The organism is Streptomyces sp. XY431 (assembly GCF_001279805.1).
GTDB lineage: Bacteria > Actinomycetota > Actinomycetes > Streptomycetales > Streptomycetaceae > Kitasatospora > Kitasatospora purpeofusca.
Genome location: NZ_LGDO01000162.1, coordinates 1 through 56,436, shown reverse-complemented (window position 1 = coordinate 56,436; position 56,436 = coordinate 1). Strand labels below are relative to the sequence as shown.

Below are 56,436 nucleotides of genomic sequence, written 5' to 3'. Positions count from 1 at the left end.
CCGGCTGGACGAGCTCGATAATCGAACGCGTGAGCTAGTAGGCTGGCTGCCGCATCCTGGACGTAGTACACCCCTCGTCACCCAGCCCTCTCGCCCCGGAGAAAGGCGCCAGAAGCAGTGGCCGACCGCCTCATTGTGCGCGGTGCTCGCGAGCACAACCTCAAGAACGTCTCGCTCGACCTGCCCCGCGACTCCCTCATCGTCTTCACGGGCCTCTCCGGCTCCGGCAAGTCCTCGCTGGCCTTCGACACCATCTTCGCGGAGGGCCAGCGCCGCTACGTCGAGTCGCTGTCCTCCTACGCCCGGCAGTTCCTGGGCCAGATGGACAAGCCGGACGTCGACTTCATCGAGGGCCTCTCCCCGGCCGTCTCGATCGACCAGAAGTCCACCAACCGCAACCCCCGCTCGACCGTCGGCACCATCACCGAGGTCTACGACTACCTGCGGCTGCTGTTCGCCCGCATCGGCAAGCCGCACTGCCCGCACTGCAGCCGCCCGATCGCCAAGCAGTCCCCGCAGGCCATCGTCGACAAGGTGCTGGAGCTCGCCGAGGGCACCCGCTTCCAGGTCCTCAGCCCGGTGGTGCGCGAGCGCAAGGGCGAGTTCGCCGACCTCTTCGCCGACCTCCAGTCCAAGGGCTACGCCCGGGCCCGGGTGGACGGCGAGACGGTCCAGCTCGCCGAGCCGCCCAAGCTCAAGAAGCAGGAGAAGCACACCGTCGAGGTGGTGATCGACCGCCTCACCGTCAAGGACAGCGCCAAGCGCCGGCTGACCGACTCGGTGGAGACGGCCCTGCGGCTGAGCGGCGGCATGGTCGTGCTCGACTTCGTCGACCTCCCGGAGGGCGACCCCGAGCGCGAGCGGATGTACTCCGAGCACCTCTACTGCCCGTACGACGACGTGTCGTTCGAGGAGCTGGAGCCGCGCTCGTTCTCCTTCAACTCGCCGTTCGGCGCCTGCCCGGACTGCTCCGGCCTCGGCAACCGGATGGAGGTGGACCCTGAACTGGTGGTGCCCGACGACGAGCGCTCGCTGGACGAGGGCGCCATCCACCCCTGGTCCGGCGGCCACACCAAGGAGTACTTCCAGCGGCTGATCGATGCCCTCTCCGGCGAGCTGGGCTTCCGCACCGACATCCCCTGGGCCGGGCTCCCGGCCCGCGCCAAGAAGGCGCTGCTGTACGGCCACAAGCACCAGGTCGAGGTCCGCTACCGCAACCGCTACGGGCGCGACCGCTCCTACACCACCGGCTTCGAGGGCGCGGTGCCCTTCATCCAGCGCCGCCACCAGGAGGCCGAGAGCGACTCCAGCCGCGAGCGCTTCGAGGGCTACATGCGCGAGGTGCCCTGCCCGACCTGCCAGGGCAGCCGGCTCAAGCCGGTGGTGCTGGCGGTCACCGTCGAGGGCCGCTCGATCGCGGACGTCTCCTCGATGTCGATCAGCGACTGCTCCGACTTCCTCGGCGCGATGAAGCTGAACGCCCGGGACAAGCAGATCGCCGAGCGGGTCCTCAAGGAGGTCAACGAGCGGCTGCGCTTCCTGGTCGACGTCGGCCTGGACTACCTCTCGCTGGACCGCGCGGCCGGCACCCTCTCCGGCGGCGAGGCCCAGCGGATCCGGCTCGCCACCCAGATCGGCTCCGGCCTGGTCGGCGTGCTCTACGTGCTGGACGAGCCGTCCATCGGCCTGCACCAGCGCGACAACCACCGGCTGATCGAGACCCTGGTCCGGCTGCGCGACATCGGGAACACCCTGATCGTCGTCGAGCACGACGAGGACACCATCAAGATGGCCGACTGGGTGGTCGACATCGGCCCCGGCGCCGGCGAGCACGGCGGCAGGGTGGTGCACTCCGGCTCGCTGAAGCAGCTGCTCGCCAACAAGGAGTCCCTCACCGGCCAGTACCTGTCCGGCAAGCGGAGCATCCCGATCCCGGCCGCCCGCCGCGCCCGGGACAAGAAGCGCCAGCTCACCGTGCACGGCGCCCGCGAGCACAACCTCAAGGACGTCACGGTCGGCTTCCCGCTCGGCACCTTCACCGCGATCACCGGTGTCTCCGGCTCGGGCAAGTCCACCCTGGTCAACGACATCCTCTACACCCACCTCGCCCGGGAGCTGAACGGCGCCCGCACGGTGCCCGGCCGGCACACCCGGATCACCGGCACCGACCAGGTGGACAAGGTGGTGCACGTCGACCAGTCGCCGATCGGCCGCACCCCGCGCTCCAACCCGGCCACCTACACCGGCGTCTTCGACCACGTCCGGCGGCTGTTCGCGGAGACCCAGGAGGCCAAGGTCCGCGGCTACCTGCCCGGCCGCTTCTCGTTCAACGTCAAGGGCGGCCGCTGCGAGAACTGCTCCGGCGACGGCACCATCAAGATCGAGATGAACTTCCTGCCGGACGTCTACGTGCCGTGCGAGGTCTGCCACGGTGCCCGCTACAACCGGGAGACGCTGGAGGTCCACTACAAGGGCCGGTCCATCGCCGAGGTGCTGGACATGCCGATCGAGGAGGCGCTCGGCTTCTTCGAGGCCGTCCCGGCGATCGCCCGGCACCTGCGCACGCTCAACGACGTCGGCCTCGGTTACGTCCGGCTCGGCCAGTCCGCGCCGACGCTCTCCGGCGGCGAGGCCCAGCGGGTCAAGCTCGCCTCCGAGCTGCAGAAGCGCTCCACCGGCCGGACGGTCTACGTGCTGGACGAGCCCACCACCGGACTCCACTTCGAGGACATCAGCAAGCTGATCAAGGTGCTCTCCGGCCTGGTGGACAAGGGCAACACGGTCATCGTCATCGAGCACAACCTCGACGTCATCAAGACCGCGGACTGGATCGTCGACATGGGCCCCGAGGGCGGCTCCGGCGGCGGCACCGTGGTCGCCGAGGGCACCCCCGAGGAGATCGCGGCCGTCTCCGAGAGCCACACCGGCAAGTTCCTCCGGGACATCCTGCCGGGCGGCTTCGAGGAGGCCCCGGCCGCGCCCGCCAAGGCCAAGGCCCCCCGCAAGCGCGCCACGGCGGCGCGCAAGTAGCGGACGGGCAACAACACCGAGTCCCCGCCCGCCCCCCCCGCCCGCCCCCGGCACCCCGGGGGCGGGCGGAGGCGCGCCGCATAGAATTCCGGGCGGCCCGCAGCCGCGAAGCCGCCGCCGAACGCCGCCGCCGAACCAGGAGCACCCTCATGTCCGAGGCCCCCGAGAGCCCCGCCCCCTCCCGCCGCACCCTGCTCTGCGGGGCCGCGGCCGTCCTCGCCGCCGGCGGCACCGTCGCCGTCACCGGCTGCTCCTCGACCTCCGCCGGCTCCGACTCCGCCGCCAAGACCCCGGTCGACCTCGGCCCGGCCTCCGGCGTCCCGGTCGGCGGCGGCACCGTCTTCCGCGAGAAGAAGATCGTCGTCACCCAGCCCGCCGAGGGCCAGTACAAGGCGTTCAGCGCCAAGTGCACCCACGCCGGCTGCATCGTCGACCAGGTCAGGAACCAGAAGATCCAATGCCCCTGCCACGGCAGCCTGTTCGGCATCGCCGACGGCGCCGTGCTGGACGGCCCGGCCCCGACCCCGCTGCCCGCGTACGACGTGGTGGTCGAGGGCGGCAACCTCAAGGTGACCCCGCGCTGAAGCAGTTGATCTCCCGCACGCGCCCCCGGCCCGAGTCGGTACGGTGGACCCATGGCTGACCCGTCCACCTACCGTCCGGCGCCGGGTGCGATCCCGACCTCGCCCGGTGTCTACAAGTTCCGCGACGCCCACGGGCGGGTCATCTACGTGGGCAAGGCCAAGAGCCTCCGGCCCCGGCTGTCCTCCTACTTCCAGGACCTCGCCGGACTGCACCCGCGCACCGCGACCATGGTCACCACCGCCGCCTCGGTGGAGTGGACCGTCGTCGCCACCGAGGTCGAGGCGCTCCAGCTGGAGTACTCCTGGATCAAGGAGTTCGACCCCCGGTTCAACGTCAAGTACCGGGACGACAAGAGCTATCCGGAACTCGCGGTCACCCTCAACGAGGAGTTCCCGCGGGTCCAGGTGATGCGCGGCGCGCACCGCAAGGGCGTGCGCTACTTCGGCCCCTACGGCCACGCCTGGGCGATCCGCGAGACCGTCGACCTGCTGCTGCGCGTCTTCCCCGTCCGCACCTGCTCCAACGGCGTCTTCAAGCGCGCCGCCCAGGTCGGCCGCCCCTGCCTGCTCGGCTACATCGGCAAGTGCGCCGCGCCCTGCGTGGGCCGGATCACGCCGGAGGACCACCGCGCGCTGGCCGAGGACTTCTGCGACTTCATGGCCGGGCGCACCGGCAACTACCTGCGCCGGCTGGAGGCCGAGATGCAGGAGGCCGCCGCCGACCTGGAGTACGAGAAGGCCGCCCGGCTGCGCGACGACATCGGCGCCCTCAAGCGGGCCATGGAGAAGAACGCCATCGTGCTCGCCGACGCCACCGACGCCGACCTGCTGGCCGTCGCCGAGGACGAACTCGAGGCCGCCGTCCAGATCTTCCACGTCCGCGGCGGCCGGGTCCGGGGCCAGCGCGGCTGGGTCACCGACAAGGTCGAGGACGTCGACACCGCCGGCCTGGTCGAGCACGCCCTCCAGCAGCTCTACGGCGGCGCCGGTGCCGACGACCGCGGCGAGGGCGTCCCGCGCGAGGTGCTCGTCCCCGCGCTGCCCGACCCGGCCGAGCCGGTGCGGGAGTGGCTGGGCGGACTGCGCGGGGCCCAGGTGGACCTGCGCATCCCGCAGCGCGGCGACAAGAAGGACCTCATGGCCACCGTGCAGCGCAACGCCCAGCAGGCGCTGGCGCTGCACAAGACCAAGCGCGCCTCCGACCTCACCACCCGCAGCCGCGCCCTTCAGGAGATCACCGACGCGCTGGAGCTGGACAGCGTCCCGCTGCGGATCGAGTGCTTCGACATCTCCCACCTCCAGGGCGAGGACGTGGTCGCCTCGATGGTGGTCTTCGAGGACGGCCTGGCCCGCAAGAGCGAGTACCGCCGGTTCGAGATCAAGGGCTTCGAGGGCCAGGACGACGTCCGCTCGATGCACGAGGTGATCAGCCGCAGGTTCCGCCGCTACCTCCAGGAGCGCGAGCGCACCGGCGAGTGGGCCGTCCCCGAGGAGGGCCCGGAGGACGCCGCCGAGGCCGCCGCGGACGGCACCGGCACCGCCGTGGACGGCACCGGCACCCGCGCCGAGGACGGCCGCCCCCGGCGCTTCGCCTACCCGCCGCAGCTGCTGGTCGTCGACGGCGGGCAGCCCCAGGTCGCCGCCGCCCAGCGGGCCCTGGACGAACTCGGCATCGACGACGTCGCGCTGTGCGGCCTGGCCAAGCGGCTCGAGGAGGTCTGGCTGCCCGGCGAGGACGACCCGGTCGTGCTCCCGCGCAGCAGCGAGGGCCTCTACCTGCTCCAGCGGGTCCGCGACGAGGCCCACCGCTTCGCCATCGCCTACCAGCGCGGCAAGCGTTCCAAGCGACTCACCGCCGGAGAACTGGACTCCGTCCCCGGCCTCGGCGAGACTCGCCGTCAGGCGCTGCTCAAGCACTTCGGCTCGCTCAAGAAGCTCCGGGCGGCCACCGTCGACGAACTCTGCGCGGTCCCCGGCATCGGCCGGCGGACGGCGGAGACCGTTGCGGCGGCGTTGTCGTCCCGTACACCTGCCGCACCAGCCGTGAACACCGCCACGGGCGAGATCATCGAGGACGGCGCCGACGAGCCGGCGCCCGCGGCGCCCGAGACCGCACCCATCCAGGAGACGCCATGACGGCCGACGCCGCCCGTCAGCCGGCGTGCCCCGCGCCCACTCGTCCGAGTGGCGCCGGGAAGCATGCCCGCGCGACGCGCGTTCTCCACAGCAGAACCACCGAGAGCGGGGAACCGAAGTGACCGTGTCCGATTACGGGGGCACCGCCCGGCCGGAGGCCGGCGGCGAGAACACCCCGGAGCTGGTGATCATCTCCGGCATGTCCGGGGCGGGCCGCTCCACCGCCGCCAAGTGCCTGGAGGACCTGGGCTGGTTCGTGGTGGACAACCTGCCGCCGGCCCTCATCCCGACCATGGTCGACCTCGGGGCCCGCTCCCAGGGCAACGTCGCCCGGATCGGCGCCGTGGTGGACGTCCGCGGCCGGCAGTTCTTCGACGACCTGCTGACCTCGCTGGACGAGCTGGAGAAGCGCGGCGTGCGGCTGCGCGTCGTCTTCCTCGACTCCTCCGACGACGCCCTGGTCCGCCGCTTCGAGAGCGTGCGCCGCCCGCACCCGCTCCAGGGCGACGGCCGGATCGTCGACGGCATCGCCCAGGAGCGCGAGCTGCTGCGCGAGCTCCGCGGCGAGGCGGATCTGGTGATCGACACCTCCAACCTCAACGTCCACCAGCTGCGGGCCAAGCTCGACGCCCAGTTCGCCGACCACGACGAGCCCGAGCTGCGCGCCACCGTGATGTCCTTCGGCTTCAAGTACGGCCTGCCGGTCGACGCCGACCTCGTGGTGGACTGCCGCTTCCTGCCGAACCCGCACTGGGTGCCCGAGCTGCGGGCCAGGACCGGCACCGACGCGGACGTCGCCGACTACGTGTTCCAGCAGCCCGGGGCCAACGAGTTCCTCAACGGCTACGCCGAGCTGCTGCGCATTGTCACCGAGGGCTATCGCCGCGAGGGGAAGCGTTACATGACCCTTGCCGTAGGCTGCACCGGTGGCAAGCACCGCAGCGTCGCGATGTCCGAGCGGCTGACGAAGCGTCTGATCTCGGACGGCGTGGAAACGGTGCTCGTCCACCGTGACATGGGACGGGAGTAGCCGCCGCACCCCCTGCCGGGCCGCCGGCGGAGGTCGGCGGCCCGGCAAGAGGAACGCGAGGTAGGTGTGACGGGATACGTGCCCGGGCGGCAGCTGCAGAACAAGACCGCCGACCGGAGCGGGAGCACGGCCAGGTCCATCGTGACCGGCCGGTCCCGCACCGGGGCGGCCCGCACCGGTACGGCCCGTCCCCACCAGGCGCCCAGGAGCAGTCAGGCCCCGAGGATCACCGCGCTCGGCGGCGGCCAGGGCCTGTCGGCCTCGCTCTCCGCGCTGCGCCGGCTCACCACCGACCTCACCGCGGTGGTGACCGTCGCCGACGACGGCGGCTCCAGCGGCCGGCTCCGCGAGGAGCTCGGGGTGCTGCCCCCCGGCGACCTCCGCAAGGCGCTCGCCGCGCTCTGCGGCGACGACGACTGGGGCCGCACCTGGTCCGAGGTGATCCAGCAGCGCTTCACCGGCACCGGCGAGCTGGGCGGCCACGCGGTCGGCAATCTGCTGATCGTCGCGCTCTGGGAGAAGCTCGGGGACCCGGTGGCGGCCCTGGACTGGGTCGGCCGGCTGCTCAACGTCCAGGGCCGGGTGCTGCCGATGTCGGCGGTGCCGCTGGACATCGAGGCGATAGTCCGGGGGCACGACCCGGCCTTCCCCACCGAGCTGGGCGCCGTCCGCGGCCAGGCCAGCGTGGCGGTCACTCCCGGCACCGTGCAGTCCGTCCGGCTCGTTCCGGACGAGCCGCCCGCCGTGCCGGAGGCGGTCACCGCGGTCCGGGAGGCGGACTGGGTCGTGCTGGGCCCCGGCTCCTGGTTCACCAGCGTGCTGCCGCACCTCCTGGTGCCCGAGCTGGTGAAGGCACTGGTGGAGACCCGCGCCCGCCGCCTGCTCACACTGAACCTCGCCCCGCAGCCCGGCGAGACCGAGGGCTTCACCCCGCAGCGCCATCTGGACGTCATCGCCGACCACGCCCCCGCGCTCGCGGTGGATGCGATCCTGGTGGACGAGCGCGCCGTCACCGGCGGCGCCTTCGGCCAGGCGGACCTGGCCGGCCTGGAGAAGGCCGCCGAGCGGATGGGCGCCGCACTGGTGCTCGGACGGGTCGCCCGTACCGACGGCACGCCGCGACACGACCCGGAGCTCTTGGCCGCCGCGTACGACCGGATTTTCCGGACACATGGAAGGATCGGGCCATGGCGATGACTCCAGCGGTGAAGGACGAAATCAGCCGGCTCCCGGTCACCCGGGCCTGCTGCCGCAAGGCGGAGGTGTCGGCGATCCTGCGTTTCGCGGGCGGGCTGCACATCGTGAGCGGCCGCATCGTGATCGAGGCGGAGCTCGACACCGGAGCCGCCGCCCGGCGCCTGCGCAAGGACCTGCTGGAGATCTTCGGACACTCCTCGGACCTGGTCGTGATGGCCCCCGGCGGCCTGCGGCGCGGCAGCCGCTACGTGGTCCGGGTGGTCAAGGACGGCGAGCTGCTCGCGCGCCAGACCGGGCTGGTGGACGGCCGCGGTCGCCCGATCCGGGGTCTGCCCCCGGCCGTGGTCTCCGGCGCCACCTGCGACGCCGAGGCGGCCTGGCGCGGCGCCTTCCTGGCCCACGGCTCGCTCACCGAGCCCGGCCGCTCGTCCTCGCTGGAGATCACCTGCCCCGGTTCGGAGGCCGCCCTCGCCCTGGTCGGCGCCGCCCGCCGGCTCGGCATCCCCGCCAAGGCCCGCGAGGTGCGCGGCGTGGACCGGGTGGTGATCCGCGACGGCGACGCGATCGGCGCGCTGCTCACCCGGCTCGGCGCGCACGAGTCGGTGCTGGCCTGGGAGGAGCGCCGGATGCGGCGCGAGGTGCGGGCCACCGCCAACCGGCTGGCCAACTTCGACGACGCCAACCTGCGCCGCTCGGCCCGGGCCGCGGTCGCGGCCGGCGCCCGGGTGGCCCGCGCGCTGGAGATCCTCGGCGAGGAGGTCCCCGAGCACCTGGCCGCCGCCGGCCAGCTGCGGATGCAGCACAAGCAGGCCTCGCTGGAGGAGCTGGGCGCGCTCGCCGACCCGCCGCTGACCAAGGACGCGGTGGCCGGCCGGATCCGCCGACTGCTGGCGATGGCCGACAAGCGCGCCTCCGAGCTGGGCCTGCCGAGCACGGAGGCCAACCTCACCGACGAGATGGCGCTCAACTGACTCTTGACGATCGCGTTCGGTGATGATCTCTCCGCCGGTGCCCGCAGTTCGGGCACCGGCGGTGCTGTGTCCGGGGACCGGGACGGAGGGCCCCTGCCGGAGGTCTCGCGGGGTCGGGACCAACTGCCCCGGAGGGCAAGGACGGAAGACCTGAAGGCGCCTGAATCACGCGCCACGCCAGGGGTTGCCAAGCGGGCTGATGTGCTCTAGCCGCATCTGGAGGGGTAGGGTCATAGGCGGTCGGGGACATCCCAAATTCCACCCCGTCGGCATAGCGTCCGGCGTACCTAACGAGGAGATCGGTTCGTGACGATCCGGGTAGGCATCAACGGATTCGGCCGCATCGGCCGCAACTTCTTCCGTGCGGTTAAGTCCCAGGGCGCGGACATCGAGATCGTCGGCGTCAATGACCTGACCGACACCAAGACCCTGGCGCACCTGCTCAAGTACGACTCGATCCTGGGCACCTTCCCGGGCGAGGTGTCCCACACCGCGGACAGCATCACCGTCGACGGCAAGACCTTCAAGGTCATCGCGGAGCGCGACCCGGCGAACCTCCCCTGGGGCGAGCTGGCCGTCGACATCGTCATCGAGTCGACCGGCATCTTCACCAAGGCCGAGGCGGCGAAGAAGCACGTCGCGGCCGGCGCGAAGAAGGTCATCATCTCGGCGCCCGCCACTGACGAGGACATCACCATCGTCATGGGCGTCAACGACGAGAAGTACGACGCCGCCAACCACACCGTCATCTCCAACGCCTCCTGCACCACCAACTGTGTGGCGCCGCTGGCCAAGGTGCTGAACGAGAACTTCGGCATCGTCAAGGGTCTGATGACCACGGTGCACGCGTACACCAACGACCAGGTCACCCTGGACTTCCCGCACAAGGACCTGCGTCGCGCCCGCGCCGCGGCCCTCAACATCATCCCGACCTCGACGGGTGCCGCCAAGGCGACCGCGCTGGTCCTGCCCGAGCTCAAGGGCAAGCTGGACGGCACCTCGCTGCGCGTCCCGGTCCCGACCGGCTCGATCACCGACCTGGTCGTCACCCTGGAGCGCGACGTCACCGTCGCCGAGGTCAACGAGGCCTTCAAGAAGGCCTCGGAGACCACCCTCAAGGGCATCCTGCAGTACACCGAGGACCCGATCGTCTCCTCCGACATCGTGAACTCGCCGTTCTCCACGATCTTCGACTCGCTGATGACCATGGCCCAGGGCAACCAGGTCAAGATCTTCGGCTGGTACGACAACGAGTGGGGCTACTCGAACCGCCTCGTCAACCTGACCACCCTCGTGGGTGACCGGCTCTGACGCTGCGGGAGCTGACGTGAAGTAGGGGGGAGGGCCCGGAAGGCACGTGCGAAGCCGACCGGGCCCTCCGTCTGCGCACCCTCAACTCCCCTTTGACGGCCCGCTGTTGTGCCGTCGCCTGCTCCACCATCTCGCCAGGAGACCGAAGACCGTGAAGACCATCGAAGATCTGGACGTCGCAGGGCGGCGCGTGTTCGTGCGCGCGGACCTGAACGTCCCGCTGTCCGGCGGCACGATCACCGACGACGGCCGGATCCGCGCCGTCGCCCCGACCATCGCCAAGCTCGTCGAGCGCGGTGCGAAGGTCGTCGTCGCCTCCCACCTCGGCCGCCCCAAGGGCGAGCCGGACCCGCAGTTCTCCCTCGCGCCGGTGGCCGTCCGCCTCGGCGAGATCCTCGGCACGCCGGTCGCGTTCGCGACCGACACCGTGGGCGAGAGTGCGAAGGCCACCGTCGCCGCCCTGGCCGACGGCGCGGTCACGCTGCTCGAGAACCTGCGCTTCAACGCCGGCGAGACCAGCAAGGACGACGCCGAGCGCGGCGCCTTCGCCGACCAGCTGGCCGGCCTCGCCGACCTCTACGTCGGCGACGGCTTCGGTGCGGTGCACCGCAAGCACGCCTCGGTGTTCGACCTGCCGGCCCGCCTGCCGCACGCGGTCGGCGACCTGATCGCCACCGAGGTGGGTGTGCTCAAGCGCCTCACCGAGGAGGTCGAGCGCCCGTACGTGGTGGTGCTCGGCGGCTCCAAGGTCTCCGACAAGGTCGGCGTGATCGACAACCTGCTGGGCAAGGCCGACCGCATCCTGATCGGCGGCGGCATGGCGTACACCTTCCTCAAGGCCAAGGGCTACGAGGTCGGCAGCTCGCTGCTGCAGGAGGACCAGATCCCGACGGTGCTGGACTACCTCAAGCGCGGCGAGGAGAACGGCGTCGAGTTCGTGCTGCCGGTGGACGTCGCGATCTCCGGGTCGTTCCCGGACATCAAGACGCAGGCAGAGGTCGAGGACTTCGCGGTGGTCGGCGCCGACGGCATCCCGGCGGGCACGCTGGGTCTGGACATCGGCCCCAGCTCCTGCGCGCTGTTCGCGGAGAAGCTGGCCGACGCGAAGACGGTGTTCTGGAACGGCCCGATGGGCGTGTTCGAGCACCCGGCCTTCGCCGACGGCACCCGGGCCGTCACCCAGGCCCTGATCGACAGCGACGGGTTCACCGTGGTCGGCGGCGGCGACTCCGCCGCGGCCGTCCGCACCCTGGGCTTCGACGAGACGAAGTTCGGGCACATCTCGACCGGCGGTGGCGCGAGCCTCGAGTACCTGGAGGGCAAGACCCTCCCCGGTCTCGCCGCACTGGAAGGCTGAATCACGCATGACTGAGCGTCTCCCGCTGATGGCGGGCAACTGGAAGATGAACCTCAACCACCTCGAGGCCATCCAGCACACCCAGAAGCTGGCCTTCGCGCTGGCCGACAAGGACTTCGCGGCGGTCGAGGTGGCCGTCCTGGTGCCGTTCACCGACCTGCGTTCGGTGCAGACCCTGGTCGACGGCGACAAGTTGAAGATCAAGTTCGGCTCGCAGGACATCTCGCAGTACGACGGCGGTGCCTACACCGGCGAGATCTCCGGCCCGATGCTGTCCAAGCTGAAGTGCACCTACGCGGTGATCGGCCACTCCGAGCGCCGCGAGTACCACAACGAGACCGACGAGCTGGTCAACGCCAAGGTCAAGGCGGCCTACCGGAACGGGATCACCCCGATCCTGTGCATCGGCGAGCCGCTGGAGATCCGCAAGGCCGGCACCCACGTCGAGTACACCCTGGCCCAGCTCGACGGCGGTCTGAAGGACGTCCCGGCCGACCAGGCCGAGTCCGTCGTCGTCGCCTACGAGCCGGTCTGGGCGATCGGCACCGGCGAGGTGGCGACCCCCGAGGACGCCCAGGAGGTCTGCGCCGCCATCCGCGCGCGGATCGCCGAGCTGTACTCGGCCGAGCTCGCGGACAAGGTCCGGGTGCTGTACGGCGGTTCGGTCAAGTCGTCGAGCGCGGCCGGCCTGATGGCCAAGCCGGACATCGACGGCGGCCTGGTCGGCGGTGCCTCGCTGGACGCCGAGGAGTTCGTCAAGATCGTGCGGTACCGTGAGCAGGCAGTAGGCTAACGCCGCCGCAGCAACGTAGGCTTTGGGGCCGGACCACCTGGCGTGGTCCGGCCCCTTCGCCGAAGATACGAGAGAGTTGGTCCCGCCGTGGTTCTCGGGTTCTCGATTGCCCTGATCGTCTTCAGCCTGCTGATGATCCTCCTGGTGCTGCTGCACAAGGGAAAGGGCGGCGGCCTGTCGGACATGTTCGGCGGCGGCGCGATGTCCACCGGCGGTGGCTCCGCGGTCGCCGAGCGCAACCTGGACCGCATCACGATCGTGGTCGGTCTGGGCTGGTTCGCCTCGCTGTTCGTACTCAACATGGTCCTGAAGTACAAGAGCTGACATACCTCTGACGCCCCGTCGCCCCGCGGCCTATCCTGGAAGGGTCCGGGGCGGAGCCGGTGGTGGCGCATCCTTAACTCCTGCTTACACTAGGACGACTTTCGCCACCGACGCGCATCGCGGCGTGTCGGCGCACCAGCACGCAGGGAGTCAGACCGTGGCAAGTGGCAACGCCATCCGTGGCAGCAGGGTCGGAGCCGGCCCGATGGGTGAGGCGGAGCGCGGCGAATCCGCCCCCCGCAACCGGATCTCCTTCTGGTGTGCCAACAAGCACGAGACCCGGCCGAGCTTCGCGGCCGAGGCGGTCATCCCGGACACCTGGGACTGCCCGCGCTGCGGCTTCCCGGCCGGGCAGGACGAGCACAACCCGCCTGCGCCGTCCCGCAACGAGCCGTACAAGACCCACCTGGCCTATGTCCGTGAGCGGCGCACCGACGCCGACGGCGAGGCGATCCTCGCCGAGGCGCTGGCCAAGCTCCGCGGCGAGATCTGAGCAGGCGAACACCGAAGGGCGCCACCCGTGACGGGTGGCGCCCTTCGGTGTTGCCGAGTGTCCCGAGTGTCCCGAGCCTCAGGCCGAGGCCGGGGGGTACAGCTGGGGCGGCAGCCGGTCCGCGGCGGCGCGGTCCAGCAGCCACAGGGTGCGGCCGGTGCCGTGCGCGCCGGAGGCGGGTGCCTGGAGCTCGCCGGGGCCGGACAGGGCCAGTGCGACCGCGTCCGCCTTGTCCTCGCCGGCCGCCAGCAGCCAGACCTCGCGGGCGGCCCGGATCGCGGGCAGGGTGAGCGAGATCCGGGTCGGCGGAGGCTTCGGCGCGCCGCGCACGCCGATCACCGTCAGCTCGGTCTCCCGCACCCCGGGGTGCTCCGGGAACAGCGAGGCGACATGGGTGTCCGGCCCGACGCCGAGCAGCAGCACGTCGAAGGCGGGGACCCGGAGCCGGTCGGCGGGGCCGGCCGCCTTCGCGAGCTCCTCCGCGTAGCGGGCGGCCGCAGCCTCCACGTCCGAGCCGTCGACGCCGTCCGAGGCGGGCATCTCGTGCACCCGCGCCGGGTCGAGCGGGACGGCGTCCAGCAGTTCGGCGCGGGCCTGGACGGCGTTGCGCTCCGGGTCGCCGGAGGGCAGGAACCGCTCGTCGCCCCACCAGAGGTCCAGCCGCGCCCAGTCGATCGCGTCGCGCGCCGGGGAGGCGGCGATCGCGGCCAGCAGGGCGTTGCCGTTGCGTCCGCCGGTGAGCACCACCGAGGCGGCGCCGCGGGCGGCCTGGGCGTCCACGATCCGGGTGATCAGCCGGGCCGCGGCCGCCTGGGCCATCAGCTCCTTGTCCCGGTGGACGACCAGCTGCGGGGTGGCCGCGGTCATGCGCCCGCCTTCTTGGCGGCGCGCTTGGCGGCGCCCTTGCGGGCCCCCTCGGCCGGGGCGGTGGCGGCGGCCGTCTCCTCGGCCACGGCCGCCTCGACCGCTGCGGTGGCGGCCGCGGCGGCGGCCGCCACCTCGGCGCTGTCCGGCTCCTTGAGCCGCTCCACCGGGGTGCGCACGGCCGTCGCGTAGATGTCGTCCGGGTCGAGCCGGCGCAGCTCCTCGGCGATCAGCTCCGAGGTCTCGCGCCGCTTGAGCGCCACCTGGCGGTCCGGCGAGCCGGGCATCGAGAGCGTGCCCAGCAGGCCGTCCGGGCGGTCCAGGGTGATGTCCCCGTCCGTGGTGCGCAGATGCACCGCGGTGATGCCCGGGCCGTTGGTGACGACCCGCTCGACCGGCACGTGCAGCCGGTTGTGCAGCCACAGGCCGAGCAGTTCCACGCTGGGGTTGTACGACTCGCCCTCGACCACCGCGGAGGTGATCGTGGACGGCCGCTGGTCCAGCGCGGCGGCCAGCATCGAGCGCCAGCCGGTGATCCGGGTCCAGGCCAGGTCGGTGTCGCCCGGGGTGTAGCTCTGGGCCCGCTGGGCGAGCTGGCCGACCGGGGACTCGGCGGTGACCGCGTCGGTGATCCGGCGCTGGGCGAGCGCGCCGAGCGGATCCTGCGCCGGGTGCAGCGGCGCGTTCTCCGGCCACCAGACCACGACCGGGGCGTCCGGCAGCAGCAGCGGCAGGACGACCGACTGGGCGTGCGCGGCGAGTTCGCCGTGCATGCGCAGGACGACCGTTTCGCCGGAGCCGGCGTCGGAGCCGACCAGGATCTCGGCGTCCAGGCGGGTCTCGGCGCGGGCCCGGGGCGAGCGCCCGGCGCGCTTGATGACCGCCAGGGTGCGCGAGGGGTGCTCGCGGGAGGCGTCGTTGGCGGCCTTGAGGGCGTCGTACGCGCTGCCCTCGTCGGTCACGATCACCAGGGTGAGCACCATGCCGGCGGCCGTCGAGCCGCTGGCCCGGCGCGCCCCCATGAGCGCTGCGTTGATCTTGCTGGACGTGGTGTCCGTGAGGTCGGTCTTCATGGCCGGCGCCAGCTCCTGCCGTCTCGTGCGAGCATCTCGTCCGCCTCGGCCGGGCCCCAGGTGCCGGCCGCGTACTCGGCGGGCTTGCCGTGGGCGTCCCAGTACTTCTCGATCGGGTCGAGGATCTGCCAGGAGAGCTCGACCTCCTGGTGACGCGGGAAGAGGTTGGCGTCGCCGAGCAGCACATCGAGGATGAGCCGCTCGTACGCCTCCGGGGAGGACTCGGTGAAGGACTCGCCGTAGGCGAAGTCCATCGTGACGTCCCGGACCTCGAAGGAGGTGCCCGGCACCTTGGAGCCGAACCGCACCGTGACGCCCTCGTCCGGCTGCACCCGGATGACCAGGGCGTTCTGGCCCAGCTCCTCGGTCGCGTAGGAGTCGAACGGCAGGTACGGGGCGCGCTGGAAGACCACCGCGATCTCGGTGACCCGGCGGCCCAGCCGCTTGCCGGTGCGCAGGTAGAACGGCACCCCGGCCCAGCGGCGGTTGTTGATCTCCAGCTTGATGGCCGCGTAGGTGTCGGTCTTGGAGTCCGGGTTGATGCCGTCCTCGTCGAGGTAGCCGCCGACCTCCTCGCCGCCCTGCCAGCCGGCCGTGTACTGGGCGCGCACGGTGTGCTCGCCCAGGTCGGCCGGGAGCTTGACGGCGCTGAGCACCTTGAGCTTCTCGGCCACCAGCGCCTTCGGGTGGAAGGACGCCGGCTCCTCGATGGCGGTGAGCGCCATCAGCTGGAGCAGGTGGTTCTGGATGACGTCACGGGCGGAGCCGATGCCGTCGTAGTAGCCGGCCCGGCCGCCGATGCCGATGTCCTCGGCCATCGTGATCTGCACGTGGTCGACGTACGACCGGTTCCAGATCGGCTCGAACATCTGGTTGGCGAACCGGAGCGCCAGGATGTTCTGGACGGTCTCCTTGCCCAGGTAGTGGTCGATCCGGAAGACCTCGTCCCGGGGGAAGACCTCGTGGACGATCCGGTTCAGCTCCTGGGCGGATTCCAGGTCGTGGCCGAAGGGCTTCTCGATGACGGCGCGGCGCCAGGAGCCCTTGGGGGGATCGGCCAGCCCGTGCTTCTTGAGCTGCTGGACGACGGTCGGGAAGTACTTCGGCGGCACGGAGAGGTAGAAGGCGAAGTTGCCGCCGGTGCCCTGCGCCTGGTCCAGCTCCTCGATGGTCTCGCGGAGCTTGTCGAAGGCGTCGTCGTCGTCGAAGGTTCCGTGGACGAAGCGCATGCCCTTGGCGAGCTGCTGCCAGACCTCCTCGCGGAAGGGGGTGCGGGCGTGCTCCTTGACCGCGTCGTGGACCTCCTGGGCGAAGTCCTCGTCCTTCCACTCGCGGCGGGCGAAGCCGACGAGGGAGAAGCCCGGCGGCAGCAGACCGCGGTTGGCCAGGTCGTAGATGGCCGGCATGAGCTTCTTGCGGGAGAGGTCGCCGGTGACCCCGAAGATGACCAGGCCGGACGGCCCCGCGATGCGCGGGAGCCGCCGGTCCGAGGGGTCGCGAAGCGGGTTGACGGGTGCCGACGGGAGGTCGTCCGCGTCCTGCACCGGGGTCAACTCGGGGAAATCAGTGCTCACTTGATGGGCTCCGCTTTCGTGCGCCGTTCGCAGGGGGTCACTTCTCGTCGGCGAAGGAGGCGAGCGAGGCGGTGACGGTGTCGAGCAGCTCGTTCCAGGACTGCTCGAACTTCTCGACGCCCTCGTCCTCCAGCACCTGGACGACGTCGTCGTAGTCGACGCCCGCGGCGGCGATGGCGTCCATCACGGCCTTGGCGTCGGCGTAGTTGGGGACGATGGTGCCGCCGGTGACCACGCCGTGGTCGTCGGTGGCGTCCAGGGTGGCCTCGGGCATCGTGTTGACGGTGCCGGGGGCGACCAGCTCGGTGACGTAGAGGGTGTCCGGCAGCGCCGGGTCCTTGACGCCGGTGGAGGCCCAGAGCGGACGCTGCGGCTTGGCGCCGGCGGCCTCCAGGGCGACCCAGCGGGCGTGGCCGGCGCGCTTGCCGTCGACGCTGCCGAAGATCTCCTCGTACGCCTGGTAGGCGAGGCGGGCGTTGGCCAGCGCGGCCTTGGAGCGGAGGTCCTTGGCGTCGCCGCCGATCTTCTCCAGGCGCTTGTCGATCTCGGTGTCCACGCGGGACACGAAGAAGGAGGCGACCGACTCGATCTGGGAGAGGTCCAGGCCCTTGGCCTTGGCGGACTCCAGGCCGGTCAGGTAGGCGTCCATGACGGCCTTGTAGCGCTCCAGCGAGAAGATCAGCGTGACGTTGACGCTGATGCCCTTGCCGATGACCTCGGCGATCGCGGGCAGACCGGCCCTGGTGGCGGGGATCTTGATGAAGACGTTCGGGCGGTCGACCAGCCACCACAGCTGCTTGGCCTCGGCCACCGTGGCGGCGGTCTCGTGGGCCAGCCGCGGGTCGACCTCGATCGACACCCGGCCGTCGCGGCCGTTGGAGGCGTCGTAGACCGGGCGCAGCACGTCGGCGGCGTCACGGACGTCCGAGGTGGTGATCATGCGGACGGCCTCGTCCGTGGTGACCTTGCGGACGGCGAGGTCCTTCAGCTGGCCGTCGTAGGAGCTGTCGCCGCCGCCGATGGCCTTCTGGAAGATGGTCGGGTTGGTGGTCACGCCCACCACGTGCTTGTGCTGCACCAGCTCGGCGAGGTTGCCGCTGTTCAGCCGCTTGCGGCTGAGGTCGTCCAGCCAGATCGCCACGCCTTCGTCGCTGAGGCGCTTCAGTGCGTCGGTCATGGTGCTTCAGTCCTTACGTCTTTTGCTGCTGTGGGGTGTGTGGGGCGGGCCGGGGCGCCGGTGTGCGGTCGGCGCCCCGGCCCGGGTGCCGCTAGCGGTTGACGGCCTCGAGCGAGCGGAGGGCGTTGTGGGCCTCGGCGACGACGCGCTCGGCGGTGATGCCGAACTCCTCGAACAGCACCTGGTAGTCGGCGGAGGCGCCGAAGTGCTCCAGCGAGACGATCCGGCCGTGGTCGCCGACCAGCTCGCGCCAGCCCTGGGCGATGCCGGCCTCGACCGAGACCCGGGCCTTGACCGACGGCGGCAGCACGCTGTCGCGGTAGGCCTGGTCCTGCTCCTGGAACCACTCGAAGGACGGGACCGAGACGACGCGGGTGGCGACGCCCTCGGCCTCCAGGACCTCGCGGGCCTTGACGGCCAGCTGGACCTCGGAGCCGGTGCCGAGCAGGATCACCTGCGGGGTGCCGCTGGAGGCCTCGGCCAGGATGTAGCCGCCCTTCGCGGTGCCCTCGGCGGAGCCGTACACCGTGCGGTCGAAGGTCGGGACGTTCTGGCGGGTGAGGGCCAGGCCGACCGGGCCGGGGTGGGTGGTCTGGCGCTCGAGGACCGTGCGCCAGGCGACGGCGGTCTCGTTGGCGTCGGCCGGGCGGACCATGGCCAGGCCCGGGATGGCGCGCAGCGAGGCCAGGTGCTCGACCGGCTGGTGGGTCGGGCCGTCCTCGCCGAGGCCGATGGAGTCGTGCGTCCACACGTAGGTGACCGGCAGCTTCATCAGGGCGGCCAGGCGGACGGCGGGGCGCATGTAGTCGGCGAAGACCAGGAAGGTGCCGCCGAAGACGCGGGTCTTCCCGTGCAGCGCGATGCCGTTCATGGCGGAGCCCATGGCGTGCTCGCGGATGCCGAAGTGGATGGTCCGGCCGTAGGGGCTGGCCGACTTCAGCGGGTTGCCCTCGGGGAGGAAGGAGCTGTCCTCGTCGATGGTGGTGAGGTTGGACTCGGCGAGGTCGGCCGAGCCGCCCCACAGCTCCGGGATCACCGCGCCGAGGGCCTTCAGGGTCTCGCCGCTCGCCTTGCGGGTGGCGACGGCCTTGCCGGACTCGAAGACCGGGACGGCCTTCTTCCAGCCCTCGGGCAGCTCGCCGGCCGTGATGCGGTCGAACTCGGCGGCGCGGTGCGGGTTGGCGGCGCGCCAGGCGTCGAAGGACTTCTCCCACTCGCCGCGGACGGCCTTGCCGCGCTTGACGACCAGTCGGGCGTGCTCGATGACCTGGTCGCTGACCTCGAAGGTCTTCTCCGGGTCGAAGCCCAGGACCTTCTTGGTGGCGGCGATCTCGGCGCCGCCGAGCGCGGAGCCGTGGGCCTTGGCGGTGTTCTGGGCGTCCGGGGCCGGCCAGGCGATGATCGTGCGCATAGCGATCATCGACGGGCGGGAGGTCTCGGCCTTGGCGGCGGTCAGGGCCTCGGCGAGCGCCTCGACGTCGATGTCGCCGTTGGACTTCGGCGCGACGCGCTGGACGTGCCAGCCGTACGCCTCGTACCGCTTGAGGACGTCCTCGGAGAAGGCGGTCTCGGTGTCGCCCTCGATCGAGATGTGGTTGTCGTCGTAGAGCGCGACCAGGTTGCCGAGCTTCTGGTGGCCGGCGAGCGAGGAGGCCTCGGCGGAGATGCCCTCCTCCAGGTCGCCGTCGGAGACGATGGCCCAGACGGTGTGGTCGAACGGCGACTCGCCGGCCGCGGCGTCCGGGTCGAACAGGCCGCGCTCGAAGCGGGCCGCCATCGCCATGCCCACGGCGTTGGCGATGCCCTGGCCGAGCGGGCCGGTGGTGGTCTCGACGCCGGCGGTGTGGCCGTGCTCGGGGTGACCGGGGGTGCGGCTGCCGGCGACCCGGAAGGCCTTGAGGTCGTCGAGCTCCAGGCCGTAACCGGAGAAGTAGAGCTGGGTGTAGAGCGTCAGACTGGTGTGCCCGGGGGAGAGGACGAACCGGTCACGGCCGGCCCAGGCCGGGTCGGTCGGGTCGTGGCGCAGGAAGCGCTGGAAGATCAGGTAGGCGGCGGGGGCCAGCGACATGGCCGTCCCCGGGTGTCCGTTGCCGACCTTCTGAACCGCGTCCATCGCCAGGACCCGGGCCGTGTCGACGGTCCGGTCGTCGAGGTCCGACCACTCGAATGCATTCGGCGTCGTGCTCACCCTGTCTCAGGGCTCCTTCCATTGTGAAGAGTGACCCCGTGAGGGACCGGGTCGGCCACGTCGCTGGGGCCGGACGCTGGGTGGTGCCGGTCACGGAGGGTAGATCCCGCTTCTGTGGGCGAGCCTACCGTCCGGCCCGGGGCTCACCCTCCGTGGTGGGGGAACCCTGGCATGTTGGCAGTCATTCCCCGGACATTTCGTGGACGACCCTGCGACCGGGGGCCCGGTCCCTTTGTCCACCCTCGCCCGGATCCGTCCGGTTCGCCTCTCCGGGGCGCGGGACGGGGGACCGGTGGTCCCGGCGGGCCCGGGAGCGGCGTCGAGGACAACGTTCCTGGTCGGGGCGGCAGGGGTTCACCCGGGGGTGTGCGTTCCGCCCCGCCGGGGCACCCCGGGGCCGGTGGGGAGATATGGAGCGTCTAAGGTGGCGTGGTACGCGCAGAGCGGACGATTCGGGAACAACGTTCCGGTGGCCGCCTGTGAGGATTCATCTTCAGTTGGGGTGTTAGTGACCGCCGTCGAATCCCGTCCCGCCGGGGTCACCGGGGCGACGCCTGCGCACCGGCCGTTCGGGGCCCGTGTCGGCGCCTTCGTCGCACTGACCAAACCGCGGATCATCGAGCTGCTGCTGATCACCACGGTGCCGGTGATGTTCCTGGCGGAGCGCGGGGTGCCGAACCTCCTGCTGGTGCTGGAGGTGATCATCGGCGGGTACCTCTCGGCGGGTGGCGCCAACGCCCTCAACATGTACATCGACCGCGACATCGACGCGGTGATGTCCCGCACCGAGCGCCGCCCGATCGTCACCGGCATGGTGTCGCCGCGCGAGGCGCTGGTGTTCGGCATCGCGCTGGGCGTCCTGTCGACGGTCTGGCTGGGCGTCCTGGTCAACTGGCTGTCCTCGGCGCTGGCGCTCGGCGCTCTCCTCTTCTATGTGTTCGTCTACACGCTGGGGCTGAAGCGCCGCACCGCGCAGAACATCGTCTGGGGCGGGATCGCCGGTTGCATGCCGGTCTTCGTCGGCTGGGCGGCGATCACCAACTCGCTCTCCTGGTCGGCGCTGGTGCTGTTCCTGGTGATCTTCTTCTGGACGCCGCCGCACTACTGGCCGCTGTCGATGAAGGTCCGTGAGGACTACGCCCGGGCCGGGGTGCCGATGCTGCCGGTGATCAAGGGCAACCTGGCGGTGGCCAAGCAGATCGTCGCCTACTCCTGGGTGATGGTGGCGGTCTCGCTGCTGCTGTGGCCGCTGGCCGACACCAGCTGGCTGTACCCGGCCGCCGCGGTGGTGCTGGGCGCGTTCTGGCTGAAGGAGGCGCACGCGCTGTACGGGCGGGCGAAGTCCGGTGTGGTCGGCGCCAAGCTGAAGGAGATGCGGCTGTTCCACTGGTCGATCACCTATCTGACGCTGCTGTTCGTGGTGATCGCGGTGGACCCGTTCGTGAAGTGACGCGGTGACGCAGACGTGAGGAAGGGCCCCGGTCGACTCGACCGGGGCCCTTCTCGTTCGTTCGCGTTCGTGGCGAGCGGTTCGGCCAGTGGTCGGGCTAGCGGTCGGGCAGCTCGGAGGGGCCGACGTGGCCGTCCAGCCAGTCCTTGAGCGGCTGCGAGGCGCGCAGGAACCCGGTGATCCGCTCGTACGCGGCGCGGGTGCCCAGCCAGGGCTCGGGGGCCCACTCCTGCCAGGCGATCAGCCCCTTGTGGCGGAGCAGCTCGATCCGCGGGTGGTCCTTGGGGTAGCCGCGCGGGGCGGACTTCAGGGAGTCCCGGCCGACCACCTCCGGCCCGGCCCGGCGGACCCGGGCGGCCACCCGTTCCAGCTCGGCGCCGGAGACGTCCTCGGCGACCGCGGTCCGGTAGCGGTCCAGCTGGTCGGGGGCGAGCCGGTACAGCCCGTTGCCGCAGGCCAGGCCGTCGGCGGAGAGCTGGACGTAGCCGCCGGCCGCCAGGTGGGCGCCGATGTGCGTCTTGTACGGGGACTTGTCGGCGCTGAACCGCACATCGCGGTTGGGCCGGAAGATCTTGCCCGGCCCGAACTCGGGCTCGAGCTCGTCCAGCAGCCGTTCCATCGGCTCCCGTACGGCCTGCTCGTACCGGTCCTTGTGGGACTGCCAGAAGGTCTTGGAGTTGTCGGCCTCGAGGTGCTCGTAGAAGTCGAGCGCCTCGGCCGGCCAGCCGTCGAAGGTCACCCCACCAGTATGTGGCCCGGTGCACACGGCGCTCCCGTCGCCAGCTCTACTACCGCTCGGTAGCATGCGGGCATGAGCAGCGCAGAGACCGCCACCCCCGCCGCGCCGGACGCCCGTGCCGAGCGCCGCGCCAAGCGCATCGCCAAGCACCTGACCGCCTTCGCCGCGGCGCACGGCGGCAGCGCCGACGGCGTCGTCGAGTACGTCGGCTCGGTCGCCACCCGGATCGTCGTGGTCGGCGCCGACGGCGCCTGGGGCGACCAGGTCGCGCCCAGCTACGCGGTCGGCCGCCGGGCCGCCGAGCTGGCCGGGGTCACCCTGCACGAGAACTTCGAGGGCGAACTTGGCCTGAAGGTGCGCACCGGCGCGTACGAGTGGAAGCGCATGGCCGGCATCCAGATCGGCGGCTGACCCCCGCCCCGTCACACGCAGTAGGGCCCCGGTCTCCAGGAGACCGGGGCCCTACTGCGTGGTGCGTGGCTCGCGCTGTGCCGGGGGTCAGGCGGTTGCGGGCTGGGGGGTTCGGGTGGGGGGTGCGGTCGGGGCCGGGGTGTTCTCGCGGGCGCGGAGGGCGAGCGGGATGCGCAGGGCGGCGATCCAGATCAGGGTGGCGCCCAGCATGTGCAGGCCGACCAGCAGTTCCGGGACGTCGGTGAAGTACTGGACGAAGCCGATCACGCCCTGGAGCAGCAGGCCGATCACCAGCTCGCGGGCCCGGGCCCGGGCGGCCGGCGGGGCCTTGACGGCGGCGAACACGAAGATCACCGCGATCGAGAGGCCGATCGAGAGGAAGGCCAGGTCGGCGTGGGCCTGGGCGAGGCGGTCGTAGTCCAGCGGGATCCGCGGGACCATCTTGTTGTCCTTGGGCGTCCCGGGGTGGTGGCCGGCGCCGGTGACCAGGGTGCCGGCGGCCACCAGCAGGCCGATCACGCCGACCTGGGCGTAGGAGAGCCGCTTGATCGGCTCGGCCACCAGCGGGCGGGCCGGGCCGTCGCCCTCCTTGGACCGCTCCCACATCAGGGTCGCGACCCAGACCAGGGCCATCGCGGCGACCAGGTGCAGTGCCACGGTGTACGGGTTGAGGCCGGTCAGCACGGTGATGCCGCCGATCACGGCGTTGCTCATCACCAGCCAGAACTGGGCCCAGCCGAGCCTGGTCAGGCCGCGCCGCCGGGGCCGGAAGCAGCGCGCGGCGATGATCGCCCAGCCGACGGCGGCGCTCAGCACGTAGGTGAGCATCCGGTTGGTGAACTCCACGACGCCGTGGAAGCCCATCTCGGCGGTCGGGGTGAGGCTCTCGTCGGTGCAGCGCGGCCAGGTGGTGCAGCCGAGGCCGGAGGCGGTGAGGCGGACGGCACCGCCGGTGACGACGATCACCACGCTCATCACCAGCGCGGCGAACGCGGCGCGCTTGACCATGGCGGCGGAGGGCTGCCAGCGCTCGGCGAGCAGGGAGAAGGGGGTGGTGTTAGGCACGGCGTCCATGGTATGCGGCCTTACAGCCGATCTTGGGGCGGGGGCGGGCGGGCGTCGGTGGGCGTCAGCGGACGTTCACGGGTGCCCGGTGTCGACTTGGCGGCAAATCCACCAAGGGCATGACGGGGCAAAGCGGACTGTTCGGGTAATGCGGTCATTGGTCTTGACCAATTGCCTGCATGGCCGAAAGAGTGCGGTTTGGTCCATACCTTTTTCAGGACCCCTCCCACACCCCCGCACGCAAGCGGAGATCCTGCACATGCGCATATCCGTTCCCGCCGCAGCGCTCGCGCTCGGCGGATCACTCGTTCTGGCCGGGCTCGTCGCCCCGGCCGCCGCCCACGCCGCCCCGAACCAGTGCCTGAACCTCGGGGTCGCCAACCTCTACGGTGAGTTCGTCGAGGGCGACGACACCCACACGCCGGACGCCGAGGGTGCGGTGGCGGTCGGCGGCAACGCCGACTTCACCGGCGGCTTCTCGGTCGGCCAGGAGCTGACCCCCGAGCAGGTGAAGGCGCTGCCGGGCGGCAACGCCCTGGTCGTCGCCGGCAAGCTGACCGGCCACAACACCCAGGTGATGAAGGGCAACGGCGTCTACGGCTCGAAGGCCGAGGGTGCCGTGATCCAGGCCCACCAGGGCACGGTCGGCCAGGGGAAGTCGCCGATCGACTTCGCCGCCGAGTTCGCCCGGGTCCGTGCCGTGTCCACCACCCTGGCCGGCACGCCGCAGACCGCCGGCGCCACGGTCGAGGCCAAGGGCAAGGAGCTCTACCTCACCAGCGGCGACGCCGCCTTCAACAGCTTCACCGTCTCCGCCGCCGCCCTCCAGGGCGCCACCGGGATCTTCGTCAAGGTGCCGGCCGGCTCGGTCACCGTGGTCACCGTCACCGGCGACTCCTACGACATGGCGGCCGCGAAGACCACCGGCTTCTTCCTCTGGGACGAGGGCAAGAAGGCCTACGTCCTGGACGACAAGCTGCAGAGCGCGCACGGCGGGGCGGTCCGCTCCAAGCTGCTCTGGAACTTCCCGACCGCCACCAAGGTGGTCAAGAGCAGCCAGGCCGCCTGGTCCGGCACCGTGCTGGCGCCGAACGCGGCGTTCGACCTCGGTTCGGCGGCCCCGGTGAACGGCTCGGTCATCGTCAAGTCGCTGACCGGCAAGGGTGGTGCGGAGACGCACCACTACCCCTTCACCGGCTGCCTGCCGACCACGCCCACCACCCCGCCGACGACGCCGCCGACGCCGAGCACCCCGCCCACCACCCCGCCGGTGGTGCCGCCGACCGGTACGCCGTCGGCGAGCGTCACCCCGAGCACGCCGGGCTCCACCGGGACCCCGAGCACGCCGCCGACCACCCCCGGTACGACCGGCACCCCGGCGCCCTCGGTGACCCCGAGCGCCTCGGGCAGCCCGTCCGTTCCGGCCACCGGCAGGCCGAGCGCGAGCGGGTCGGCGAGCCCGTCCGCGAGCGCCTCCGCCTCGGCGGCCGTGCCGGGTGCCTCGGCGAGCCCGTCGGCCGGGGCCGTCACCGAGGGCGGCCTCGCCCACACCGGCTCCGGTCCGGTCGTGCCGCTGACGATCGCCGGTGGCCTGGCCCTCGCCGCCGGTGGCGCGCTGGTCCTGGTCGCGCGTCGGCGCAAGGCAGCCGGCCGGGTCTGACCCGCGACGGTCCGCTCCGTATCGGTTGAAGGGGCATGACCCGCTTTGCTCCTTCAGGCACCCCTGGTGATCGAAAATGATCACCAGGGGTGCAGTCTTTCGGCCACCCTGACCGTGTCCATTCGGGTCGGCGGCAACCGTGTTGCCCGAGCTGACGGGCCTGCGAGGGCGCCGAAGCACATCCGGATGTCACCGGAAAGTCGAAATCCGGACGTGCAGCGGGGTGTGGAGCGGTAGGGGGCTGCCGGTAGAGTCCCCCGGACAGTCGTAGCGGGCCCACCGCTGTTCCACTCAATGCGCCTGCTGCACAAGACCGTTCGGAGGGAACTACGAAATGGCGCGACAGCGGCGGCAGATAGGCATCGGCAGTGCGGCGATCGCGGGAACGGCCGTGGCGGCCGTCCTGCTGCCGGTGGCGCTGGCGACCAGTGCCTCGGCCCATGTCCCGACCTGGCAGGTCACCTGCGACAAGATCGTGATCGACCTCGCCAACTACAGCGACAAGGCGGGCGTCAAGAACGCCGTCAGTCTGACCGTCGACGGCGAGAAGGTGCTGGACCAGAAGGAGTTCGGCAAGACCTTCAAGCAGACCTTCCCGGTGAAGGACCACAGCGCGCCGATCAAGGCCACGCTCGTGGTGACCACCACCGAGGACCCGAAGAACGCGGACTGGAACAAGACGGAGACGAAGACGATCGAGGTCTGCGCGACCCCGACGCCCACTCCGACTCCCACCCCGACCGTCACCCCGACGCCGACCCCCACGGCGACGGTGACGCCCACCCCGACTCCCACCGCGACGGTGACGCCGACGCCGAGCCCCACCGCCACGGTGACGCCCACCCCGCCCCCGGTCACCCCGACCGTGACGCCGAGCCGACCGGCCACGCCGACGGTCACTCCGTCGACCGCCGCGCCCGTCCCGCCGCGGACGTCCTCGCCGACCCCGGCCGGCCCGGCGCTGGCCGCGACCGGTAGCAGCGACGCCACGCCGGTCATCGCGGCCGTCGGCGGCGGTGTCGTGCTCCTCGGCGGCGCGCTCGTCCTGCTCGCCCGCCGCCGTCGCGGCGGCGACCAGGGCTGAGGTACGGCGCCTCGCGCACCGAGGCGGTAGTTACGCCGACGGCCCCCCGGTTCCGATGAACCGGGGGGCCGTCGTGTCGTGTCACGCGGTCGGGCGGGGCCATCAAGGAGACAGCCCCTACTCCCAGCGGAAGAAGCGCGCGGCGGCAGCGAGGCCGAGGACGGCCCAGCCGCCCAGCAGGCCGAGGTCGGCCCACGGCACCCCGGCGCCGTCCTGGAGCACCGAGCGCAGGCCGTCCGACAGCGCGGCGATCGGCAGCAGCTCCAGCACGGACTGCGCCGCCGCCGGGAACTTCGACAGCGGCACGACCACCCCGCCCGCGAGCAGCAGCAGGACGAAGACCAGGTTGGCGGCCGCGAGCGTCGCCTCCGCCTTCAGCGTGCCGGCCATCAGCAGGCCGAGCCCGGAGAAGGCGGCGGTGCCGAGCACCAGCAGGGCGGCCACGGTGAGCGGGTTGCCCTGCGGCGACCAGCCGAGGGCCAGCGCGATCACCGACAGCAGCGCGACCTGGAGCGCCTCGGTGACCAGGACGCAGCCGGTCTTGGCGGTCAGCAGTGCCCAGCGCGGCAGCGGGCTGGCGCCCAGCCGCTTCAGCACGCCGTAGCGGCGCTCGAAGCCGGTGGCGATGGCCTGCCCGGTGAAGGCCGTCGACATCACGGCGAGCGCGAGCAGTCCCGGTGCGAGGAAGTCGACCCGCTTGCCGGGCCCCTCGACGGCGACGATGTCCACCGCGGAGAAGAGCACCAGCAGCACGGTCGGGATGACCACGGTGAGCAGCAGCTGCTCGCCGTTGCGCAGCAGCATCCGGGTCTCGAACGCGGTCTGGGCGAGCAGCATCCGGCCGACCGGCGCCGCTCCGGGACGGGGGGAGTAGTCGGTCACGAGCGCAGGTCCCGTCCGGTCAGGTCGAGGAAGACGTCTTCGAGGCTGCGGCGCTGCACCGCGAGCCGCTCCGGGAGGATGCCGGTGGCCGCGCACCAGGCGGTGACGGCGGCGAGCAGCTGCGGGTCGACCGGCGCCTCGATGCGGTAGCTCCCGGGGGAGGGCTCGGCGGCGGTGGCGCCCTCGGGCAGCTCCTTGAGCAGGGTGGTGAGGTCGAGCCCGGGCGGGCCGTCGAAGCGCACGCTGGACTCGGCGCCGCCGCGGCACAGCTCCTCCGGGGTGCCGCCGGCGATCACCCGGCCCCGGTCGACGATCGCGACCCGGTCGGCGAGCTGCTCGGCCTCGTCCATGTGGTGGGTGGTGACGACCACGGTGACGCCGTCCCGGCGCAGGTCGCGGACCAGTTCCCAGGTGGCGCGGCGGGCCTGCGGGTCGAGGCCGGCGGTGGGCTCGTCCAGGAAGACCAGTTCGGGGCGGCCGACCACGGCCATCGCCAGGGCGAGCCGCTGCTGCTGGCCGCCGGAGAGCCGGCGGTAGGTGGTGCGGCCGCAGGAGCCCAGGCCGAGCCGTTCGACCAGCGCGTCGACGTCCAGCGGGTGGGCGTGCAGCTTCGCGGTGTGCCGGAGCATCTCGACGGCGCGGGCGCCCGCGTACACGCCGCCGGACTGGAGCATCACGCCGATCCGGGGGCGCAGCTCGGCGTTCTGCGCGACCGGGTCCAGGCCGAGCACCCGGACGGTGCCGGCGTCGGGGCGGCGGTAGCCCTCGCAGGTCTCGACGGTGGTGGTCTTGCCGGCGCCGTTCGGGCCGAGCACGGCGGTGACGGTGCCCCGGTCGATGCGCAGGTCGAGACCGTCCACCGCGGTCTTCTCGCCGTAGCGCTTGACCAGCCCGGTGATCTGGACCGCGGGTTCGGATTGCATGCCTGTGAGTCTAAGAGGGGCCAACGGATGGCCCCGACACCGGGTTTGGTGATCATTTCCGCAGGTCAGGTAAGGCTAACCTGCGTGACAGATGCCACGGGTGAGGTCTGGATCACGGCTTGTCCTGTCGGAAGTAATTACGCAACACTGGTGTTGTGAAAAACATGCGCGAGCACTCCACGCAGCAGGAGGCCGAGTCGGCCCCCGGCTGTGCCGTGCCCGCGACGGCGACCGAGGTGCTGCTGGACGGCCACCGGGCCACCCGGGACCGGGTCGCCCGGTCGATCCTGGACCACGGCCCCTCCTCCGCCGCCGACCTGGCGAGCCGGCTCGGTCTCACCACCGCGGCCGTCCGCCGTCACCTGGACGGCCTTACCGCCGCCGGCCTGGTCGAGTCCCGCGAGCAGCGGGTCTACGGCAGCCGCGGCCGGGGCCGTCCGGCCAAGGTCTTCGCCCTGACCGACGGTGGTCGCGACGCCTTCTACCAGGCGTACGACCAGCTCGCCGCCGACGCCCTGCGCTGGATCTCCGACGCGGTCGGCGGCGGCAAGGCCGGGGAGGAGGCGGTCGCCGCCTTCGCCCGGGCCCGGTTCGGCCGGCAGGCGGAGAAGTACGGCGAGGCCCTCAGCTCCGCCGGAGCGGGCGAGCGCACCGAGGCACTGGCCCAGGCGCTCAGTGCCGACGGGTACGCTGCCACGGTGCGGCGGGTCCCGTCGGCCGCGGCCCAGGCCCCGGCGGGCGCCCAGCTCTGCCAGCACCACTGCCCGGTCGCGCACATCGCCGAGCAGTTCCCGCAGCTCTGCGAGGCGGAGACCGAGGTCTTCTCCCAGCTGCTGGGCACCCATGTGCAACGGCTGGCCACCATCGCCCACGGCGACGGGGTCTGCACCACCTATGTGCCGGCACCCGGTGCCGCATCGTCGCCCGCCCTGCGCACCGCCGCGGGCCGGGACACCGATGCCGCGCCGACTGCCGGTACGTCCACCGAAGATTCAGCGTCCGCGCGTTAGGAAGCTCGCATGACTGACACCGTTTCGCACCCCGAGCTCGAGGGCCTGGGCAACTACGAGTACGGCTGGGCCGACCCGGACGTCGCCGGCGCCGGCGCCAAGCGCGGGCTCAGCGAGGACGTGGTCCGCGACATCTCGGCGAAGAAGAACGAGTCCGAGTGGATGCTGAACCTGCGTCTCAAGGGCCTGAAGCTGTTCGGCAAGAAGCCCATGCCGACCTGGGGCTCCGACCTCTCCGGCATCGACTTCGACAACATCAAGTACTTCGTCCGCTCCACCGAGAAGCAGGCCGAGTCGTGGGAGGACCTGCCCGCGGACATCAAGGCCACCTACGACAAGCTGGGCATCCCGGAGGCGGAGAAGCAGCGCCTGGTCGCCGGTGTCGCCGCCCAGTACGAGTCCGAGGTCGTCTACCACCAGATCCGCGAGGACCTGGAGGAGCAGGGTGTCATCTTCCTGGACACCGACACCGCGCTCAAGGAGCACCCGGAGCTCTTCCACGAGTACTTCGGCACCGTCATCCCGACCGGTGACAACAAGTTCGCCGCGCTGAACACGGCCGTGTGGTCCGGCGGCTCCTTCATCTACGTGCCGAAGGGTGTCCGCGTCGACATCCCGCTCCAGGCCTACTTCCGGATCAACACCGAGAACATGGGCCAGTTCGAGCGGACGCTGATCATCGTCGACGAGGACGCCTACGTCCACTACGTCGAGGGCTGCACCGCGCCGATCTACTCCTCGGACTCGCTGCACTCCGCGGTCGTGGAGATCATCGTCAAGAAGGGCGGCCGCTGCCGCTACACGACGATCCAGAACTGGTCGAACAACGTCTACAACCTGGTCACCAAGCGCGCCGTGGCGTACGAGGGCGCGACCATGGAGTGGGTGGACGGCAACATCGGCTCCAAGGTCACCATGAAGTACCCGGCCGTCTACCTGATGGGCGAGCACGCCAAGGGCGAGACCCTGTCGATCGCCTTCGCCGGTGAGGGCCAGCACCAGGACGCCGGCGCCAAGATGGTCCACATGGCGCCGAACACCTCCTCCAACATCGTCTCCAAGTCGGTGGCGCGCGGCGGCGGCCGGACCTCCTACCGGGGTCTGATCGAGATCGGCGAGGGCTCCAAGGGCGCCAAGTCCAACGTGCTCTGCGACGCGCTGCTGGTCGACACCATCTCCCGCTCGGACACCTACCCCTACGTGGACGTCCGCGAGGACGACGTGTCCATGGGCCACGAGGCCACCGTCTCCAAGGTCAGCGAGGACCAGCTCTTCTACCTGATGAGCCGCGGCATGACCGAGTTCGAGGCCATGGCGATGATCGTCCGCGGCTTCGTCGAGCCGATCGCGCGCGAGCTGCCGATGGAGTACGCGCTGGAGCTGAACCGGCTGATCGAGCTGCAGATGGAGGGCTCCGTCGGCTGACCCGCCGGCCGCCCGCCGTCCATCGAAACTTTTTTGAGGAAGAGAGCACAACGAACAGCCATGGCTGACGTCCAGAACAACTCCGGCTCCACCACCGCCGGTTCGATCGAGGTCGGCACCGCCGGTGCCGGCGCCCAGCTCGCCGGTCCCGGCACCGGTCGGGACAGTGTCCGCCAGCCGATCGACGCGCGCGTCGCGGTCGCGCCGTCCTTCGACGTCGCGGACTTCCCGGTGCCCACCGGTCGCGAGGAGGACTGGCGGTTCACCCCGCTGCACCGCCTCGGCGGCCTGCACGACGGCACCGCCGCCACCGCCGACAAGGGCGAGGACAAGGTCGAGCTGAGCCTGCCCGAGGGGGTCACCGCCGAGACCGTCGGCCGTGACGACGCCCGCCTCGGCAAGGCCGGCAAGCCGGTCGACCGGGTCGCCGCGCAGGCGTTCAGCGCCTTCGAGCAGGCGCTCGTGGTCACCGTCCCCAAGGAGACGGTGCTCACCGAACCGGTGCGGATCGACGTGCACGGCGAGGGCGGCACCCGCTTCGCGCACGTGGTCGTCGACGTCAAGCCGTTCGCCGAGGCCGTCGTGGTGATCAACCACACCGGCACCGGCACCCGGGCCGCCAACGTCGAGCTGCTGGTCGGTGACGGCGCCAAGCTGACCTTCGTCTCGGTCCAGGACTGGGAGCGCGACGCGGTCCACGTCGCCCAGCAGACCGCGCTGGTCGGCCGTGACGCCTCGCTGAAGTCCGTCGTCGTCACCTTCGGCGGCGACGTGGTCCGGATCCACCCGCGGGTCAACTACGCCGCTCCCGGTGGCGAGGCCGAGCTGCTCGGCCTCTACTTCGCCGACGCCGGCCAGCACCTCGAGCACCGTCTGGTCATCGACCACGACACCCCGCACTGCCGCTCCAACGTCGTCTACAAGGGCGCGCTGCAGGGCCAGGACGCGCACGCGGTGTGGATCGGCGACGTGCTGATCCGCGCCGCCGCCGAGGGCACCGACACCTACGAGCTCAACCGCAACCTGGTGCTCACCGACGGCGCCCGGGTCGACTCGGTGCCGAACCTGGAGATCGAGACCGGCGAGATCGTCGGGGCCGGCCACGCCTCCGCCACCGGCCGCTTCGACGACGAGCAGCTCTTCTACCTGCGCTCCCGCGGCATCCCGGCCGACGAGGCCCGCCGCCTGGTGGTGCGCGGCTTCTTCGCCGAACTGGTCCAGCAGATCGGCGTCGCCGAGATCCAGGACCACCTCATGGAGAAGATCGAGGCCGAGCTGGAAGCGGCGGTCTGACACCCATGAGCTTCCTTCGCGCCTGCGCGCTGAGCGAACTGGCTGAGGACGTGCCCAAGCGCGTCGACCTCAACGGCGTACCGGTCGCCGTCGTCCGCACCGACGAGGGGGTGTTCGCGGTCAACGACATCTGCTCGCACGCGAACGTCTCGCTGTCCGAGGGCGAGGTCGAGGACTGCATGATCGAGTGCTGGCTGCACGGCTCCAGCTTCGACCTGCGCACCGGCAAGCCCTCCGGCCTGCCCGCCACCCGGCCGGTCGCTGTCTACCCCGTAAAGATCGAAGGGGACGATGTGCTCGTCTCCGTCAACCAGGAGTCCTGAGTACACATGGCTACCCTTGAAATCCGCGACCTGCACGTCTCCGTCGAGACCGAGAACGGCCCCCGGGAGATCCTGAAGGGCGTCGACCTGACCGTGAAGCAGGGCGAGACCCACGCCATCATGGGTCCGAACGGCTCCGGCAAGTCCACCCTGGCCTACTCCCTGGCCGGCCACCCCAAGTACACCGTCACCGGCGGCTCGGTGCTGCTGGACGGCGAGGACGTCCTGGAGATGTCCGTCGACGAGCGCGCCCGGGCCGGCGTCTTCCTGGCCATGCAGTACCCGGTCGAGGTCCCCGGCGTCTCGGTCTCCAACTTCCTGCGCACCGCCGCCACCGCCGTCCGCGGCGAGGCCCCCAAGCTGCGGCTGTGGGTGAAGGAGGTCAAGGAGGCGATGGCCGCCCTCCAGATGGACCCGGCCTTCGCCGAGCGCAACGTCAACGAGGGCTTCTCCGGCGGTGAGAAGAAGCGCCACGAGATCCTCCAGCTGGAGCTGCTCAAGCCCAAGGTCGCGATCCTCGACGAGACCGACTCCGGCCTGGACGTCGACGCGCTGCGGGTCGTCTCCGAGGGCATCAACCGGGTCCGTTCCACCGGGGAGGTGGGCACCCTCCTGGTCACCCACTACACCCGCATCCTGCGGTACATCAAGCCCGACCACGTCCACGTCTTCGCGGGCGGCCGCATCGTCGAGTCCGGCGGCGCCGAGCTGGCCGACAAGCTGGAGGCGGAGGGCTACGAGGCCTATGTGAAGGGTGGCGCGTCCGAGTGACCTCTTCCACGCACGAGTCGGCGGTCCTGGCGGGCCTGCTCGACACCGACGCGATCCGCAAGGACTTCCCGGTCCTGCAGCGCCTGCTGCACGACGGCAAGCCGCTGGTCTACCTGGACAACGCGGCCACCTCGCAGAAGCCCCGCCAGGTGCTCGACGCCCTGAACGCCTACTACGAGCGGCACAACGCCAACGTCCACCGCGGCGTGCACGTGCTCGCCGAGGAGGCCACGGCGCTGTACGAGGGAGCCCGGGACAAGGTCGCGGCGTTCGTCAACGCGCCGAGCCGCAACGAGGTGGTGTTCACCAAGAACGCCTCCGAGTCGCTCAACCTGGTCGCCAACATGCTGACCTGGGCGGACGAGCCCTACCGGGTGGACGCCGAGTCCGAGATCGTCATCACGGAGATGGAGCACCACTCCAACATCGTCCCGTGGCAGCTGCTCTCGCAGCGCACCGGCGCGAAGCTGAAGTGGTTCGGGCTGACCGACGAGGGCCGGCTCGACCTGTCCAACATCGACGAGCTGATCACCGAGAAGACCAAGGTGGTCTCCTTCACGCTGGTCTCCAACCTGCTCGGCACCGTCAACCCGGTCGAAGCGATCGTGCGCAAGGCCCAGTCGGTCGGCGCGCTGGTCGTGATCGACGCCTCGCAGGCCGCGCCGCACATGGTGCTGGACGTCCAGGCGCTGGAGGCCGACTTCGTCGCCTTCACCGGCCACAAGATGCTGGCGCCGACCGGCATCGGCGTGCTCTGGGGCCGCCAGGAGCTGCTGGAGGACCTCCCGCCGTTCCTCGGCGGCGGCGAGATGATCGAGACCGTCACCATGGGCTCGTCCACCTACGCCCCGGCGCCGCACAAGTTCGAGGCCGGCACCCCGCCGATCGCCCAGGCGGTCGGGCTGGGCGCGGCCGTCGACTACCTGACCGGCATCGGCATGGAGCGGATCGCCGCCCACGAGCACGCCATCACCGAGTACGCGCTCGAGCGGCTGCTGGAGGTCCCGGACCTGCGGATCATCGGCCCGCGCACGGCCGTCGACCGCGGTGCGGCGATCTCGTTCACGCTGGGCGACATCCACCCGCACGACGTGGGCCAGGTGCTGGACGAGCAGGGCATCGCCGTGCGCGTCGGTCACCACTGCGCGCGGCCGGTCTGCCTGCGGTACGGAATTCCTGCGACCACGCGGGCGTCGTTCTACCTGTACTCGACGCCGGGCGAGGTCGACGCGCTCGTGGACGGCCTGCACCACGTCCGGAACTTCTTCGGCTGAGGACGGGGCACGCGACCATGAAGCTCGACTCGATGTACCAGGACATCATCCTGGACCACTACCGCAACCCGCACGGCAAGGGGCTGCGGGACGGTGACGCCGAGGTGCACCACGTCAACCCGACGTGCGGCGACGAGATCACCCTGCGGGTGAAGCTCGACGGCTCCACCGTTGTCGACGTCTCCTACGAGTCCCAGGGCTGCTCGATCAGCCAGGCCAGCGCCTCGGTGCTGAACGACCTGGTGGTCGGCAAGACCGTGGGCGAGGCCCAGGCGGTCCAGGAGGCCTTCCTGGAGCTGATGCAGAGCAAGGGCCAGGGCGAGGGCGACGAGGAGGTGCTGGAGGACGCGGTCGCGTTCGCCGGCGTCTCCAAGTACCCGGCCCGGGTCAAGTGCGCCCTGCTCAGCTGGATGGCCTGGAAGGACGCCACCGCCAAGGCCCTCGCCGAGCACCCCGCCACCGACTGACACCGCAGAGGAGGACACCCGCCATGACCGAAGAGACCACCTCCCCCGCGGAGGAGACCACCCCGGCCGGCCCGGTCGGCACCAGCGCCGGCACCGTCGCCGTCGAGGACCTCGTCGAGGCCCTGATGGACGTCGTCGACCCCGAACTGGGCATCGACGTCGTCAACCTGGGCCTGATCTACGGCGTCCACATCGACGACGCCGACGTGGCCACCATCGACATGACCCTCACCTCGGCGGCCTGCCCGCTGACCGACGTGATCGAGGACCAGGCCAGGACCGCCACCGACGGCCTGGTCAAGGACCTGCGGATCAACTGGGTCTGGATGCCGCCGTGGGGCCCCGACAAGATCACCGACGAGGGCCGCGACCAGCTCCGCGCCCTGGGCTTCAACGTCTGACCCGACCTGGGCCATTCGTCACGCCGCTGCCGCGCGAACCTCGGTTCGCGCGGCAGCGGCGTTTTCGCGGTGCACCCGCGTGTGATCTCCGGGGTTGAGCAGCTCTACCGCCGTTCCCCACCGTCCACCCCCCACCCGCCTCCCGACGGGTGCCCGCCCCCGGCCTGGCCGCGTGCCGACCGGCCGGGCGGCACGCGGTGCTGATGGAGCGTGTCTCAGGCGGCGATGTGTGCAGGCCGTCCGCCGGTTGTTGCGGAGCGCAGGGCGGCCCGCCGGGGCGGGCGCGCGCCAGCTTCTGCCGCCCGTCGGTGCGGACCGCGATCCGAGGTCCTGCACCACGTATCGAACGTGATGGCGACCTCAGCCTTTGCCGCGTCGTGCGGCAAAGAGGATGTGTGTGCCACCGTCTCGGCCGCCGAGGCTCGAACAGGCGGCAGTCTCGTAGGCGAGGAACCGCGCCCAGAGCTCCGGGTCGTCTTCGATTCTTTCAAGGACAGTGGGGTCTTCGAGGCTTGCCCAGTTGCTGGCGGATCCCGCCAGAATCTCGCCGCCGCATTCGGGGATGAGGATGGTGAGCTGTTCCCAGGTGAACATGCGGCAGACGTGGGCCATGCCGGGTACGAGGCGCAGGTCGCCAGTCCGGATGACGGCGTCGGTGACGTCAGTGCCGTATCGGATGGCGAGCTGGGTGGCTCCGGGGAGGCGGGCCCGCCAACTGCCCCAGAGGGACATGACCGAGGCGACCAGGATGCCACCGGGCTTCAGGATGCGGAGGAGGCCGGCGAGGGCTTGGCGTTCCTGTTCGAAGGCGTACGAGAGCGGGCCGCCGTAGGCGAGGGCGAGATCGAACGAGGCATCGGGGAAGCGGCTGGCGTCCCGGATGTCGAGGGTGTGGCGTGCCTCGACGGCTGGCTCGGCGCCCGCGGCGGTGACGTTGGCCTCGTTCAGCCGGAGTTGAACGGGGGAGATGTCGGTGACGACGATGCGGACACCGTGTTCGGCCAGCACGGTGGTGAAGCGGCCGGGGCCGGCGCCGACCTCGAGAACTCGCTGACCTTCTGTCAGGTATTGCTCCAGGAAGCGACGGTGGATCTCGAAGGACACTCGGCCCGCAACATCCTTGGCGAGCCGGTCGTGCTCCTGCTCGGCGAAATCGTCGTAGTAGCGGCGGACGGCGTCGACGGAGCGGTTACTGCTGGGCGTGCCGTCCGTGGTGTCTGCCAACGTGCCTCCGTCCGTTCGCTGAACGCGGATGCGACCTGTCCACGTGCTCTGGCCTGGGCTTCTCAAAACGGAGCGATTCGGGCAGGGCTCCGCCACTAGAATGCGTCTCCCGTCGTGATGTCGGCGTGAGCGCCGCCGCGACACTCCGCAGTTCCACCGAGAGGACGGTCTCCGGTCCCATGCGTTGGTCCCAGCTGTACGTGCCCACACTCCGGGAAGACCCGGCGGACGCGGATGCGGTGAGCCACCGCCTGCTGGTGAGAGGAGGGTTCGTCCGGCAGCTCATGGCCGGCCACTACTCCCTGCTGCCGCTGGCCGTGCGCGTCCGCGCCAAGATCGTGGACATCATCCGCGAGGAGATGACCGCGATCGGCGCCCAGGAGTTCATCCTGCCCGCCCTGCACCCGGCCGAGATCTGGCAGCGCAGCGGTCGCTGGGAGGTGATGGGCGAGGAGATGTTCCGGCTCAAGGACCGCAAGGGCGCGGACCTTGCGCTCGGCATGACGCACGAGGAGATCTTCACCGTCCTGTCGCAGGAACTGAAGTCGTACCGGGACCTGCCGCAGATGTGGTACCAGTTCCAGACCAAGTTCCGCGACGAGGCCCGCCCGAAGAGCGGCCTGCTGCGGGTGCGCGAGTTCACGATGAAGGACTCGTACAGCTTCGACATCGAGTCGGCCGGACTCGACCGCTCCTTCGACCTGCACAAGGCCGCCTACGAGCGGATCTTCGCCCGCCTGGGCCTGCCCGCTATCCCGGTGCAGGCGTCCAGCGGCAGCATGGGCGGCAGCGCGTCGGTGGAGTTCATGAGCCCCTCGAACGCCGGTGAGGACCTGGTGGTTCGCTGCCCTGGCTGCGACTACGCGGCGAACACGGAGAAGGCGACTTCCGCTCTGCCCGCTGTGGTGGACGGCCCCGGCCTGGACGCTCCGGAGCGGTTCGACACCCCGAACGCGCGCACCATCGAGGAGCTGTCCGTCCAGCACGGCGTGCCGGCCGAGCGGCAGATCAAGACGTTGGTGTACGTGGTCGACGACCGGCTGACCCTCGTCCTGGTCCGCGGTGACCATGCCCTGGTCGAGCAGAAGCTCATCGACACACTCGCTGCCAAGACGGTGCGGCCCGCGACCGCGGAGGAGATCCAGGCCGCGCTCGGCGCCTCCCCGGGCAGCTTGGGCGCGGTCGGCGTTGCCGAACTGCCGATCCTCGCGGACGAGGCCCTGCGCGGGCGGATCGACATGACCACCGGCGCCAACAGCAACGGCGTCCATCTGCGCGGTGTTTCGGTCGAGCGGGACATCGCCGTGCAGCGGTGGGCCGACCTGCGCGAGGTGACCGCCGGAGAGCCCTGCCCGCAGTGCGGTGCACCGCTGGAGGTCGTGGTCACGATCGAGGTGGGTCACATCTTCAAGCTCGGCCGCAAGTACACCGAGACCCTCGGAGTGACCGTGCTCGGGCGGGACGGCGAGCGCGTCGTCCCGATCATGGGCAGCTACGGGATCGGCGTGGAACGTGCGCTCGCCTCCATCGTGGAGACGCACCACGACGACAAGGGCATCGTCTGGCCCGTCGCGGTCGCCCCGTTCGAGGTGGCCGTCGTCGTCCTCGGAGCCAAGGACGAGAAGGTGGTCGAGGCCGCCGAGGGCCTGTACCGGCAGCTGAAGGGCGAGCGGGTCGACGTGCTTCTGGACGACCGCGACGAGCGGCCCGGCGTGAAGTTCCGCGACGTCGAGCTGATCGGCATCCCCTACCGGATCACGGTCGGTGCCCGCGGCCTGGCCGATGGCACGGTCGAGGTCACCACCCGGGCCACCGGCGAGACCCAGTCGGTGCCGGTGGCCGAGGCGGTGGAACACGTTCGCAAGTTGCTGACGTCCGCTGCGTAAGAGGTCGGCTTGTCAGCCGGCCACCTGGTGGAACACCTCGGTGAGAAGCGTTTCCGGGTAGCAGCGGAGGATCTTCGCGGTGCTGCGCGCCTGGGTCTCGTAGTGACCCATGGCGCGCAGCTTCGCTTCGAGGCTGTCGCCCACCCGGGTACGGAGGGTGGCTGGTAGGCGCATCGCCTCGACCTGCGCGGGGTCCAGGAAGCCTAGTCTGGCCGGTTCGGTGTACGGAGTCGTGCTGGTCACCAGCAGTACGTCCGGGGTCGGGTCGTAGCGGTCGAGCGCGGCGAGGGCGATCCGGTGGGCGGAACGGTGGTCCGGGTGGCCGTTCATCCCGTTGGGAGGGAAGGCCACCACCCGGCGTGGTGTCCAGCGCCGGAGCGAGTCCAGCACCAGGCCCGCCGCCTCCGGCTCGTGGTCCACGAGACGGCCGTCGGGCAGGTCGTGAACCTCGGCCTGGGAAACGCCCAGGACCTCGGCCGCTTGACGCAGTTCCCGCTCGCGAACGGCTGGCAGCTCGGCTTCGGTGCACATGCCGAGGGTTCTGCCGGCGCCGCCACGTGTGAGGGTGACAGTGACCACGGTGCCGCTGTTCCGGGCGGTGTGGTGGATGAGCCCCCCACAGTGCAGCGTCTCGTCGTCGGGATGCGCGAGGACGACGAGCAGGTCGGCTCTGGTCATCCCCCGATTTCTGTGTCGACGTCATCCAGGGCGGCCAGCCGGTCGAGGACGTCGGTATCGCTGATGTTGCCGATCATGTGCCGTCGATCGTTGGTGTCCTCGCTCTGCCACGAGGCGGCGGGCGATTGCTCGGGAGTCCATACCAGTCCGGCGGAGTCGATCAGCAGGTATCGGTGCTTGCGGCCGTGTGCCCTCTTGGCCACGACCGTCAGTCCGTCGGGAGCATTCCCCCTGGCGATCGTGGCAGCCTGCTCGAAGTCGGTGCCGTTGACGAGGTAGCGGTTGCGGTTGTGGTGACCGAGCGGTCCGATGGGCATGAACTGGAAGAGCTGCCACTCCCGGACGCAGGTGTATCCACGGAGCAGTTCGGCCATGGCCGCGAGGTCGTCGGTGTTGCCGGCGTGAACGACCGTGTTGATACAGGTGGCCGCGCCGATTTCCTCCAACTGAGCGAGGATCGCCAACTGGGAGGAGACGCTGGAGTGTCGGCGGAACTGTTGCTGAATGGCGTCGGTACTGCCGTCGAGGGGGATGCCGATCAGATCGGTCACGGCGGCCACCTCTGCCGCTGACACGTGGTCGGCCGTTCCGGTGCCCATGAAGCGGATGCGGGCAGGGCCGAGGAAGTTGGTGCCCACGGTGTCCAGCCGGATGCCGAAGCCCAGGCCGTGCAGGCCCTTGAGCAAGGGGAGGATGTCCGGTCGGGTGAGTGGATCACCACCTCCGACGGTGATCTTCTCGATGCCGAACCGATCGCGCAGGCCGGCCGCGAAGAGCAGGACGTGGGAGGTGTCGCTGATGGTTCGGCCGAAGTAGTTGTAGCAGCCGGGACAGGCTACGAAGCAGCTCTTGCCCGCGCTGAGGATGACACTGCGCATGGTGCCTCACTGGGTTGGTGGAGACGGGTGCTGGGCAGTGCGGGTGTCTGGTGGATCAGGTGTACAGAGCTGTCCGGTAGGCGGTGTCGTAGCCGTCGGCCATCCGGCGGATCGAGAACTCGGAGGCCACGTGCGCGCGGCAGGCGGCGCGGTCGATCGCTTCGAGTTGGTGGATGGCGTTGGCCAGTTCCTGGGCGTTGTCGGCCAGGTAGCCGGTGATGCCGTGTCGCACAAGTTCGGGGGCTGCCCCTGTGCGCAGGGACACTACGGGCGTCCCACAGGCCATGGACTCGACGGGGACGAGTCCGAACGGCTCGGGGATGAGCGAGGTCATCAGGGTGGCGGTGGCTCCGGCGAGGAGGGCGTTCTTGGTCGGGAAGTCGAGTTCGCCGAGGAAGAAGACCTGTTCGCCGTCCACGTGCGGTCGTACCTGCTGCTCGAAGTACACCTGGTCGCGAGGCTTGATCCGTCCCGCGATCTTGAGCGGCACTCCCGCGAGCCTCGCTGCGGTGATGGCGAGGTGGACGCCCTTCTCGGGCCTGATCCTCCCCAGGAACACCACGTACGGGCACGGGTCGGCCCCTGCGCCGAAGGGGAACGCCTGCAGGTCGACGCCGTGGTGGATCGTGCCGAGGTAGTTGAGCTCGGGCAGGCGGGAGCGCTGGTCATGGCTGATCGCCACGTACCGCTCGTCGGCGAACCGGCGGAAGAGCGGTGCGTTGTCGTCGTTGAAGAAGCAGTGCACGGTGTGGACCACCGGAGTCCGTAGGCCGTGGAGCACAGGGATCGCCAGGCAGCCGGTGTTGGAGTGCACGTGGGAGTGGATGACGTCGAACTCGTCGGCGCGGTCGCGGACCTCTGCCAGTTGCAGCATGCGGTAGACCTCCGGCTCGTGGATCCGCGGGTCCGCGAGCAGTGCCGTTGTCCCGATGCCGTGGAGGTTGCCGGCCACCTTGGAGTCGCCGGAGGCGAAGACCGTGATTTCGTGCCCGTCGAGGACCTGGGCGGCGGTGAGCTCCGCGACCAGCGTCTCGACGGCTCCATAGCCCTTGGGCGGGACGCTTTCCCACAGCGGCGCCACGTGTGCGATGCGCATGTTCGTCTCCTCGGGAACGAGGTGGTTCGCCGTGTCGGCGGACCGCGTCAGGCTGATGTGTCGACCTGTAGTTCGGGAGTCCTGCTGAGGAAGTCGCGCACCTCGTCCGTGCACCTGCGGATGGCGGCCTCGTGGGATTCGAGGGTGAAGAGGGTGAGGTACCGGGCGATGTTCGATTCGTAGATCCGCGGGTTGATGCTGTGGGCGGCCATCGTGTCCGGCCACAGGGGCAGCATCCACACGTGGAAGTGCGGGCGGTCGAGCTTCTCCTCCTGGTACGTCTGCACTGCGGCCAGGCCCAGCCGTTCCCGCATGGCCCGGCGGACGAAGTGCGTGACGCGGGCGAGCCTCTCGGCGAGGGCGAGGTCCATCTCGTCGAGGGCGCCGATGTGCGGTCGGATGCCGACGACCATGAATCCCGGCACGGCCCATTCGGCGTCCTGTCGAACAGTGACGGTGCCGTCGTCGTAGACGGGAGCGAGGATGTCCGGCAGGCGGGATTCCGCCTGGTTCATGAAGCAGCCCCGGCAGGTGCCCTCGTCGACGAGGTGGCTGGGGCCGCCGAGGAAGTCCAGGTAGCGGTGTCCGGGAGGTGGTGCCTCGGGCTGGCGGGGTGTGGGGACGGACTTGTGCACGTTCTCTCCCATCGAGGTTGCATCGGTAGAGGTGCGGGGCCGGAAGCGGCCGGGACCGGGCTGCCTCTGCTGGTGAGCGCCTCCGGCAGCAATCACACAAGGAACTCGCTGACCGTCGAGTTGGCGCGGGCTGCGGGGACGCTCTGAGAAGCCGTCGATGCTGGAGATTCCAGTGCCAGCCACTCGCCCTTGGGTTCACCAGGGTGGGCATGGGTACGGTCCGCCTCAGAGCTCCCGAAGGCCGACGAGAGTGCGGGCCATCAGAAGCGGCGGGGCTTGCCCGCGCCTCGGATCTTCGACCACCTGGCAGGACGCGGGCGGATCGGAAGGGTTCGGGGGATGCTCGGCGCCGATCCTGAGGTCCGGCGCGACCAACGTCAGCTCCGACCAGACGACCTTCCCTGCCGCCGCCGGGAGGTGGTAGTAGCCCCAATGCTCGCTCAGGGCTTCCACGAGGAAGATCCCCCGGCCGCTCTCCGCGTCCTCGCCCACCGACTTGACCACCGGCGGCCGACAGTCGCTGTCCCGCACCGAGAGGAGGAGCCGGCCACGGCCGAGCATCAGTGCCAAGGTGATCGTCTGTACCGGGCATGCCTCCGAGAACAGCGAACCGACCGTGTCGCTCTTCGAGTGTCGGACGGCGTTGGTGGCGAGCTCGGAGACCAGTAGACGAGCGGTCTCGATGACGTCGGGCGGGACCTGCCAGCGGCCCAGGACGTCGACCGTGTGGCGGCGAGCCCAGGCAACCGGGCTCGGTCTGTCCGCCAGTTCCAACTGACTGAAGCCGTGGCGTGCTTGTGACACGGTTCCTCCCAGGTCGGGAGCCGGGTGAGGGCTGCAGGCCGCCTGCAAGCCGCGCGCTTTCCCCGATGACAGCGGGGAAAGCGGACAGTCTTGCCAGGGGCGCCAACTTTGAGTGACCAGGTTGACGCTTTACGTGATCGGCCTGGTATGTCCTGCCTCTGCCTCGGCGCCGAACTTCCACTGAACTTCGACCACCGCGCATGAGAGAAGCCAGGTCCGACGGCTCGCCCTGCTGCCATGCTGAGCGCATGGCGGAACTGAACGGCACCCCGATCGCCCTGGACTCTCTCCAGGCGCTTGCCCTGACCAACTACGGCCACTTCACCTCGATGCGCGTCGAGCACGGTCGCGTCCGCGGCCTCGCCCTGCACATGGCCCGGCTGGCCCGTGACTGCCAGGCTGTGTTCGACACGGAACTCGACGTGGACCGCGTCCGCGAGCTCGCCCGCCGCCTGGCGCCGACCGACGGTGCCGGCGTGGTGCGTGTGACGATCTTCGATCCCGCGCTGGATCTTGGGCACGTCGGATCGGACGCACAGCCTCAGGTCCTCGTGACAACTCGACCCGCCGGGCCGCTTTCCCTGCCCCCCATGCGAGTTCAGTCCGTCGTCTACACGCGCGACATGCCGACGGTGAAGAGCGTTGGCCTGTTCGGCTCGCTCCGCCACCGGCGCACCGCCCAGCGTGCCGGCTTCGACGACGCGCTGTTCGTCGACACCGAGTCGGTCATCTCCGAGGGCGGGACCTGGAACGTCGGCTTCGTGAAGGACGGCGAGGTCACCTGGCCCGATGCCGACTGCCTGGTCGGCACCACCATGGAGCTACTGCGCGAAGCCCACCCGTCCACCACCCGCACCGTGCGCCTGGCCGACGTTGCCGGCTTCGACGCCGCGTTCGCCACCAACATCGGCATCGGGGTTCGCGCCATCGGCGCCGTCGACGAGCACGCCCTGCCCAGCCGCCATCCGGTCGTCGAGCAGCTTCGCAAGGAGTACGACGAACTGCCTGGTGATCTGCTCTAGTTGTCCCTCCGAGCACGCACGCGCGGGGGTGCGACGATGGTGGGGGCGGGAGAACTGCGGTGGCAACCGTAGAAACATGGACCGGTGCCGAGGTCAGGGCGCTGCGTCAAGCGAAGCGGATGAGCATCGAATCGTTCGCCGCTCACCTGGGCATCAGCGCCAGGATGGTGTCCAAGTGGGAAGCCCGAGGTGCGGGCATCACGCCGCGGCCGGTGAACCAGGCAGCCCTGGACACGTCTTTGGCCTCATCGGACACCGAGGTCCACGAGCGCTTCGCCCGCCTCACCGCCGGATCGCCCTCGGTGCTACCCAATCCGGGTGGCGACGACAGCCTGCCCTTTCCTCGCCAGCACCAACTCCGGCACCCGGGCGACGGCCGGCGGATGGCGCTCGTCGAGGCCGGGGTGTTCCTTGCTGGGCCCGGCAAGGAACCGGTCTGGCTGCCCGGCTACTACATCGACGTCTTCCCGGTGACGAACGGGGACTACTCGCGCTTCGTCGCGGCCACCTCGCACCGCGCGCCCCAGCACTGGCCGGGCGGGAGCTGTCCGGACGAACTGCTCGACCACCCGGTGGTCTTCGTCACCTGGGACGACGCGGCAGCGTATGCGCAATGGGCCGGCAAAACCCTGCCAACGAGCCACCAGTGGGAGAAGGCCGCTCGTGGACCGCGAGGCCACCTCTACCCGTGGGGCGACCAGCCGACGCCGGCGAAGTGCAACAGCCGCGAGAGCGGCCTCGCCTCCACCACCCCTGTCAGCTGCTACCACAGCGGCGTCAGCCCGTACGGGGTCTACGACCTGTGCGGGAACACCTGGGAGTGGTGCCAGGACCAGCCCTCCCCAGGACGCCATGAGCTCAAGGCTGGCGCTTTCACCAGCCCGTTCGCCCGCGCCGTACCGTCCGCCTTCAACGATGCGGCGTCGACCATGCTCGACGATGACACAGGCTTCCGCTGCTGCGCGGTGGACCTCCCAGTCCCGCCCGACATGTCGTAGCACCCCGAGAATGCGGCGGCTCAGAGACATCTACCCGACGGTGGGCAGTCCGCCCAGATCCAGGCCGACCGTCTTCGCGGCGCGCAGGGCCGCTCTGGCTCGGGTCGCTCCGCCGCGGGTGGCCGCCTCGCCCCCGCCGATGGCGACTGTTCGCGTGCCGAGGCCAGCGCAGGGGCGGCAGATGCCCGGCTGGGGCACTGGGTCGTGGCACTTGGCGCACTCGGCGTACCGAGCCGCTGCGGGCCTCACAGCAGGCTGGGCGGGCGGCATCTTGCGTTCCAGGCGGTAGCGGAGCACCGCGACCGCTGAGTGCACCGGGGTGGGCAGGCCCGGCAGCAGGGCCTGAGCGAGGTTGGCAGGGCTCGCGCCGCGCTTCAGCCACTGTGCGACGAGGGGCGCAAGTCCGGCGGCTTCGGCCTCGCCCAGGCGCAGGCGCGGTTCGGACCGGATCACGCGGAACAGGGTGGCCACGGCTTCACGGACCTCTTCGGCCTCGGAAGCCTCCTCCCGTTCTTCGGGCCTGCCGTCATCGGCCGGGCTCGCGGGGAGGGAGGGTTTTCTGTGCCGGTTCTTAACAGGAGGACTGCCAGCACGCCCGGCGCCCGCTCCACCGGGCGCCGGACGGGTGGCATCCGGCGCGGACCACGGAGTGTCGTACACATGGGTCTCGGTGCGGATGGTGCCGTCCGGCATCCGGATCTTCTCGACGCGGTAGAAGCCCGCCTCGGTCAGCTCCTTCAGGGCCTTGCGGATCGCGCCACGGCCCTGCGGGCTGGTGTCGGCCATGTGGCGGCCGTCCTCCCGCCAGCCGTCGGGGCGGGAGAGGAGGTCGGCGAGCAGGCCGCGGGCGGTGTAGGACAGCCGTCGGTACTGCAGGACGGCGTTGGGCAGCACGGTGAAATTGCGCACGTGGGCGCTACGATGGACGCGCATCGGGAGTTGCTTCTCCTGTTGCCGGACCCCGGGGTGTTCCAGCACCGCCGGGGTCGCCTTTTTCTCTTCGAGTACGGAACGTACCACGGCATTTGACGCACCGTGAGGCTTTGCTGACGCCCGGTGCGGGCCCGGTGCACGGACGCAGCGATCGTTCTGCGGCTACCTGGCGGCGAGGAGTTCACCACTTTCGACGGCCGCGCGGAGAACCGTGGCGATCTCCCGGGGCTGGAGGTTGATCGCGTCGATGGCTTCGGTGGTGAGGGGGACCTCCTCCAGGAGGTACTCGCCCCGGCCTTCCTGGCTGAACTCCGGCCCGGTGCGGTCCTCGAAGCTCCACTTGTCGACGGTGGCGAGGTAGAAGTCCTGGCGCTCGTCGTCCGTCTCGACGGTGTGGAGGAGGCTGACGATCTCGGCCTCGCCCGCGATCTCCTCGCGGACCTCGCGCAGCAGGGCCTCCCGGGGGTCGGTGTCGGTCGGCTCGATCTTGCCGCCGACGATCACCCAGTACGGGTCGATGCCCGGGCGGAGGCGCTTGATGAGCAGCGTGGTGTTGTTCGGGGTGAGGAGAACGGCTCGGACGCGGTGCTGCATGGTGGCCTGCTTCCTGTTGGGTGGGACTGGCGGGTCGGTGGAGGAGCCAGCCACCGTCGACGTGCAACGACTGGCCGTCAAGGAAGCTCGCGATAGCATCCGCGAGCTACTGGCGAACTGACCCGAGGGGGAAGCGGCATGACCGTGATCGCGGTGACCGGGCACATGGACCTCACCGAGGAGAGTGTCGTCCTGGTTCGTGGAGCGCTGGAAACGCTACTCGCTGACCACGCCGAGCACGGCCTCACCGGTGTCTCGTGCATCGCCAAGGGCGCGGACTCGCTCTTCGCCGACGTGGTTCTCTCGCTCGGAGGCCGACTGGTCGCCGTGGTCCCGGCGGCCGACTACCGTCAGGCCAAGGTCAAGCCGGCGTACGCGGCTGAGTTCGACCGTCTTCACCAGGCTGCCGCCGAGGTTGTCGTCATGCCGTTCGCCGAGGCGAACCGCGAGGCGTACGAAGCTGCCAACAACGAGTTGCTACGCCGTGCCGACCACTTGTTCGCCGTATGGGACGGCAGGCCGGGCAACGGGCGTGGGGGAACCGCTGACACTGTCGCCGCAGCCCGTGCCGCCCAGCTGCCCGTGACGGTCGTGTGGCCCGAAGGCGCCGCTCGTACAAGCTGATGACCGCCATTGGCAGGAAGACCGGCCCGGGCTCCAGGACGGGGAGGCGGGCCGGTCACCCGCTCCGGCGCACAAACACCGTCGCCGGGTCGGACGAGCCGAACGTCAATCCGCTGCCGCCCAAACCGCTCCTTCGGGGGAATGGTTCGGGCGGTAGTGGTGTGTCCTGGACTGGGTAGCCAGGCTGGGGGCATGTCGTCCGTTGTTGCCACCGGGCAGTGGGTCCTGCCCGATTCGCCGTACGTGCTCTGGGTCCGGGGCGAACTCGACGAGCATCTCGGGTTGCCTGAGCGGCTGCGGGTAGAAGTGATCGGTGGCGAGTTCGTCGTGGCACCGTATCCACCGATGGTTCACGCTCTGATTCTTTCGGACCTGCATGAAGGGCTGTTCCGGGCCGAGTCCAGGGATGAAGGCTTTCCGTGGCATGTGCTGCAGCACGTTGGTGTTGATCTTGCCGAAGTCGGGGACGGTTACTGTCCCGACCTCGTGCTGGTGAGCGCCGGGGTGGATCTGCTGGAAAGCGCGGAGGACCGATGTCTCCGCCCGGACGAGATCAGCCTTGTCGCCGAGGTCACGGCGTACCCCGGCGCACACAATGACCGGCGCCCTGTGTCGGGCAAGGCCACCAAGTGGAGTGGTTACGCGCGGAGCGGCGTGCCGTACTACCTGCTGGTGGACCGTGACCCGCGGCAGCCCGGCGTCGTGCTGTTCGGCGAGCCGAACAAGGCCGAGGCCACGTACGAGGTGCTGGGCGAGTGGAAGTTCGGCGAGGCCGTCCGGCTGCCGGAGCCGTTCGGCATTGAGATCGACACCGATGCCTGGAAGCCCTGGAGCGCGTAGGCGTGGGGGAACGCCGCCGCCCCGGAACGGAGGTCCGTTCCGGGGCGGCGGCGTTGTCGGGGTGGTGCTCAGGCTCGCTTCGGGGGGCGGGCCACGGCGATGGCCAGGGCCGCGCAGAGGGTGGCCGCGAGGGCGGCGAAGCCGCTGACGGCGGGGAGCAGGCCGTAGGTCTTGACGAGGGCGCCGACCGCGATGATGGGGGCGGAGCTGCCCAGGTAGACGATGATCCACAGGGAGCTCAGCTCGGAGCCGCGGCGTTCCGGGTTCATCGCCGCGACGGCGGTGGTGAAGAGCGAGCGGAAGGCCACGCCCTGGCAGATGCCGCCGAGGACGCTGCCGATGAAGAGCAGCGCCGGGGTGCCGGTGTACTGGGCGGTGACGACCAGGCCGAGGCCGGTGGCCAGGCCGGCCAGGCCGAGGGCGACGACCACGCGGTCGGCGGTCGGCGGGACGGTCAGCTGTGCGGTGGCCGAGGAGCCGAGCAGCAGGGCGGCCACGATCGCGCCGGTCAGGTGCGAGTCGGTGTGCAGCAGCTTGGTGGAGAAGGCCGGGGCGAGGGCCAGGTAGACGCCGAAGACGCCGTACGAGACGAAGCCGACGCCGGCGGCCAGCAGGAACTCGCGGCGGCCGGTGCGCGGCAGCCGCAGTCGCTGCGGGCGCAGGTGGGCCGGGGTGGTGATGCGCGGCGGGGAGGCCGGCGGGCGGTTGCGGCCGGGCATCCGGGGGTGGACCAGGGCCAGTGGCACGCAGAGCGCGAGCAGGGCGATCGCGTGCAGCAGGAAGGGAGTGAGCAGCGGGTCGGCGCCGTCGGCCAGCAGCGCGCCGACCACCGGGCCGAGCGCCACGCCGCCCGCCGAACAGGCGAGGGTGAGCTTGGCGGCCAGGGTGGGGCGGTCCGGCATCAGATCGCCGAGGGCGGCCCCGGCGGCGCCGGTGGACAGGCCGACGGCGATGCCCTGGACGGCCCGGCCGGCGGCCAGCTGCCAGAAGCTGCCGGAGGTCGCGAACACCACGTCGCCCGCGGCCGCCAGGGCGACGGCGGGCAGGATCAGGGCGCGCCGGCCGAGGTGGTCGGACCAGTGGCCGACCACGGCCAGTACCGGGACCAGCGCGAACACGTAGATCGTGAAGAGGATCGTGGTGTCGAGCGGGCCCAGTCCGAGCCGTTGCTGGAGCATCGGGTAGATCGGCGTCGCCAGATTGGCGCCGATCAACATGAGGAGCAGCGCGGCGGCGACGAGGCCGACACGGACACCGCGCAGCGCGTTCCAGCGGCTGATCGCGGCGAGCCGGAGCTGGGCGCGGGGCGCGAGCTCCAGGGGAAGCAGGGCCTCCGACAGTCGGCGTCCGTCGAGCTGCGCGGTGCGCAGGCCGGAGCCGGCGGGGGAGAGGTCCGCCATGGCAGGGGTCTCCTGTGGCCGGGCACCACGCGGGTCGGCGGGGTGTGCCGGCGCGCCCGTCCTGGGCGCTGTGGTGGTGGCCTCGGTGCGGGCTCCCTGGTGGTGCAGGTGAGCGAGAGCGGGGCTACGTTGCCCGTCGGCGCGCGCGGGGTTGTGCGCGGTACCGACTTCGAAGGATAAGGGGTGGGCGCGCGCTCGCGGCGCGCGCCCCTGGAGGCCGGGCATCGGGGGTGCCCGGCCTATACGCTGAGGTAGTGGGCCGGTACACGGAGGTGATCTCCGGGGTCCGGCCCGGCTGACCGTTCGGTGCAGCCCGATGGTGCTCGGTGAAGCTCGGTGTAGGGAGAACGCGCAACGATGGCCGCACGACGTCGCAGGAACGCCGGCCCCTCGGCGGCGGGGACACCGGGCGAGGGCGCGGTGCTGCCCGCCGACCTGGAGCTGCAGGATCTGTACGGCGCGTTCGCCGCGCACGGACTGGACGACGAGGACCTGGACGACGCGGCCGTGCTGGTGCCGCCGGTCCGGCTGCCGGCCGAACCGGAGCTGGCCGCGCTGGCGAAGGCCGTCCCGATGTTCGACTGGGCGCTGCGGCTGGCCCGCTGGGCGGCCCCGCACCGGGCGGTGGACGAGTTCGGCGACCTCACCGCCCCGGACCGGCTCCCGGCCGCCCGGCTGCTCGGCCTCGCCCCCGAGGAGGGGGAGGCCGAGGAGGAGGCGGTGGTCGAGGCGATGCGCGCCTGGTCGCTCGCCTGCGACCTGGACCTGGTCGAGATCGGCACCACGGCGGCCGGCGAGCACGTCGCCGTCCCGGGCCCGGACCTGGAGCCGGCCGAGGAGGGCGACCCCGAGACCGTCCTGGAGCTGTGGCTGACGGCCGCCGGGATCGTCCGCGAGCTGGCGGTGGAGGCGGACTCCCAGGAGCTGGAGCGGGAGGACGACGGGGACGCCGAGGCGGAGGAGGACGAGGAGGGCCTCGGCGAGGTCGAGGACGCCAGGGACGAGGCCGCCGAGCTGCTCGACGAGGCGCTGCAGGTGCTGTACGAGACCACGGCCTTCGCCGAGCCGGGCACCGAGACGGTGCCGCTGGGCGTGCTGGCGGCGCTGCTGGTCGTCCCCGAGGGCGAGGAGCCGAGCGACGAGCTGCTGGGCGACATCACCGATGTGATGGTGGCCCTGGACCCGATGCTCGCCGATCTCTCCGAGCTGGGCCTGCTGGACTACCGGCCGATCGACCCCGAGCTCTTCGACGAGGAGGAGGGGGAGGAGACGGCCGCCGTCGGCGCGGACGGCGAGCCGGCGGAGCTGGACGAGGAGGAGTCGGCCCGGTTCGGGCTGGTCCGGCTCACCCCGCTCGGCCAGTACGGGATCCGCCAGTGGCTGCTGGAGGACGGCTACGACGCGCCGCTGGTCGGCGACCTGGCCCAGGGGGACGCCGCCGAGCTGCTCCGCGGTGTCAGCGAGGCGGCCAATGTGCTGCCCGAGGAGGAGCTGAAGGTCTGGCTCGACGGGCGGGAGCCGGTGGCGGCGGCGCGCGAGCTGCTGGCGGCGGCGCGCGGCGACGACGCGTACGCCCCGATGCGGCGGATGCTCTGCCACTCGGCGCTGACCCTGATCGGCGCGCCCGCCGAACCGGCCGTGCGCGAGGTACTGGACGATCCGGAGCTGGGCGGCGGCGCTGCGGCCTGGCTGGTCGCGCTCGGCGCGGCGGACGTTCCCGCGCCGGACCGCGCGACTGCGCTGTGGACGGTCGTCGACGCCTTCGCGGCCCAGCTGCTGGACACCGGCGGTGATCCGGAGCAGCTGCGCGAGCTGGTGGCCGAGCTGCCGGTGACGGAGGAGCCCGCGGACTACCTCGGCGAGCTGTGGCGGGTCGACCACCCGTACACGGCGGACGTGCTGGAGGCGGTCGGCGAGATGCACCCGGACCGGGCGGTGGCGAAGGAGGCCCGCAAGGCGGCGTTCAAGGCGCGCTCCAAGGGCTGAGGCGGTAACCGGAGGCGGTAACCGAAAGCCCCCGCCGGTGCCCGGTGCGGCCGGCGGGGGCTCAGCGGGGCAGGTCGAGCGAGCCGTCCTCGGTGAACGGGAAGAACGGGTTGTGGGCCAGCTCCCAGAGGTGGCCGTCCGGGTCCTCGAAGTAGCCGGAGTAGCCGCCCCAGCTGGTCGGCGCCGGCGGCTTGACCACCACGGCGCCGGCCTCCACGGCCGTCGCCAGCGCGGCGTCGACCAGGGCCGGGGACTCCAGGTTCACCGCGAGGGTGACGCCCCGGAAGGCCGGCTCGCCCGCGGACGGCACGCCCGCGTCGGCGGCCAGCTCGTCGTGCGGGAAGAGGCCGAGCACCGAGTCGGCGGTGCGGAACCAGACGATCTCCGGGCTGGAGGCGGCGGACCGGTGCCAGCCGAGTGCCTCGTAGAAGCGGGCGCTGCGGTCGAGGTCGGTCACGCCGAGGGTGACGATGCTGAGCCGGGCCGGGAAGTCCGTGGTTGCTGTCATGCCGCCAGCGTAGGGAGGGGGACCGACAGCGGCGCCCCGGGCAGGGCCGTCCGGCGGGGCCGGGGCGGGGCGGGCCGGACGGGGCCGGTGGCCGTCGGCTCGGCGGCTGATCGGCGGGGTGCGCAAAGGGCCTGATGACCCGGCAGGTCGGGCCACGTATCGTTGCCGGGGTCTACGGCACGGCGGGAACGGCGAGGACAGGGGGTGCGGCGCGGGATGACGCGGGCGAGCGGAGGCGGTCGGAGCGGTCGGTACGGGGACGGTGCGGGCACGGTGGACCCGTGCGGCCGCCCGGGGGACTGTCCGCGCGAGTGCCGGGTCGGCGACCTGGAGGAGTTCCTCGGCGGTCAGGAGGACCTCGCCCGCCGGACCCTCGCCGCGGCCGACTTCCCGCTGTACGGCGTGGTGCCCGCGGCGGGCCCGGGCGGTCCCGTCGCGCTGGTCGCGTTCGGCGGCGGTGCGGATCCCGCTCCCGGCTGGGTCGAGGTCGGCACCGGCGACTGGACCTCGGCGGCCGGCCCCTACGTCACCGTGCGCACCCACCGGCCGGGCGCCGACCGGTTCGAGCCGCTGCCCGAGCTGGAGGACGTGGTCGAGGACGAGCGCGACCGGGTCTACGAGCAGCTCGGGGTCGACGAGGGCGACACCCCGGGCCGGGTCAGGGCGCTGCGCGAGTGGATCACGGTCGACGGCCGGGCGCACGCCGTCGAGGTGCACGAGGACCGGCGCGGCCTGTGGTCCGGCGCGCCGCTGCCCGGCTGCTGCCCGATGGGCGGCGCCGAACCGGTCTGGGCGGGCCGGTTCCGGGTGGACGGGCTGACCGTGACCGTCTGCGGGCGCGGCGTGCCGCCGGGCGGCGTCGAGCTGGCCCGGATCCAGGACCCCGAGGGCTGTCTGCGCGGCCGCACCGCGCTGCTGCGCGAGCTGGCCGGCCGACGCGGCCGGTGCCTGCCGGTGGAGCGGCGCGAGCTGGCCCCGGTCACCGGCCTGGAGGCGCACCGGGAGGTGATCGCGCACGGCATCAGCGAGGCCGCCGCGGTCGAGGCCCGGCTGCGGTCCGGGAGGCCGCCGCGGCCGCTGCGGGGGGCGCGCGCGGAGGCGGGTGCGCTGCGGTGGGAGGCGGCGGTGCGCCAGCAGATGCGGCTCGCCTCGGAGACCAGGGCGGAGGCGGCGGAGGCGGTGGCCGCGATGGTCGAGCAGCTCCGGCGGCTGTCCCAGCTGACGCACTGGGTGGTGGGGACTCCGGAGGGCGACGCCGCGGTGGAGGAGTCGATCCGGTACTCGGTGTTCGCCAGCGAGGTGGCGAGCCTGCCGGCGCAGCGGGCCTGGCAGCGGGTGCGGAGCGGGGAGTGGGTGCGGAGCGGGGAGCGCGGGGAGCACCGGATGGGCGAGCAGCTGTGGCTGGCGGCCTGGGAGCAGTGGCGGGTGGCGCGGGCCGGCCACTGAGCGGGCGCGGCCCTCTGGCTGATTGAACGGCGGCCCTCCCGGGGGCCGAACGGGGGGTGGCCGGAGCCCGGCCCGGTGGTGTGACCTGTGGGGACGTGGCAAAAGTTGAGTCATGGGTTCGAATACGGTCGGCAAATGGCCGCCTTGACGCGGTGTCCGCTTCACCGGGCGTTCATCGGGCAGGCGGAGTCTGCTGGGCGTCGACGACCATTTCTCGACACCTCGCACACCTCGCAAACCTCGCACGCCGCGCACCGGGTCAGCCCGGTCGGCACCCCAGCCTTCAGGAGTGACTGCCATGTCGCTGTCCCGTCGGGACTTCGTCAACCGTTCCACCCTCGTCGGGGCCGGCGTTCTGATCGCCGGCAGCGCGGAGGCCCTGGCCACCGCCCCGGGTGCGATCGCCGCTCCGGCCGGTGGCGAGGCGCCGGCCGCCGAGGCTGCCGAGGCCGAGCGCCTCGCCGTGGGTTACGGCCCGCTGGTCGCCGACGCGCAGGGCGGCCTGCTGGCCCTGCCCAAGGGCTTCAAGTACAAGGTCGTGAACCGCGCCGGCGTCACCAAGCTGCGCACCGGTGAGTTCACCCCGAGCAACCACGACGGCACCTCGGCGTTCGAGGACGAGCGCGGCGGCAACCTGCTGGTCGTCAACCACGAGCTGTCCGGCGCCCGCGCCAACTGGCCCAACCCGGTCCCGCTGACCGAGGGCCACGTCTACGACCCGGGCGCGGCCGGCGGCTGCACCATCGTGCACGCCAAGGCCAACGGCACGGTCGAGCAGTGGGTCGGCATCGCCGGCACCGCCACCAACTGCGCCGGTGGCGTCACCCCGTGGGGCACCTGGCTGTCCGGCGAGGAGACCGAGGACAAGGCCGGCAAGAACGGCTTCACCAAGGACCACGGCTACATCTTCGAGGTCGACCCGTTCGACGACGACTACAACCGCGACCCGCAGCCGGTGAAGGCCTTCGGCCGCTACGCCCACGAGGCCGTCGTCGTCGACCCGAAGCGCGGCCACGTCTTCCTGACCGAGGACGCCTCGAACCCCAACGGCCTGCTCTTCCGCTGGACCCCGCCGGCCGGCTTCAAGCACGGCCGCTACCAGCTGCGCAAGCTGGCCGCCGACGCCGGTGTGCTGGAGGCCTTCAAGGTCTTCGACGCCCAGGGTAAGTTCATCGACGACCTGTCCCGCGCCACCACGGTCGGCACCACCTACGGCGTGGACTGGGTCAAGGTCCAGGACCGCGACGCCAAGACGGTCTCCGTCCGCAAGCAGTTCAAGGACGGCGAGGTCACCCGCGCCCGCAAGCTGGAGGGTATGTGGTGGGGTGACGGCGGCTTCTACTTCGTCTCCAGCTTCGCCCGCTCGGAGAGCCCGCTGCAGCACGACGGCCAGGTCTGGTTCTACAGCCCGGTCCGCCGCACCATCACCCTGAAGGTCCTGCTGGGCGTCAACACCGACGTCTGGGGCGACCACGACAACTACGACGGCCCGGACAACATCACCGTCTCGCCCTACGGCGGCATCGTGATCGCCGAGGACGGCGAGGGTGTCTCGCACCTGTTCGGCGCCACCGAGGACGGCCTGACCTTCCCGATCGCCCGCAACGAGCTGAACATCGGCACCGCCGAGAAGCCGGAGTTCAGCGAGTTCACCGGCGTCACCTTCTCGGACGACGGCAAGACCCTCTTCGCCAACATCCAGACCCCGGGCATCCAGCTGGCCATCACCGGCCCGTGGCACCGCCTGAACGAGCACAAGCGCGGCCAGGGCTACGGCCAGTGAGCTGACCGCGAGTGAGTGATCGGGGCCCGCTTCGGCGGGCCCCTTTCGCGTGCCCGGGGACGGGGACGGGGACGGGATCGGGCACGGTACGGGACCGGGGACGGTACGGGACCGGGCACGTACGGATCCGGGGCGGGTGCGTGCCGGTCAGGAGTCGGCCGGCAGCCGCAGCTGGAGCATCGCCAGCAGCCGCTGCTGCGGCTGGGCCAGGTCGATCCCGGTCAGCTGCTCGGCCCGGCGGACCCGGTACCGCAGGGTGTTCGGGTGGATGTGCAGGGCGTCCGCCGCGACCCGGACCTCGCCCAGCGCGTCCAGCCAGGCCAGCACCGACTCGGCGAGCCTGGTCCCGTGCCTGCGGTCGTAGGAGGTCAGCGCGGTGAGCCGCGGGTCGCGCAGGCCGCCGCGCTCCTGGAGCAGCGCCAGCACCTCGCTGACCAGCACCTCCGCCTGGACGTCGATCAGCGCCGCGACCTCCAGGTCGACCCCGCCGCGGCCCATCGCGTCCAGGATCCGGTCCGCCTGCGCGCGCGAATCGGGCACCTGGGCGAGGCCCTCCACGGTGGAACCGAGCGCCGCCCGCAGCCGGACACCCAGATGGTCGCTGGCCGCCTCGACCACCTCCTGCGCCCAGCCGCGCACGGTGGCCATCGGCAGATTGGCGGGCAGATCGGGCAGCAGCACGTACACCCGGGACTCGATCGGCGCCAGCAGCGCGGCGCGGTGCCGGGCCGCCGTGTGCACCGAGATGAGGCCGGTCACCTCGGCCCGGGTGAGCTGCTCGGTGGTGCCCGCGCTGTACGCCAGTACGGTGGCCGGGCGCCGCACGTCGAGGCCGAGGTGGGTGGCCAGCGACTGCGGGCCGGTGGAGCCCTCCAGCAGGCCGGTGAGCAGGGTCCGGGTGAGCCGGACGTCCGCGGACAGCTCCCGGCGGCGGCGCACCAGCTGGGCCGCGGCGACCCGGGCCGCGCCGACCAGTGCCTGCTCGGCCAGCGGCGCGAGCGGCCGGGAGCCCTCCTGCACCCAGATGGTGCCGAGCGGCTGCGCGCCGGTCCTGATGCCGATCGCGAGCCGGCGGCGCAGGCCGAGCTCCGGGTGCGGGTCGACCGCGATCACGGTGTCCGAGGTGCGCAGGTGCTGGAAGACGCCCCACTCGCGGAGCTTGGAGAGGTACGGCTCCGGGCCCTGCCAGCCGAGGATGGAGAGCCGGCGCAGGTCGTCGACCTCGTCGGAGTCGGAGGAGCGCGAGTAGGCGAGCACCCGGCTGGAGGTGTCCTCGATCGAGACGATGCCGTTGGTGAGCACGGCGACGGTCTGGGCGAGCGAGAACAGGTCGCCGGCGTTGTGCTCGGGGGAGCCGGGCGCGTCCGGGGTGTCGGGGCCGGCGATGATCGCCCGGGCCAGTGAGTCGAGGTGCTCCCAGCGGGTCTCCCGGCGGACCGAGAGCAGCGCCACGCCGGCCTCGGTGGCCGCCTCGCGCAGCGCGTCGGCCTGGCCGGGGGCGTCCAGCTTGACGGCGACCGCGGCGGCTCCGGCCCGGCCGGCCGCGCGCAGCGCCGGGAGGGCGGCCCGGCCGCGGGCGCCGATGGCGAGCACGAGTTCGCCCGGGGCGGCGGTGGGCGGGTCCTCGGGGTCGAGGATGGCCACGTCACGGACCGGGACGTCGAGGCCGTGCGGGGCGGTCTGGAGCTCGACCAGCGGCTCGCCCAGGGACATCAGCAGCTGCCGGAGCGGGAGGCCGGGGGCGGTCATCGGGCCTCCTCGAAGGTGTCCGACGGGGGTCGGGGGCGGCCCGCCGCCGACCCCCGTCGGACACCTTCGAGG

At 71.3% G+C, this 56,436-nt stretch carries 51 protein-coding genes; 31 read left to right on the top strand and 20 right to left on the bottom strand.

What is annotated here, in order from left to right; all coding sequences use genetic code 11:
• Positions 1-117 precede the first annotated feature (117 nt).
• The 11 genes from uvrA (at position 118) to ADK60_RS18485 (ending at position 13,226) form a co-directional block, all read left to right on the top strand.
• Entirely contained in the window at positions 118-3,030 is a 2,913-nt protein-coding gene (gene uvrA / locus ADK60_RS18535; protein ID WP_053647370.1) for an excinuclease ABC subunit UvrA, read from the top strand.
• Between the two features lie 149 nt (positions 3,031-3,179).
• Complete coding sequence (locus ADK60_RS18530) at positions 3,180-3,614, top strand: Rieske (2Fe-2S) protein (protein ID WP_053647367.1); 435 nt, start codon at positions 3,180-3,182, stop codon at positions 3,612-3,614.
• A 51-nt stretch (positions 3,615-3,665) separates the two neighbouring features.
• Complete coding sequence (gene uvrC / locus ADK60_RS18525; RefSeq protein WP_053647365.1) at positions 3,666-5,750, top strand: excinuclease ABC subunit UvrC; 2,085 nt, start codon at positions 3,666-3,668, stop codon at positions 5,748-5,750.
• Positions 5,751-5,868: 118 nt separating this feature from the next.
• A complete protein-coding gene (gene rapZ, locus ADK60_RS18520) occupies positions 5,869-6,780 on the top strand; it encodes an RNase adapter RapZ (protein WP_266274180.1) in 912 nt (303 codons plus the stop codon).
• A gap of 225 nt (positions 6,781-7,005) precedes the next feature.
• Positions 7,006-7,977: a gluconeogenesis factor YvcK family protein gene (locus ADK60_RS18515; protein ID WP_045940163.1), complete on the top strand. Its 972-nt coding sequence runs from the start codon at positions 7,006-7,008 to the stop codon at positions 7,975-7,977.
• Positions 7,968-8,948: a DNA-binding protein WhiA gene (whiA, locus tag ADK60_RS18510; RefSeq protein WP_045940151.1), complete on the top strand. Its 981-nt coding sequence runs from the start codon at positions 7,968-7,970 to the stop codon at positions 8,946-8,948. The genes ADK60_RS18515 and whiA overlap by 10 nt, the downstream gene beginning before the upstream one ends.
• 306 nt (positions 8,949-9,254) lie before the next feature.
• Complete coding sequence (gap, locus tag ADK60_RS18505) at positions 9,255-10,259, top strand: type I glyceraldehyde-3-phosphate dehydrogenase (RefSeq protein ID WP_045940150.1); 1,005 nt, start codon at positions 9,255-9,257, stop codon at positions 10,257-10,259.
• Positions 10,260-10,410: 151 nt separating this feature from the next.
• Positions 10,411-11,616: a phosphoglycerate kinase gene (locus ADK60_RS18500; RefSeq protein ID WP_045940149.1), complete on the top strand. Its 1,206-nt coding sequence runs from the start codon at positions 10,411-10,413 to the stop codon at positions 11,614-11,616.
• Positions 11,617-11,623: 7 nt separating this feature from the next.
• Positions 11,624-12,409, top strand: coding sequence for a triose-phosphate isomerase (gene tpiA, locus ADK60_RS18495; protein WP_053647363.1), 786 nt, complete (start codon positions 11,624-11,626; stop codon positions 12,407-12,409).
• Between the two features lie 87 nt (positions 12,410-12,496).
• Positions 12,497-12,733, top strand: coding sequence for a preprotein translocase subunit SecG (gene secG, locus ADK60_RS18490; protein WP_053647360.1), 237 nt, complete (start codon positions 12,497-12,499; stop codon positions 12,731-12,733).
• Between the two features lie 205 nt (positions 12,734-12,938).
• A complete protein-coding gene (locus tag ADK60_RS18485; protein WP_030308030.1) occupies positions 12,939-13,226 on the top strand; it encodes an RNA polymerase-binding protein RbpA in 288 nt (95 codons plus the stop codon).
• A gap of 78 nt (positions 13,227-13,304) precedes the next feature.
• On the opposite strand, the gene pgl is transcribed toward ADK60_RS18485, so the two are convergent.
• The 5 genes from pgl to tkt form a co-directional block, all read right to left on the bottom strand.
• On the bottom strand, positions 13,305-14,093 hold the full coding sequence (pgl, locus tag ADK60_RS18480) for a 6-phosphogluconolactonase (RefSeq protein ID WP_053647358.1): 789 nt from the start codon (positions 14,091-14,093) through the stop codon (positions 13,305-13,307).
• Complete coding sequence (opcA, locus tag ADK60_RS18475; RefSeq protein ID WP_053647356.1) at positions 14,090-15,163, bottom strand: glucose-6-phosphate dehydrogenase assembly protein OpcA; 1,074 nt, start codon at positions 15,161-15,163, stop codon at positions 14,090-14,092. The genes pgl and opcA overlap by 4 nt, the downstream gene beginning before the upstream one ends.
• A complete protein-coding gene (zwf, locus tag ADK60_RS18470) occupies positions 15,160-16,707 on the bottom strand; it encodes a glucose-6-phosphate dehydrogenase (RefSeq protein ID WP_045940162.1) in 1,548 nt (515 codons plus the stop codon). Before zwf ends, opcA begins: the two co-directional genes overlap by 4 nt.
• Before the next feature lie 67 nt (positions 16,708-16,774).
• A complete protein-coding gene (tal, locus tag ADK60_RS18465) occupies positions 16,775-17,914 on the bottom strand; it encodes a transaldolase (RefSeq protein ID WP_045940146.1) in 1,140 nt (379 codons plus the stop codon).
• 91 nt (positions 17,915-18,005) lie between these two features.
• Positions 18,006-20,102 (bottom strand): transketolase, encoded by a 2,097-nt coding sequence (gene tkt / locus ADK60_RS18460; RefSeq protein ID WP_053647354.1) that lies wholly within the window; start codon positions 20,100-20,102, stop codon positions 18,006-18,008.
• Positions 20,103-20,610: 508 nt separating this feature from the next.
• Here tkt and ADK60_RS18455 point away from each other — a divergent pair.
• Positions 20,611-21,552 (top strand): heme o synthase, encoded by a 942-nt coding sequence (locus tag ADK60_RS18455; RefSeq protein WP_045940136.1) that lies wholly within the window; start codon positions 20,611-20,613, stop codon positions 21,550-21,552.
• A gap of 97 nt (positions 21,553-21,649) precedes the next feature.
• Here ADK60_RS18455 and ADK60_RS18450 read toward each other — a convergent pair whose 3' ends face one another.
• Complete coding sequence (locus ADK60_RS18450) at positions 21,650-22,291, bottom strand: DUF2461 domain-containing protein (RefSeq protein WP_045940135.1); 642 nt, start codon at positions 22,289-22,291, stop codon at positions 21,650-21,652.
• 72 nt (positions 22,292-22,363) lie between these two features.
• On the opposite strand from ADK60_RS18450, the gene ADK60_RS18445 reads away from it, so the two are divergent.
• Positions 22,364-22,702: a hypothetical protein gene (locus tag ADK60_RS18445; RefSeq protein WP_045940134.1), complete on the top strand. Its 339-nt coding sequence runs from the start codon at positions 22,364-22,366 to the stop codon at positions 22,700-22,702.
• 87 nt (positions 22,703-22,789) lie between these two features.
• Here ADK60_RS18445 and ADK60_RS18440 read toward each other — a convergent pair whose 3' ends face one another.
• On the bottom strand, positions 22,790-23,776 hold the full coding sequence (locus tag ADK60_RS18440; RefSeq protein ID WP_053647352.1) for a COX15/CtaA family protein: 987 nt from the start codon (positions 23,774-23,776) through the stop codon (positions 22,790-22,792).
• Positions 23,777-24,026: 250 nt separating this feature from the next.
• On the opposite strand from ADK60_RS18440, the gene ADK60_RS18435 reads away from it, so the two are divergent.
• Together ADK60_RS18435 and ADK60_RS43475 are read left to right on the top strand one after the other, a co-directional pair.
• Complete coding sequence (locus ADK60_RS18435) at positions 24,027-25,427, top strand: choice-of-anchor A family protein (RefSeq protein ID WP_053647350.1); 1,401 nt, start codon at positions 24,027-24,029, stop codon at positions 25,425-25,427.
• Positions 25,428-25,761: 334 nt separating this feature from the next.
• On the top strand, positions 25,762-26,511 hold the full coding sequence (locus ADK60_RS43475; protein WP_053647348.1) for an LAETG motif-containing sortase-dependent surface protein: 750 nt from the start codon (positions 25,762-25,764) through the stop codon (positions 26,509-26,511).
• A gap of 117 nt (positions 26,512-26,628) precedes the next feature.
• Here the strand turns inward: ADK60_RS43475 and ADK60_RS18425 are convergent, their stop codons facing one another.
• Complete coding sequence (locus tag ADK60_RS18425) at positions 26,629-27,348, bottom strand: ABC transporter permease (protein WP_053647377.1); 720 nt, start codon at positions 27,346-27,348, stop codon at positions 26,629-26,631.
• Positions 27,349-27,389: 41 nt separating this feature from the next.
• Positions 27,390-28,316, bottom strand: coding sequence for an ABC transporter ATP-binding protein (locus ADK60_RS18420; protein WP_045940129.1), 927 nt, complete (start codon positions 28,314-28,316; stop codon positions 27,390-27,392).
• Positions 28,317-28,480: 164 nt separating this feature from the next.
• On the opposite strand from ADK60_RS18420, the gene ADK60_RS18415 reads away from it, so the two are divergent.
• The 8 genes from ADK60_RS18415 to ADK60_RS18380 are packed head-to-tail and all read left to right on the top strand — an operon-like array spanning position 28,481 to position 35,280.
• Positions 28,481-29,326, top strand: a complete 846-nt coding sequence (locus tag ADK60_RS18415; RefSeq protein WP_053647346.1) for a helix-turn-helix transcriptional regulator — start codon at positions 28,481-28,483, stop codon at positions 29,324-29,326.
• A gap of 9 nt (positions 29,327-29,335) precedes the next feature.
• A complete protein-coding gene (sufB, locus tag ADK60_RS18410) occupies positions 29,336-30,751 on the top strand; it encodes a Fe-S cluster assembly protein SufB (RefSeq protein WP_045940127.1) in 1,416 nt (471 codons plus the stop codon).
• Positions 30,752-30,811: 60 nt separating this feature from the next.
• Positions 30,812-32,044 (top strand): Fe-S cluster assembly protein SufD, encoded by a 1,233-nt coding sequence (gene sufD / locus ADK60_RS18405; RefSeq protein ID WP_045940126.1) that lies wholly within the window; start codon positions 30,812-30,814, stop codon positions 32,042-32,044.
• A gap of 5 nt (positions 32,045-32,049) precedes the next feature.
• Positions 32,050-32,367 (top strand): bifunctional 3-phenylpropionate/cinnamic acid dioxygenase ferredoxin subunit, encoded by a 318-nt coding sequence (locus ADK60_RS18400; RefSeq protein ID WP_030394948.1) that lies wholly within the window; start codon positions 32,050-32,052, stop codon positions 32,365-32,367.
• 6 nt (positions 32,368-32,373) lie between these two features.
• Positions 32,374-33,138, top strand: a complete 765-nt coding sequence (gene sufC / locus ADK60_RS18395) for a Fe-S cluster assembly ATPase SufC (protein ID WP_045940125.1) — start codon at positions 32,374-32,376, stop codon at positions 33,136-33,138.
• Between the two features lie 26 nt (positions 33,139-33,164).
• Entirely contained in the window at positions 33,165-34,412 is a 1,248-nt protein-coding gene (locus ADK60_RS18390) for a cysteine desulfurase (protein WP_045940143.1), read from the top strand.
• Positions 34,413-34,429: 17 nt separating this feature from the next.
• Entirely contained in the window at positions 34,430-34,879 is a 450-nt protein-coding gene (gene sufU, locus ADK60_RS18385; protein ID WP_030394945.1) for a Fe-S cluster assembly sulfur transfer protein SufU, read from the top strand.
• A gap of 23 nt (positions 34,880-34,902) precedes the next feature.
• Positions 34,903-35,280, top strand: coding sequence for a metal-sulfur cluster assembly factor (locus ADK60_RS18380; protein WP_078880144.1), 378 nt, complete (start codon positions 34,903-34,905; stop codon positions 35,278-35,280).
• 360 nt (positions 35,281-35,640) lie between these two features.
• Here ADK60_RS18380 and ADK60_RS18375 read toward each other — a convergent pair whose 3' ends face one another.
• Positions 35,641-36,504 (bottom strand): class I SAM-dependent methyltransferase, encoded by an 864-nt coding sequence (locus tag ADK60_RS18375; protein ID WP_053647344.1) that lies wholly within the window; start codon positions 36,502-36,504, stop codon positions 35,641-35,643.
• Between the two features lie 179 nt (positions 36,505-36,683).
• On the opposite strand from ADK60_RS18375, the gene ADK60_RS18370 reads away from it, so the two are divergent.
• Positions 36,684-38,390 (top strand): proline--tRNA ligase, encoded by a 1,707-nt coding sequence (locus ADK60_RS18370; protein ID WP_053647342.1) that lies wholly within the window; start codon positions 36,684-36,686, stop codon positions 38,388-38,390.
• Between the two features lie 12 nt (positions 38,391-38,402).
• On the opposite strand, the gene ADK60_RS18365 is transcribed toward ADK60_RS18370, so the two are convergent.
• The 5 genes from ADK60_RS18365 to ADK60_RS18345 form a co-directional block, all read right to left on the bottom strand.
• A complete protein-coding gene (locus ADK60_RS18365) occupies positions 38,403-39,068 on the bottom strand; it encodes a PIG-L deacetylase family protein (RefSeq protein WP_053647340.1) in 666 nt (221 codons plus the stop codon).
• Entirely contained in the window at positions 39,065-39,946 is an 882-nt protein-coding gene (locus tag ADK60_RS18360; protein ID WP_053647338.1) for a radical SAM protein, read from the bottom strand. Before ADK60_RS18360 ends, ADK60_RS18365 begins: the two co-directional genes overlap by 4 nt.
• 55 nt (positions 39,947-40,001) lie before the next feature.
• Complete coding sequence (locus tag ADK60_RS44895; protein WP_053647336.1) at positions 40,002-41,042, bottom strand: glycosyltransferase family 4 protein; 1,041 nt, start codon at positions 41,040-41,042, stop codon at positions 40,002-40,004.
• Positions 41,043-41,089: 47 nt separating this feature from the next.
• Positions 41,090-41,689 (bottom strand): HIT family protein, encoded by a 600-nt coding sequence (locus ADK60_RS44890; protein ID WP_053647334.1) that lies wholly within the window; start codon positions 41,687-41,689, stop codon positions 41,090-41,092.
• Positions 41,690-41,902: 213 nt separating this feature from the next.
• Positions 41,903-42,481: an ATP-binding protein gene (locus ADK60_RS18345; protein WP_063783182.1), complete on the bottom strand. Its 579-nt coding sequence runs from the start codon at positions 42,479-42,481 to the stop codon at positions 41,903-41,905.
• 248 nt (positions 42,482-42,729) lie between these two features.
• Here ADK60_RS18345 and ADK60_RS18340 point away from each other — a divergent pair, with 248 nt between their 5' ends.
• On the top strand, positions 42,730-43,503 hold the full coding sequence (locus tag ADK60_RS18340) for an aminotransferase class IV family protein (protein WP_053647332.1): 774 nt from the start codon (positions 42,730-42,732) through the stop codon (positions 43,501-43,503).
• A gap of 59 nt (positions 43,504-43,562) precedes the next feature.
• The gene (locus ADK60_RS18335; protein ID WP_234371138.1) at positions 43,563-44,501 is read left to right on the top strand and encodes an SUMF1/EgtB/PvdO family nonheme iron enzyme; all 939 of its coding nucleotides are present in this window, start codon (positions 43,563-43,565) and stop codon (positions 44,499-44,501) included.
• A gap of 30 nt (positions 44,502-44,531) precedes the next feature.
• Here ADK60_RS18335 and ADK60_RS18330 read toward each other — a convergent pair whose 3' ends face one another.
• Both ADK60_RS18330 and ADK60_RS18325 read right to left on the bottom strand, forming a co-directional pair.
• Entirely contained in the window at positions 44,532-45,410 is an 879-nt protein-coding gene (locus ADK60_RS18330; RefSeq protein WP_053647329.1) for a hypothetical protein, read from the bottom strand.
• 186 nt (positions 45,411-45,596) lie between these two features.
• Complete coding sequence (locus tag ADK60_RS18325; RefSeq protein ID WP_053647327.1) at positions 45,597-46,028, bottom strand: NUDIX hydrolase; 432 nt, start codon at positions 46,026-46,028, stop codon at positions 45,597-45,599.
• Between the two features lie 138 nt (positions 46,029-46,166).
• Between ADK60_RS18325 and ADK60_RS18320 the strand changes: the two genes are divergently transcribed.
• Both ADK60_RS18320 and ADK60_RS18315 read left to right on the top strand, forming a co-directional pair.
• Positions 46,167-46,652 carry a hypothetical protein gene (locus ADK60_RS18320; RefSeq protein ID WP_053647325.1) on the top strand — a complete coding sequence of 162 codons (486 nt, stop codon included), beginning with the start codon at positions 46,167-46,169 and terminating at the stop codon, positions 46,650-46,652.
• 192 nt (positions 46,653-46,844) lie between these two features.
• The gene (locus tag ADK60_RS18315; protein ID WP_053647323.1) at positions 46,845-47,492 is read left to right on the top strand and encodes a Uma2 family endonuclease; all 648 of its coding nucleotides are present in this window, start codon (positions 46,845-46,847) and stop codon (positions 47,490-47,492) included.
• 68 nt (positions 47,493-47,560) lie between these two features.
• On the opposite strand, the gene ADK60_RS18310 is transcribed toward ADK60_RS18315, so the two are convergent.
• A complete protein-coding gene (locus tag ADK60_RS18310) occupies positions 47,561-48,892 on the bottom strand; it encodes an MFS transporter (RefSeq protein ID WP_053647321.1) in 1,332 nt (443 codons plus the stop codon).
• Between the two features lie 357 nt (positions 48,893-49,249).
• Between ADK60_RS18310 and ADK60_RS18305 the strand changes: the two genes are divergently transcribed.
• Positions 49,250-50,878, top strand: coding sequence for a hypothetical protein (locus ADK60_RS18305; RefSeq protein WP_234371137.1), 1,629 nt, complete (start codon positions 49,250-49,252; stop codon positions 50,876-50,878).
• Between the two features lie 61 nt (positions 50,879-50,939).
• Here the strand turns inward: ADK60_RS18305 and ADK60_RS18300 are convergent, their stop codons facing one another.
• Positions 50,940-51,386: a VOC family protein gene (locus tag ADK60_RS18300; protein WP_045940122.1), complete on the bottom strand. Its 447-nt coding sequence runs from the start codon at positions 51,384-51,386 to the stop codon at positions 50,940-50,942.
• A 273-nt stretch (positions 51,387-51,659) separates the two neighbouring features.
• Here ADK60_RS18300 and ADK60_RS18295 point away from each other — a divergent pair, with 273 nt between their 5' ends.
• Positions 51,660-52,832 carry a hypothetical protein gene (locus ADK60_RS18295; RefSeq protein ID WP_053647317.1) on the top strand — a complete coding sequence of 391 codons (1,173 nt, stop codon included), beginning with the start codon at positions 51,660-51,662 and terminating at the stop codon, positions 52,830-52,832.
• A gap of 298 nt (positions 52,833-53,130) precedes the next feature.
• The gene (locus ADK60_RS18290) at positions 53,131-54,615 is read left to right on the top strand and encodes an alkaline phosphatase PhoX (protein ID WP_053647314.1); all 1,485 of its coding nucleotides are present in this window, start codon (positions 53,131-53,133) and stop codon (positions 54,613-54,615) included.
• 147 nt (positions 54,616-54,762) lie between these two features.
• Here ADK60_RS18290 and ADK60_RS18285 read toward each other — a convergent pair whose 3' ends face one another.
• Positions 54,763-56,364 carry a PucR family transcriptional regulator gene (locus tag ADK60_RS18285; RefSeq protein ID WP_053647312.1) on the bottom strand — a complete coding sequence of 534 codons (1,602 nt, stop codon included), beginning with the start codon at positions 56,362-56,364 and terminating at the stop codon, positions 54,763-54,765.
• Between the last annotated feature and the right edge of the window lie 72 nt (positions 56,365-56,436).

Bases quoted from the DNA above. Each gene is read 5' to 3' on its own strand.
- ADK60_RS44895 (WP_053647336.1), bottom strand. From the start codon at position 41,042: ATGCGCATCGCACACGTGGCGCCGCTGTGGGAAAGCGTCCCGCCCAAG.
- sufU (WP_030394945.1), top strand. From the start codon at position 34,430: ATGAAGCTCGACTCGATGTACCAGGACATCATCCTGGACCACTACCGC.
- tal (WP_045940146.1), bottom strand. From the start codon at position 17,914: ATGACCGACGCACTGAAGCGCCTCAGCGACGAAGGCGTGGCGATCTGG.
- ADK60_RS18370 (WP_053647342.1), top strand. From the start codon at position 36,684: ATGCGTTGGTCCCAGCTGTACGTGCCCACACTCCGGGAAGACCCGGCG.
- ADK60_RS18290 (WP_053647314.1), top strand. From the start codon at position 53,131: ATGTCGCTGTCCCGTCGGGACTTCGTCAACCGTTCCACCCTCGTCGGG.
- ADK60_RS18285 (WP_053647312.1), bottom strand. From the start codon at position 56,364: ATGACCGCCCCCGGCCTCCCGCTCCGGCAGCTGCTGATGTCCCTGGGC.
- ADK60_RS18365 (WP_053647340.1), bottom strand. From the start codon at position 39,068: ATGACCAGAGCCGACCTGCTCGTCGTCCTCGCGCATCCCGACGACGAG.
- ADK60_RS18425 (WP_053647377.1), bottom strand. From the start codon at position 27,348: ATGCTGCTCGCCCAGACCGCGTTCGAGACCCGGATGCTGCTGCGCAAC.
- sufB (WP_045940127.1), top strand. From the start codon at position 29,336: ATGACTGACACCGTTTCGCACCCCGAGCTCGAGGGCCTGGGCAACTAC.
- ADK60_RS18340 (WP_053647332.1), top strand. From the start codon at position 42,730: ATGGCGGAACTGAACGGCACCCCGATCGCCCTGGACTCTCTCCAGGCG.
- tpiA (WP_053647363.1), top strand. From the start codon at position 11,624: ATGACTGAGCGTCTCCCGCTGATGGCGGGCAACTGGAAGATGAACCTC.
- ADK60_RS18445 (WP_045940134.1), top strand. From the start codon at position 22,364: ATGAGCAGCGCAGAGACCGCCACCCCCGCCGCGCCGGACGCCCGTGCC.
- ADK60_RS18360 (WP_053647338.1), bottom strand. From the start codon at position 39,946: ATGCGCAGTGTCATCCTCAGCGCGGGCAAGAGCTGCTTCGTAGCCTGT.
- pgl (WP_053647358.1), bottom strand. From the start codon at position 14,093: ATGACCGCGGCCACCCCGCAGCTGGTCGTCCACCGGGACAAGGAGCTG.
- ADK60_RS18435 (WP_053647350.1), top strand. From the start codon at position 24,027: ATGCGCATATCCGTTCCCGCCGCAGCGCTCGCGCTCGGCGGATCACTC.
- uvrC (WP_053647365.1), top strand. From the start codon at position 3,666: ATGGCTGACCCGTCCACCTACCGTCCGGCGCCGGGTGCGATCCCGACC.
- ADK60_RS44890 (WP_053647334.1), bottom strand. From the start codon at position 41,689: ATGGGAGAGAACGTGCACAAGTCCGTCCCCACACCCCGCCAGCCCGAG.
- ADK60_RS18415 (WP_053647346.1), top strand. From the start codon at position 28,481: ATGCGCGAGCACTCCACGCAGCAGGAGGCCGAGTCGGCCCCCGGCTGT.
- whiA (WP_045940151.1), top strand. From the start codon at position 7,968: ATGGCGATGACTCCAGCGGTGAAGGACGAAATCAGCCGGCTCCCGGTC.
- ADK60_RS18320 (WP_053647325.1), top strand. From the start codon at position 46,167: ATGACCGTGATCGCGGTGACCGGGCACATGGACCTCACCGAGGAGAGT.
- ADK60_RS18420 (WP_045940129.1), bottom strand. From the start codon at position 28,316: ATGCAATCCGAACCCGCGGTCCAGATCACCGGGCTGGTCAAGCGCTAC.
- ADK60_RS18485 (WP_030308030.1), top strand. From the start codon at position 12,939: ATGGGTGAGGCGGAGCGCGGCGAATCCGCCCCCCGCAACCGGATCTCC.
- ADK60_RS18325 (WP_053647327.1), bottom strand. From the start codon at position 46,028: ATGCAGCACCGCGTCCGAGCCGTTCTCCTCACCCCGAACAACACCACG.
- ADK60_RS18440 (WP_053647352.1), bottom strand. From the start codon at position 23,776: ATGGACGCCGTGCCTAACACCACCCCCTTCTCCCTGCTCGCCGAGCGC.
- ADK60_RS18400 (WP_030394948.1), top strand. From the start codon at position 32,050: ATGAGCTTCCTTCGCGCCTGCGCGCTGAGCGAACTGGCTGAGGACGTG.
- ADK60_RS18310 (WP_053647321.1), bottom strand. From the start codon at position 48,892: ATGGCGGACCTCTCCCCCGCCGGCTCCGGCCTGCGCACCGCGCAGCTC.
- sufD (WP_045940126.1), top strand. From the start codon at position 30,812: ATGGCTGACGTCCAGAACAACTCCGGCTCCACCACCGCCGGTTCGATC.
- ADK60_RS43475 (WP_053647348.1), top strand. From the start codon at position 25,762: ATGGCGCGACAGCGGCGGCAGATAGGCATCGGCAGTGCGGCGATCGCG.
- ADK60_RS18300 (WP_045940122.1), bottom strand. From the start codon at position 51,386: ATGACAGCAACCACGGACTTCCCGGCCCGGCTCAGCATCGTCACCCTC.
- opcA (WP_053647356.1), bottom strand. From the start codon at position 15,163: ATGAAGACCGACCTCACGGACACCACGTCCAGCAAGATCAACGCAGCG.
- ADK60_RS18380 (WP_078880144.1), top strand. From the start codon at position 34,903: ATGACCGAAGAGACCACCTCCCCCGCGGAGGAGACCACCCCGGCCGGC.
- sufC (WP_045940125.1), top strand. From the start codon at position 32,374: ATGGCTACCCTTGAAATCCGCGACCTGCACGTCTCCGTCGAGACCGAG.
- ADK60_RS18315 (WP_053647323.1), top strand. From the start codon at position 46,845: ATGTCGTCCGTTGTTGCCACCGGGCAGTGGGTCCTGCCCGATTCGCCG.
- ADK60_RS18305 (WP_234371137.1), top strand. From the start codon at position 49,250: ATGGCCGCACGACGTCGCAGGAACGCCGGCCCCTCGGCGGCGGGGACA.
- ADK60_RS18530 (WP_053647367.1), top strand. From the start codon at position 3,180: ATGTCCGAGGCCCCCGAGAGCCCCGCCCCCTCCCGCCGCACCCTGCTC.